The organism is Pseudomonas sp. GW821-FHT10B02, assembly GCF_059415665.1.
This window is the reverse complement of sequence record NZ_JBWKNR010000017.1, coordinates 57672-114803: the sequence shown is the minus strand read 5'-3', so window position 1 is coordinate 114803 and position 57132 is coordinate 57672. Positions and strand designations below refer to the sequence as shown.

Annotated in this window: 49 protein-coding genes (2 of these 49 running past the window's edge); 30 read left to right on the top strand and 19 right to left on the bottom strand. The window is 62.8% G+C overall.

Features of this window, described 5'->3' with window-relative positions; translation table 11 throughout:
- The 4 genes in view from AC07OF_RS23315 to AC07OF_RS23300 are tightly spaced (each overlapping or abutting the next) and all read left to right on the top strand, a layout consistent with a single transcriptional unit that may run on beyond the window.
- On the top strand, positions 1-778 hold the final stretch of the coding sequence (locus AC07OF_RS23315) for a type VI secretion system Vgr family protein (protein ID WP_495073508.1). It extends 1346 nt beyond the left edge of the window; the window shows 778 of its 2124 coding nt (coding positions 1347-2124); the start codon falls outside the window, past its left edge; its stop codon occupies positions 776-778.
- Entirely contained in the window at positions 775-1659 is an 885-nt protein-coding gene (locus tag AC07OF_RS23310; protein WP_495073507.1) for a DUF4123 domain-containing protein, read from the top strand. Before AC07OF_RS23315 ends, AC07OF_RS23310 begins: the two co-directional genes overlap by 4 nt.
- Positions 1656-4151 carry a T6SS effector BTH_I2691 family protein gene (locus AC07OF_RS23305; protein WP_495073506.1) on the top strand — a complete coding sequence of 832 codons (2496 nt, stop codon included), beginning with the start codon at positions 1656-1658 and terminating at the stop codon, positions 4149-4151. The genes AC07OF_RS23310 and AC07OF_RS23305 overlap by 4 nt, the downstream gene beginning before the upstream one ends.
- On the top strand, positions 4151-5158 hold the full coding sequence (locus tag AC07OF_RS23300; RefSeq protein WP_495073505.1) for a DUF6708 domain-containing protein: 1008 nt from the start codon (positions 4151-4153) through the stop codon (positions 5156-5158). Before AC07OF_RS23305 ends, AC07OF_RS23300 begins: the two co-directional genes overlap by 1 nt.
- 225 nt (positions 5159-5383) lie before the next feature.
- On the opposite strand, the gene glgB is transcribed toward AC07OF_RS23300, so the two are convergent.
- Genes glgB through AC07OF_RS23285 form a run of 3 tightly spaced genes read right to left on the bottom strand, consistent with a single transcriptional unit; the run spans position 5384 to position 12944 of the window.
- On the bottom strand, positions 5384-7594 hold the full coding sequence (glgB, locus tag AC07OF_RS23295; protein ID WP_495073504.1) for a 1,4-alpha-glucan branching protein GlgB: 2211 nt from the start codon (positions 7592-7594) through the stop codon (positions 5384-5386).
- The gene (gene treS, locus AC07OF_RS23290; protein ID WP_495073503.1) at positions 7595-10906 is read right to left on the bottom strand and encodes a maltose alpha-D-glucosyltransferase; all 3312 of its coding nucleotides are present in this window, start codon (positions 10904-10906) and stop codon (positions 7595-7597) included.
- Positions 10907-10919: 13 nt separating this feature from the next.
- The gene (locus tag AC07OF_RS23285) at positions 10920-12944 is read right to left on the bottom strand and encodes an alpha-1,4-glucan--maltose-1-phosphate maltosyltransferase (protein ID WP_495073502.1); all 2025 of its coding nucleotides are present in this window, start codon (positions 12942-12944) and stop codon (positions 10920-10922) included.
- Between the two features lie 143 nt (positions 12945-13087).
- On the opposite strand from AC07OF_RS23285, the gene AC07OF_RS23280 reads away from it, so the two are divergent.
- Positions 13088-13249, top strand: a complete 162-nt coding sequence (locus tag AC07OF_RS23280; RefSeq protein ID WP_198325411.1) for a hypothetical protein — start codon at positions 13088-13090, stop codon at positions 13247-13249.
- A gap of 110 nt (positions 13250-13359) precedes the next feature.
- Here the strand turns inward: AC07OF_RS23280 and AC07OF_RS23275 are convergent, their stop codons facing one another.
- Entirely contained in the window at positions 13360-15033 is a 1674-nt protein-coding gene (locus tag AC07OF_RS23275) for an AMP-binding protein (protein ID WP_157192170.1), read from the bottom strand.
- A 207-nt stretch (positions 15034-15240) separates the two neighbouring features.
- Between AC07OF_RS23275 and AC07OF_RS23270 the strand changes: the two genes are divergently transcribed.
- Genes AC07OF_RS23270 through AC07OF_RS23255 form a run of 4 tightly spaced genes read left to right on the top strand, consistent with a single transcriptional unit; the run spans position 15241 to position 20804 of the window.
- A complete protein-coding gene (locus tag AC07OF_RS23270) occupies positions 15241-16404 on the top strand; it encodes an isovaleryl-CoA dehydrogenase (protein WP_476447258.1) in 1164 nt (387 codons plus the stop codon).
- A 19-nt stretch (positions 16405-16423) separates the two neighbouring features.
- Complete coding sequence (locus AC07OF_RS23265; RefSeq protein WP_476447259.1) at positions 16424-18031, top strand: carboxyl transferase domain-containing protein; 1608 nt, start codon at positions 16424-16426, stop codon at positions 18029-18031.
- Between the two features lie 2 nt (positions 18032-18033).
- Positions 18034-18852, top strand: coding sequence for a gamma-carboxygeranoyl-CoA hydratase (locus tag AC07OF_RS23260; protein WP_157192169.1), 819 nt, complete (start codon positions 18034-18036; stop codon positions 18850-18852).
- Positions 18849-20804, top strand: a complete 1956-nt coding sequence (locus AC07OF_RS23255; protein ID WP_495073501.1) for an acetyl/propionyl/methylcrotonyl-CoA carboxylase subunit alpha — start codon at positions 18849-18851, stop codon at positions 20802-20804. Before AC07OF_RS23260 ends, AC07OF_RS23255 begins: the two co-directional genes overlap by 4 nt.
- Before the next feature lie 161 nt (positions 20805-20965).
- Here the strand turns inward: AC07OF_RS23255 and AC07OF_RS23250 are convergent, their stop codons facing one another.
- Positions 20966-21625, bottom strand: a complete 660-nt coding sequence (locus AC07OF_RS23250) for a LexA family protein (RefSeq protein ID WP_476447261.1) — start codon at positions 21623-21625, stop codon at positions 20966-20968.
- Positions 21626-21756: 131 nt separating this feature from the next.
- Between AC07OF_RS23250 and AC07OF_RS23245 the strand changes: the two genes are divergently transcribed.
- The 3 genes from AC07OF_RS23245 to AC07OF_RS23235 all read left to right on the top strand — a co-directional run bounded on the left by AC07OF_RS23245 (position 21757) and on the right by AC07OF_RS23235 (position 24247).
- Positions 21757-22089 (top strand): DUF6124 family protein, encoded by a 333-nt coding sequence (locus AC07OF_RS23245; RefSeq protein ID WP_157192166.1) that lies wholly within the window; start codon positions 21757-21759, stop codon positions 22087-22089.
- A gap of 448 nt (positions 22090-22537) precedes the next feature.
- Positions 22538-23050, top strand: a complete 513-nt coding sequence (locus AC07OF_RS23240) for a FecR/PupR family sigma factor regulator (RefSeq protein WP_495073500.1) — start codon at positions 22538-22540, stop codon at positions 23048-23050.
- A gap of 48 nt (positions 23051-23098) precedes the next feature.
- Complete coding sequence (locus AC07OF_RS23235) at positions 23099-24247, top strand: M14 family metallopeptidase (RefSeq protein WP_476447263.1); 1149 nt, start codon at positions 23099-23101, stop codon at positions 24245-24247.
- An 18-nt stretch (positions 24248-24265) separates the two neighbouring features.
- Here the strand turns inward: AC07OF_RS23235 and AC07OF_RS23230 are convergent, their stop codons facing one another.
- Together AC07OF_RS23230 and AC07OF_RS23225 are read right to left on the bottom strand one after the other, a co-directional pair.
- On the bottom strand, positions 24266-24763 hold the full coding sequence (locus AC07OF_RS23230; protein ID WP_038609912.1) for a PaaI family thioesterase: 498 nt from the start codon (positions 24761-24763) through the stop codon (positions 24266-24268).
- 164 nt (positions 24764-24927) lie between these two features.
- The gene (locus tag AC07OF_RS23225; protein ID WP_038609908.1) at positions 24928-25215 is read right to left on the bottom strand and encodes a hypothetical protein; all 288 of its coding nucleotides are present in this window, start codon (positions 25213-25215) and stop codon (positions 24928-24930) included.
- A gap of 155 nt (positions 25216-25370) precedes the next feature.
- Between AC07OF_RS23225 and AC07OF_RS23220 the strand changes: the two genes are divergently transcribed.
- Positions 25371-25802: a hypothetical protein gene (locus AC07OF_RS23220; RefSeq protein ID WP_157192164.1), complete on the top strand. Its 432-nt coding sequence runs from the start codon at positions 25371-25373 to the stop codon at positions 25800-25802.
- 55 nt (positions 25803-25857) lie between these two features.
- Here the strand turns inward: AC07OF_RS23220 and AC07OF_RS23215 are convergent, their stop codons facing one another.
- Together AC07OF_RS23215 and AC07OF_RS23210 are read right to left on the bottom strand one after the other, a co-directional pair.
- A complete protein-coding gene (locus AC07OF_RS23215) occupies positions 25858-26769 on the bottom strand; it encodes a c-type cytochrome (RefSeq protein ID WP_495073499.1) in 912 nt (303 codons plus the stop codon).
- Positions 26766-27416 (bottom strand): c-type cytochrome, encoded by a 651-nt coding sequence (locus tag AC07OF_RS23210; protein WP_157192162.1) that lies wholly within the window; start codon positions 27414-27416, stop codon positions 26766-26768. Before AC07OF_RS23210 ends, AC07OF_RS23215 begins: the two co-directional genes overlap by 4 nt.
- 209 nt (positions 27417-27625) lie before the next feature.
- Between AC07OF_RS23210 and AC07OF_RS23205 the strand changes: the two genes are divergently transcribed.
- On the top strand, positions 27626-28354 hold the full coding sequence (locus AC07OF_RS23205) for a DUF899 domain-containing protein (protein WP_495073498.1): 729 nt from the start codon (positions 27626-27628) through the stop codon (positions 28352-28354).
- Here AC07OF_RS23205 and AC07OF_RS23200 read toward each other — a convergent pair.
- Entirely contained in the window at positions 28345-29319 is a 975-nt protein-coding gene (locus tag AC07OF_RS23200; protein ID WP_495073497.1) for a bile acid:sodium symporter family protein, read from the bottom strand. The two genes, AC07OF_RS23205 and AC07OF_RS23200, sit on opposite strands and share 10 nt — an antisense overlap.
- Positions 29320-29398: 79 nt before the next feature.
- Here AC07OF_RS23200 and AC07OF_RS23195 point away from each other — a divergent pair, with 79 nt between their 5' ends.
- From AC07OF_RS23195 to AC07OF_RS23185, 3 genes are all read left to right on the top strand, one after another.
- Positions 29399-30211: an AraC family transcriptional regulator gene (locus tag AC07OF_RS23195; protein ID WP_198325410.1), complete on the top strand. Its 813-nt coding sequence runs from the start codon at positions 29399-29401 to the stop codon at positions 30209-30211.
- 81 nt (positions 30212-30292) lie between these two features.
- Positions 30293-30670 (top strand): hypothetical protein, encoded by a 378-nt coding sequence (locus AC07OF_RS23190; RefSeq protein ID WP_157192159.1) that lies wholly within the window; start codon positions 30293-30295, stop codon positions 30668-30670.
- A 3-nt stretch (positions 30671-30673) separates the two neighbouring features.
- Entirely contained in the window at positions 30674-33286 is a 2613-nt protein-coding gene (locus AC07OF_RS23185) for a DUF4132 domain-containing protein (protein ID WP_495073496.1), read from the top strand.
- 25 nt (positions 33287-33311) lie between these two features.
- Here the strand turns inward: AC07OF_RS23185 and AC07OF_RS23180 are convergent, their stop codons facing one another.
- Complete coding sequence (locus AC07OF_RS23180; protein WP_157192157.1) at positions 33312-34235, bottom strand: LysR family transcriptional regulator; 924 nt, start codon at positions 34233-34235, stop codon at positions 33312-33314.
- A gap of 133 nt (positions 34236-34368) precedes the next feature.
- Here AC07OF_RS23180 and ampC point away from each other — a divergent pair, with 133 nt between their 5' ends.
- On the top strand, positions 34369-35535 hold the full coding sequence (ampC, locus tag AC07OF_RS23175) for a class C beta-lactamase (RefSeq protein ID WP_495073525.1): 1167 nt from the start codon (positions 34369-34371) through the stop codon (positions 35533-35535).
- Positions 35536-35540: 5 nt separating this feature from the next.
- On the opposite strand, the gene AC07OF_RS23170 is transcribed toward ampC, so the two are convergent.
- On the bottom strand, positions 35541-36164 hold the full coding sequence (locus tag AC07OF_RS23170) for a glutathione S-transferase family protein (protein ID WP_495073495.1): 624 nt from the start codon (positions 36162-36164) through the stop codon (positions 35541-35543).
- A gap of 3 nt (positions 36165-36167) precedes the next feature.
- Entirely contained in the window at positions 36168-36962 is a 795-nt protein-coding gene (locus tag AC07OF_RS23165) for a helix-turn-helix transcriptional regulator (protein ID WP_232478244.1), read from the bottom strand.
- Positions 36963-37140: 178 nt separating this feature from the next.
- On the opposite strand from AC07OF_RS23165, the gene AC07OF_RS23160 reads away from it, so the two are divergent.
- The 3 genes from AC07OF_RS23160 (at position 37141) to AC07OF_RS23150 (ending at position 40588) form a co-directional block, all read left to right on the top strand.
- Positions 37141-38262 (top strand): DmpA family aminopeptidase, encoded by a 1122-nt coding sequence (locus tag AC07OF_RS23160; RefSeq protein ID WP_495073494.1) that lies wholly within the window; start codon positions 37141-37143, stop codon positions 38260-38262.
- 85 nt (positions 38263-38347) lie between these two features.
- On the top strand, positions 38348-39721 hold the full coding sequence (ppnN, locus tag AC07OF_RS23155; protein ID WP_191831550.1) for a nucleotide 5'-monophosphate nucleosidase PpnN: 1374 nt from the start codon (positions 38348-38350) through the stop codon (positions 39719-39721).
- Between the two features lie 180 nt (positions 39722-39901).
- Complete coding sequence (locus AC07OF_RS23150) at positions 39902-40588, top strand: TIGR04211 family SH3 domain-containing protein (RefSeq protein WP_157192152.1); 687 nt, start codon at positions 39902-39904, stop codon at positions 40586-40588.
- A 145-nt stretch (positions 40589-40733) separates the two neighbouring features.
- On the opposite strand, the gene dsdC is transcribed toward AC07OF_RS23150, so the two are convergent.
- Positions 40734-41666 carry a DNA-binding transcriptional regulator DsdC gene (gene dsdC / locus AC07OF_RS23145; protein ID WP_157192151.1) on the bottom strand — a complete coding sequence of 311 codons (933 nt, stop codon included), beginning with the start codon at positions 41664-41666 and terminating at the stop codon, positions 40734-40736.
- A gap of 2 nt (positions 41667-41668) precedes the next feature.
- Positions 41669-43021: a D-serine ammonia-lyase gene (gene dsdA / locus AC07OF_RS23140; protein WP_157192150.1), complete on the bottom strand. Its 1353-nt coding sequence runs from the start codon at positions 43019-43021 to the stop codon at positions 41669-41671.
- 186 nt (positions 43022-43207) lie between these two features.
- Between dsdA and fusA the strand changes: the two genes are divergently transcribed.
- Both fusA and AC07OF_RS23130 read left to right on the top strand, forming a co-directional pair.
- Positions 43208-45313, top strand: coding sequence for an elongation factor G (gene fusA, locus AC07OF_RS23135; protein ID WP_157192149.1), 2106 nt, complete (start codon positions 43208-43210; stop codon positions 45311-45313).
- A gap of 128 nt (positions 45314-45441) precedes the next feature.
- On the top strand, positions 45442-46164 hold the full coding sequence (locus tag AC07OF_RS23130) for a GNAT family N-acetyltransferase (protein ID WP_157192148.1): 723 nt from the start codon (positions 45442-45444) through the stop codon (positions 46162-46164).
- Here the strand turns inward: AC07OF_RS23130 and AC07OF_RS23125 are convergent.
- Entirely contained in the window at positions 46161-47054 is an 894-nt protein-coding gene (locus AC07OF_RS23125; protein ID WP_157192147.1) for a LysR family transcriptional regulator, read from the bottom strand. The genes AC07OF_RS23130 and AC07OF_RS23125 overlap by 4 nt on opposite strands.
- A gap of 111 nt (positions 47055-47165) precedes the next feature.
- Between AC07OF_RS23125 and argC the strand changes: the two genes are divergently transcribed.
- Positions 47166-48098, top strand: coding sequence for an N-acetyl-gamma-glutamyl-phosphate reductase (gene argC / locus AC07OF_RS23120; RefSeq protein WP_157192146.1), 933 nt, complete (start codon positions 47166-47168; stop codon positions 48096-48098).
- A 112-nt stretch (positions 48099-48210) separates the two neighbouring features.
- Here the strand turns inward: argC and AC07OF_RS23115 are convergent, their stop codons facing one another.
- A complete protein-coding gene (locus AC07OF_RS23115; protein WP_157192145.1) occupies positions 48211-48564 on the bottom strand; it encodes an SH3 domain-containing protein in 354 nt (117 codons plus the stop codon).
- A gap of 83 nt (positions 48565-48647) precedes the next feature.
- Here AC07OF_RS23115 and AC07OF_RS23110 point away from each other — a divergent pair, with 83 nt between their 5' ends.
- Positions 48648-50093, top strand: coding sequence for a SulP family inorganic anion transporter (locus tag AC07OF_RS23110; RefSeq protein ID WP_495073493.1), 1446 nt, complete (start codon positions 48648-48650; stop codon positions 50091-50093).
- Between the two features lie 9 nt (positions 50094-50102).
- Here AC07OF_RS23110 and AC07OF_RS23105 read toward each other — a convergent pair whose 3' ends face one another.
- Positions 50103-50954: a CAP domain-containing protein gene (locus AC07OF_RS23105; protein ID WP_495073492.1), complete on the bottom strand. Its 852-nt coding sequence runs from the start codon at positions 50952-50954 to the stop codon at positions 50103-50105.
- Between the two features lie 135 nt (positions 50955-51089).
- Here AC07OF_RS23105 and AC07OF_RS23100 point away from each other — a divergent pair, with 135 nt between their 5' ends.
- Positions 51090-51704 (top strand): cell wall hydrolase, encoded by a 615-nt coding sequence (locus AC07OF_RS23100; RefSeq protein ID WP_157192142.1) that lies wholly within the window; start codon positions 51090-51092, stop codon positions 51702-51704.
- Between the two features lie 62 nt (positions 51705-51766).
- On the opposite strand, the gene AC07OF_RS23095 is transcribed toward AC07OF_RS23100, so the two are convergent.
- Positions 51767-52312: an RrF2 family transcriptional regulator gene (locus AC07OF_RS23095; protein WP_157192141.1), complete on the bottom strand. Its 546-nt coding sequence runs from the start codon at positions 52310-52312 to the stop codon at positions 51767-51769.
- A gap of 299 nt (positions 52313-52611) precedes the next feature.
- On the opposite strand from AC07OF_RS23095, the gene AC07OF_RS23090 reads away from it, so the two are divergent.
- The 4 genes from AC07OF_RS23090 to AC07OF_RS23075 form a co-directional block, all read left to right on the top strand.
- Complete coding sequence (locus AC07OF_RS23090; protein ID WP_495073491.1) at positions 52612-53814, top strand: NAD(P)/FAD-dependent oxidoreductase; 1203 nt, start codon at positions 52612-52614, stop codon at positions 53812-53814.
- Between the two features lie 122 nt (positions 53815-53936).
- Positions 53937-54443, top strand: coding sequence for a sigma-70 family RNA polymerase sigma factor (locus tag AC07OF_RS23085; protein WP_495073490.1), 507 nt, complete (start codon positions 53937-53939; stop codon positions 54441-54443).
- Positions 54440-55417, top strand: coding sequence for a FecR family protein (locus tag AC07OF_RS23080; RefSeq protein ID WP_495073489.1), 978 nt, complete (start codon positions 54440-54442; stop codon positions 55415-55417). The genes AC07OF_RS23085 and AC07OF_RS23080 overlap by 4 nt, the downstream gene beginning before the upstream one ends.
- Before the next feature lie 93 nt (positions 55418-55510).
- Positions 55511-57132, top strand: the 5' portion of a protein-coding gene (locus AC07OF_RS23075) for a TonB-dependent siderophore receptor (RefSeq protein ID WP_157192137.1). Its footprint extends 820 nt past the window's final position; 1622 of the gene's 2442 nt are visible here — the first part of the coding sequence; its start codon is at positions 55511-55513; the stop codon falls past the right edge of the window.

The following is a 57132-nucleotide window of genomic DNA, read 5'->3' as shown; positions in this document are numbered from 1 at the left end:
ACCCATCGCCACCGGCCGCGCCTACCGCGAAACCAACCTGCCGCCGTATGAACTGCCGAAACACAAGACACGTATGACCATCAAGAGCCGCAGCCATAAAGGGCGTGGTTTCAATGAGCTGCGTTTTGAGGATGAGCTGGGGCAGGAAGAGGTGTTCATTCATGCCGAGAAAGACAAGAACGTGCATATCAAGCACAACCATGGGGTGTTTGTTGGTAATGACCGTAGTGAGCAAGTAATCCGGGATGAGCAAATCGACATCGGTCATGACCGCAACGAACGGGTAGGCAACGATGAGCGAATCGACATTGGTCAGGATCAACACCTGGAGGTGGGTCGCGATCGCATCCAGATCCTTGGCCGCAATCACCAGATCGCCATCGCCAAAGATCGTCTGGAAACCATCGGCAATCATCGCCATGACAGCATTGCCGTTGACCACCGCATGGAGATTGGCGGTAACGCTGAACAGATCATCAAGGGCTACCAGCAAACCAGCGTTACCCAACACATAAAGACAACGACCGCAGTCTACCAACTCGACACCCAGCAGAGCCTGGTACTTCGAGGTCCGGGCGGCAGCATCACTCTGGATGAAAAGGGCATCACCCTAAAGGGTGTTGGCATTTTCCTGGAAGGCAGCACTGAACAAATCGCTACAGGTCAAGGTAACGCCCTCGGCCCAAGCGGCGCGGCCGCTACCGGCGAACCTATCTGTGTGAGCTGCTGGATCAAAGCTGCGCTTCAGGGCAAAGCACTGATGAGGATGGACGCATGATAGCCCAGCAGATTACCAACGCCATCGCCGTTGACATGGCACACGTTCCACCCGGCTCACGCCATGCGGTCGCGCTGGTCGACATGGCGACGCTGCCGGACAACATTCGGAAGGAACTGACCGAGAACTCGGGGCTTGAGTTACATCCCATATTCCTCAACCCCAACCTTGAAAACATCAAAGCATTGGGCCCCCATCTGATTGCCGCCAGACTGCCCGCTCGCCATATCCTCAACCGGTTGTTCGACAACCTCCATCGTTACGACAGCAACACGATCATTGCCTGGATCACCAGCACGTTGGCACCCGCAGAGCTGGCTCAACATCTGAGCCAGGCCAGCTTTTCCTATACAGAAAGCGGTGAGCGCTACTTGCTGCGTTTCTACGATGACCGCGTGTTCCGCGTTCTGTTGCGCCATGCACCCAGGCCGTGGAGCAAGTGGCTGTTCTCACCCATTGTTTCCTGGTGGGTGCGCGGCGCAACCCCACATCAGGAGCAGTTGTTTCGTTTCACCGGCTCTGCCGTACCGACCCCGCCTGCCGTTGCCACGCGATTGGTTATGAACGACACGTTATGCCAGTTACTGGACGGCGACATTCTGCCCCACCAGCTTCTGGACGTGCTCAGCCAACAATCGCCCTCGCTGTTCGACAGCACATGCAATGGCGTGCGTCTGGCGCTGATTGAGTCACTGCTGAGCAAAGCGAAAGATGTCGGGCTGACTGAACATCCCGACCTGGTCGCCTTTGTTGGCTTCAACCTGCAACACCGTCCCGAACGCTTAGAGGCCCATCCGCATTGGCACGCCGCCCTGCAACGCGCCGTCAGCGGTGAAGGACGTCTTAAGGATCTCTTCAATGTTGGAGGAAAGCGCCCATGAAGGACTGGCTTACCGAGATCGCAGAAAAAACCTACAGCACCGAACCCCGCAGCGCGTTTGTCACCTGCAAGCGCTCGGTGTCCATCCTGCCCCTGCGCTATGCGGTGATCGGCAACGCCCAAGGCGCCCCGGCGCCGCCAGCGCACCTGCCAGCAGACCTCGCCTTATCCTCGGCCCAGTACACCGTGCGTGCGATACGCGCCGGTTACCTGTATGTCTTTACCCAACGCCTACAACAGGACTGGACCTGTGAAGGCGCCTATCAGACCTACAGCAGCGGCCTGTGCAAAACTCTGTGGCCTGCGCCTGCACAGCGGCCGGCCTACGCCAGCGTCCCGGACTTTGGCGACCTGGTTATCCGTATTGCCGATCCCGAAGACGTCCTTGAAGCCCGCCTGCTGTTCACCCCCGATCTGCTGACCCCGCGCATGCTCGCCGAGATCCGCGATGACCCGCGTCTGCGCGACACCCTGCGCAAGCTGGATATTCGCCAGTTGATCCAGACCTGCCTGTTTTCCGAGCACGTCCTCGACGTTTCCGTGCTTGACGAGCGCGTCGCCGATCTCAAGGCCCTGAGTTCCAGGCCACTGCTGGCCAGCCTGACCGATCAGCTGTTTCCCCCACCCGCAGGCTTCTCGCCGCTGTCCGGAGTGGCTTCCAGGCTTGCCGCCAGCAGCCGGGACGCCCAAGGCTTTGGCGTGGTGCTCGACGATCCGATTGGCATCACCCAGGAGCTCAATGCCTGGCGCAATCAGAGCGTCGAGCAACTGGATGCCTTCATGCAGCAGACCGACCGCGAAGGCATCAGCAACCAGCGCAAACACACGATTGCCTTTGCCCTTGACAACCTCAGGGTCACCCTCGCCGAGCAGGCCGAACAGCGTTACACCGCGCACGCCAACTCCCTCGGCGTGCGCTACACCGACCGCGAGTACGCCAGCGGTAATGCCCATATGGCGATGGCCTCGGCAGGCAGCTATCGAAGCTTTCGCAACCCGGCCGAGCAACAGCATCGACAGCAGGCGGAAATCGAGCAAGCGCGGCAAGACAGCTGGAACAACAAGTACGCTCCCTCCGTTGACCAGACCCGCCTCGACGCCTTCATGGCCGAGTTTGACGCCGCGGCGCAACAGGCCGACGCAATCAAGGATCAGCGCGCCGCCGACCACTTGCTCTGGCTCAACAGCCTGGCGCTGTTCGAGGCGTTTGCCTGCTATGACCGCGCCGACAGCGCCAACGGCTTGCTGTTCGAAGCCCAACTGGGAGTGGCGGTGGCGGGCATGAACAGTACTGCGCCGGGCGATGCGCAAATTGCGCTGTGGAGCGACAGCGACAGCGCGCACAACTGGTTCTGGCGCGGCCTGGCGCAGAACCAAAAAAGTGCCCTCGAGCAGATCAACCGGCTGCTGGCGCAACGCTCAGACTTGCCGGGCCTGGATGACGCTCAGCAGCAGGGGCTGATCAAGGCCCTCGCAGCCATCTACGACAAAGCCCACGCCCTCGTCAGCGTTGTCGACATCAATGACCCACCCACTTCCATTCGTCTGAGCGGCGCCGTGCTGCTGCTCAACACCTTCGGCACCTGCCTGCTGCAGAGCCGCCCGGCCGCACTGCTGGATGGGCCGATGAACACCAGCCTGGCCCTGGTGCTCAAGGCACGGCTGGGCAAGCTGGGGGCAGAACTGCAGTTCGAGAAGCGCAACACGCCGCTGAGTGCGGGGGCTAGAAACAAGGTCGCCAAGGCGGTCAACAAGAGTTTCAGCGATGCGCTGACGCCAGGCGCTGCCGGCGGTCGCTTGGAGGTACGGGTCGGCACTACCCTAGCGTTGCTGGAATTGTGGAACCTGAAGCTCAAGGCGGAAAAAACCGACAAGGGCAGCCGTGAATACATCGAGCTGACAGCGGCGATGGTGGCGGTATCGGCGGCCGGGTTGGAGCTGGGCGCGGTGGCGGTCGGTTTGGCGGAAGGCAGTCGTAACCAGGCAGTGAGCCAGGCTGGGCGGTTGCTGGGCAGTCAGATGAAGTTGATGGCGGGGGTATTGGCTGCAGGGGCCAGCGCTGCCGGGGCGGTCCTTGATTTTAAGGACGCCAATACATCACTGCAAAACAAGAATTACTCTATATTTCTCATCTACTTGATACGAGCTACCGCCCAAGGTGGCGCTGCGGTGTTTTCAACAGCCATTGGCTTAGCGGCAGCCGGGCCCTATCTCGAACGCCTAACTCAAACTTATGGCCGGAATAATTTCCTGCACTCCACCTATAAAGCGTCGTCTCAGCTCGCACTCAAAATGGCTTTCATGCTTCGCTGGTGCATAAGGATAAACGTTATTATTTTCATCACAACCGTGACAATTGAACTGCTCCTGCCGGATGCCCTGCAGCATTACTTGCGTCACAGCACCTTCCGCAAAGACAGGGGAAATGGCACACCTAACACCGAAGAACAGGAGCTGAAAAACCTTCACAAAGCGATCGAGGCGACCCTCTGATGTATTTTTTTGAGTGGCTATTTTTCGAAGGGCGCGCAACAGCAGACTACGACAAATTAGCAAGAGAAACTGAAAAACGAAAAAAAAACGGTAAGGAGTTACCTCCTATCCACACATCACAAAAAGTCTCCGAAACAACATATGACAACACGTCACTCTACGCACACACCAACACCTATATTGACGTGCGCACCCCAAATGACGAAAAGCGAGGGCTTATTACACTAATAGCTGGCTCTGTCGGCATGCTGTTTATTTCCATGCTAGCTACAACACTCTACTATGCTGGAATACATTACTTCGCTCTTTTCACCGGGAGTGAGGAACGACTGGAAGCCCTTGGCTATCTTTCTATAGGAATAGCTCCAGCAATCCCTGTAGTCGCTCTTTATTACTACATCAAATATGTCTTACCCTACCTACGACTCGAAGCCTTCACTGCCCGACGCCTGATCGTCCGCTTCAACCGTATCACCCGCAAGGTCTACCTACTTCGCCCCAAACACTTGGGCGGTGTTGTCGCGCTGGACTGGGACACCGCCGAGGTGTGCATCGATCCCAACATGTCTGAACTGGACGGTGTCGGCGGCTTCGTGATGCTGGGCTGGAACAAAGAAACGAACTCCGTCCGCGACGCCGACGGCAATCTCAAGGACGACTTCGAGATCACCATGGTAGGCAAACCCACCCGCAATGGCTCGGAGCTGCTAGCGTTCTGGGAGTACATCCGGCGCTACATGGAAGAAGGCCCCGAAGCCGCCCCCAAACCGCAAAAACTGATCGGTAAGTTCCCCTGGCCCTGGCGCTCGTTCATGGCTGTCTGGCAGTTGGACAGTCGCTTTTTCAAAACACCGCAACTATGGATATTCGTGCTGGTCTACAGCCTGCTGCTGCCGTTGATCACGATCCACGCCATCGGGCATTGGATTTCCCTGCTGCTGTGCTATGAGCCGAAGTTTCCTCGCGCCATCGAAGAGGCGGGGAAAGACGCCAAGGTGACTAGCTGATGCATTTTTTGTAATGGCCAAAGGACAAAGGACAAAGGACAAAGGACGGGAAACACGCCCTGGTTGCCCAAAACCTCCCTTTGGGCCGAACAAGAGCACCCGCCACTCGCGTCGACCTTTATCGAACAGCACGACTATGACGGCGCCGAACAGCGATCAGGGGCCGACGACTCTGTTTTTCATCGCGGGGCAAGCCCGCTCCCACCCTGGACAGATGCCGGCCGCTTAATGCGGCCGCAAGATCAACACCCCCAACGGCGGCAGATTCAACCCCAGCGACAACGGCTGCCCATGACTGGCCACCGCCTCACTCGCCACTTCCCCGAGGTTGCCGTAGTTGGACCCGGCATACCCTTCGGCATCGCTGTTGAGCACCTCGACCCAACGCTCACCGAACGGCACCCCGATGCGATACCCCTCCCGCGGCACCGGGGTGAAATTGGCCACCACCAGCAACGGTTCGCCACTGGCACTCCAGCGCAACCAGGCATACACGCTATTGTGCGCATCGTCGCCGATCAGCCACTGGAAGCCTTGCGGCACGCAATCCTGTTCATGCAAGGCGCGCTCTTCGCGGTACAGCCGGTTGAGGTCACCGACCAAGCGTTGAACCCCCAGGTGCTCGGGGTACTTGAGCAGGTACCAGTCCAGCTCGTTGTCATGGTTCCACTCGCGCCACTGGCCGAACTCGCAGCCCATGAACAGCAGTTTCTTGCCCGGATGCGCCCACATGAAGGTCAGGTACGCGCGCAGGTTGGCGAACTTCTGCCAGCGGTCACCGGGCATTTTGTCGATCAGCGAATGCTTGCCATGCACCACTTCATCGTGGGAGATCGGCAGGATGAAATGCTCGGAATAGGCATAGATCAGGCCGAAGCTCATTTCGTTGTGGTGGTAGGTGCGGTGGATCGGGTCGTTCTGGATGTAGTGCAGGGTGTCGTGCATCCAGCCCATGTTCCACTTGTAGTTAAAACCCAGGCCGCCCTGCTGGGTCGGCTGGCTGACGCCGGGCCAGGCCGTGGACTCTTCAGCGATCATCAGCGCACCCGGCGCTTCGATGGCAACGACGTCGTTGAGGTGGCGGAGGAAATCGATGGCTTCCAGGTTCTCGCGTCCACCGTGGCGGTTGGGCACCCATTCGCCTGCCTTGCGCGAGTAATCACGGTAAAGCATCGAGGCCACGGCATCGACGCGCAGGCCGTCGATATGAAAGTGTTTGAGCCAGTGCAGCGCCGAGGCCAGCATGAAGCCGTGCACTTCGGTACGTCCGAGGTTGTAGATCAGGGTGTCCCAATCCTGGTGAAAGCCTTCCAGCGGGTTCTCGTATTCATACAAAGCGGTGCCGTCGAAACGCGCCAGGCCATGGCTGTCGGTGGGGAAATGCGCCGGCACCCAGTCGAGGATCACGCCGATCTGCGCCTGGTGGCAGGCATCGACGAAAGCGGCGAAGTCTTCGGCCGAGCCATAGCGCGCGGTAGGCGCGAACAGCGACAGCGGCTGGTAGCCCCAGGAGCCGCCGAAGGGGTGCTCCATGATCGGCATCAGCTCGATATGGGTGAAGCCGGTTTTCTGGATGTAGGGCACCAGGCGTTCGGCCAGTTCGCGCCAGTTGTAGAAGCGCGCCACTTCGCCGGTGTCGTCCACTTCGCATTGCCAGGAGCCGGCGTGCAATTCGTAGATCGACAGCGGCGCAGTGGTGGCCTGGCGGTCCCCACGTTCCTGCATCCACTGCTGGTCCTGCCAGTCATAGGCCAGCGGGCCGGCGACCTTTGACGCCGTGCTCGGCGGCAGTTCGCTGGCCCGTGCCAGCGGATCGGCCTTGAGTGGCAGAATGCCTTCGCGCCCCAGCACTTCGTACTTGTAGGCCTCCCCGGCCTGCAGGCGCGGTACGAACAGTTCCCAGACACCCGCGCTATGGCGCAGGCGCATCGGATGGCGACGGCCGTCCCAGTTGTTGAAATCGCCGACCACCGACACCCGCCGGGCGTTGGGCGCCCACACGGAAAAACGCACACCCTCGATACCGTCGATCAGCAGCGGCTGCGCGCCCATGCTGGCGGCGAGGTCACGGTGGTTGCCCTCGGCGAACAGGTACAGGTCCATGTCCCCCAGCAACGGGCCGAAGCTATAGGTGTCTTCGGTGACCTGCTCACCGCTGGCCCACTGAATCCGCAGCACATAGGGTTGCTGCTCAGGCAGATGGGCAATGAACAGGCCCGGCACCGGTTGCTGCTCCAGCTCACCCAGCAGCCGCCCGTCGTCACGGGCCAGGGCCTGCACGCTCAAGGCATTGGGCAAATAGGCGCGGACAAACTGGCCGCCTGCACCATCAGGGTGCGGGCCAAGCACAGCGAACGGGTCAGCATGCTCGGCCCTGACCAGGGCATCGATGTCACGTTGATCCAGCCCGCCTTCCTCGCGCTTGCGTTGATTCATTCAGCTTTCTCCCCAGGTACTTGTCAGGCCATACAGGCCATGCAAAGGCACGGCCAACCAACTTGGGCGGTTTTCGGCTTCATACAGAATTTCGTAGGCAGCCTTTTCCAGGCTGAACAGTTCCAGTGCCGCACGCTCGCCGTCGGCATGTTCCCAGGCATGAGGCATGGCCGCGGTGGCCAGCCCGTAGGCCTCGACAAAGGCATGTCGGGCCTGGTGCAGATAACGCCTGGCGACTCGCTGACGGGCCTGGCGGGCACTGTCCGAGAGGTCGACACTGGAGGCACTGCGCAGCACCATGGCAGCAGCATAGTCGAAGGATCGCAACACGCCGCTGACATCCTTGTAAGGACTGTGTCTGGCACGCCGTTCTTCCAGCGGCCGGGCCGGTTCACCTTCGAAGTCGATCAGGTAGGCATCACCCTGCACCACCAGCACCTGCCCCAGGTGCAGGTCACCGTGCACGCGCATCAACAGCCCGCCCTGGACCTGGGCGCTCAAGGTGGCGACAGTGGCCAGCAGGTCCTGACGTTGCTGCACAAGCTCGTCGACCAGCGCCTGGCTGTCGCTGTCCAGCTCCGCCCGGTGCGTCTGCAACAGCTCCAGGGCGCGGCTCAGCTGGGCGCCGATGTGTTTGCCCCAGGCCTGGCAGTCACGCGCGGTGCTGGGCCGCGGCCGGAACGCCGGGTCTTTGCTCGGCGCCGCCAGCAACAGGTGCATTTCACCCAGACGCTGGCCGAGCATGGCGGCAAAACCGGCCAGGTCCTGCAAGGCATTGGTGTGGCCTTCCTGCACCGCGTTTGCGGGCTCCAGTTCGTCACGAATGGCGCGTTCGAGGTTGTTCTGGCTCCAGTCCCAGGCATCGCCCTGATTGCTCAGATAGCCTTGGGCGATCATCAGCAAATGCGGCTGCTGCTGGCTGTCCACCCGGCTCACCCAGCCCAGCAACGGCGAGATATTGCCGAACCCGGCAGCGGTCAGGTAGGCGCTCATCTCCAGCTCCGGGTGTACCCCGGGGTTGATCCGCCGAATCAGCTTGAGCACCAGGCTGCCGCCGACCACCACCGAGCTGTTGGACTGTTCGGCAGAGAGGTAGCGCACCTGGGCATCGTCGGCCAGGTTCAGGGCTGCCAGTTGTTCGGTGGCGTGAAAGCGCAGTTCACCTTCAGCGCACGGCAGGCGGACAGCATCCCGGCAGGCAAGCAGCACGGCATGGATAAAGCTTTCAAGGACGAAGCCATCGGTGATCAGCCCCACCTGGCGTCCACGCCGGACCCGTGCCAGGGCCAGTTGCTGCAGGGGGGCGCTGGTGATCTGGTCCTCACCGACAAAGCCGAAGGGCAATTGGTAACGGCTGTTCTGGCCGGCGCTGGTGACTTCAATCTCACTCAGTAATACGGGGTACGTGGCGGTACCAAAGCGCACACCGTAAGCGATCTGCACGTGCTCGATACCGGTTTCCTTGCCAGCGAACCAGCGGCGCTTGGGCAGGTACTGGGGCAGGATGCTGTCTTGCAAGGTGCTGCGCGCGGGCTCTTCGAGCAGCTCCTCCATGCGCTTTTTCAGTACCAGGGTGGTGAACTCCGGCAGGCTCTGCGCTGGTTCCACATGCCAGCTGGGCATCTGGTCCTTGGCGGCCAGCAGGAACCAGTAGAACCCATAGGGCGCCAAGGTCAGCAGGAACGGCAACTGGCCGATAGGCGGGAAGGCACTGCCGCCGAGCATCTCAACCGGCACGCTGTCGGCGTACTGCGACAGGTCGAGTTCGGCGGCTTGCGCCGCACGCGAGACATTGGCCACGCAGAGGATGATTTCGCGCTTGCCGTCCGGGCCGGTGTACTCACGCAGGTAGGCCAGAATCCGCCGGTTGCTCGGCGAGAGCATGCGCAGGCTGCCGCGCCCAAAGGCCTTTTGCTGTTTGCGCACCGCCAGCAAGCGGCGGTTCCAGTTCAACAGCGAATGCGGGTCGTGCGCCTGGGCTTCGACATTGACCGAGGCAAAGCCGTATAGCGGGTCCATGATCGGTGGCAGCACCAGGCGCGCAGGGTCGGCGCGGGAGAAGCCGCCGTTGCGGTCGATCGACCACTGCATCGGCGTGCGTACGCCATCGCGGTCGCCCAGGTAGATGTTGTCGCCCATGCCGATCTCGTCGCCGTAGTACAGGGTCGGCGTGCCGGGCATCGACAGCAGCAGACTGCTGAGCAACTCCACCCGCCGCCGGTCACGTTGCATCAGCGGCGCCAGGCGTCGGCGAATACCCAGGTTGATCCGCGCCCGGCGGTCTTCGGCGTAGTAATTCCACAGGTAGTCACGCTCGCGGTCGGTGACCATCTCCAGGGTCAGTTCATCGTGGTTGCGCAGGAAGATCGCCCATTGGCAGTTGGCCGGGATCTCCGGGGTCTGACGCAGGATGTCGGTGATCGGAAAGCGGTCTTCCTGGGCCACGGCCATGTACATGCGCGGCATCAGCGGGAAGTGAAAGGCCATATGGCACTCGTCGCCCTGCCCTTCACCGAAATACAGCTGGGTGTCTTCCGGCCACTGGTTGGCCTCGGCCAGGAGCATGCGGTCGGGGTAGTTGGCGTCGATCTCGGCGCGAATCTGCTTGAGTACCTGATGGGTCTCGGGCAGGTTTTCGTTGTTGGTGCCGTCGCGCTCGATCAGGTACGGGATGGCATCCAGGCGCAGGCCGTCGATCCCCAGATCGAGCCAGTAGCGCATCACCTCGATCACCGCCTTGAGCACCTGCGGGTTGTCGAAGTTGAGGTCTGGCTGGTGCGAATAGAAACGGTGCCAGAAGTACTGGCCGGCCACCGGGTCCCATGTCCAGTTGGACTTCTCCGTGTCGAGAAAGATGATCCGCGTGCCGTCATACTTCTGGTCAGTGTCGGACCACACGTAGAAATCCCGGGCCTTGCTGCCGGGCCTGGCGCGCCGGGCCCTCTGGAACCAGGGATGCTGGTCGGAGGTGTGGTTGATGACCAGTTCGGTGATCACCCGCAGGCCGCGCTTGTGCGCCTCGGCGATAAAGCGCTTCACATCGGCCAGGGTGCCGTAGTCCGGGTGCACGGCCTTGTACTCGGCGATGTCGTAGCCATCGTCACGGCGCGGCGAGGGGTAGAACGGCAACAGCCAGAGGGTGTTGACCCCAAGTTCGGCGATGTAGTCGAGCTTGGCGATCAGGCCGGGAAAATCACCGATGCCGTCGTTGTTCGAGTCGAAGAAGGATTTGACGTGCACCTGATAGATGATCGCGTCCTTGTACCACAACGGGTCGTCGATGAAGGCTGCCGGGCGGCTTCGCTTGGCCATGGTCGACTCCTTTCTAGAGGGCTTTTTCGATACGCCAGACAGCAAACGGCAAATGCCAGGGCTCGATGCGCATCCATTGGCGCTTGCCGTGCCAGGTCCAGCGGTGGCCGGTCATCAGGTCTTCACCAAAGGTGTCGGCGTTGTCATCCAGGCCCAGCTCCCACAGCGGCAATTCGAAATGCGCTTCCTGGGCGTTGTGCGGGTCGAGGCTGACGGCAATCAGGATGAAGTTGTCGCGTGCGGCGGTGCGCTTGCCGAAGTACAGGATGTTGTCGTTCCAGGCGTTGTAGAAGGCCACGCCCAGGTGCGTCTGCAACGCCGGGTTCTGGCGGCGGATACGGTTGAGTTGGGCGATCTCGGCGATGATGTTGCCAGGCTGGCTGAAGTCCCGCGGGCGGATCTGGTACTTCTCCGAATCCAGGTACTCCTCCTTGCCCGGGATCGGTGTCGCCTCGCACAGTTCAAAGCCTGAATACATGCCCCATAACCCCGAGCCCATGGTCGCCAGGGCGGCGCGGATGAGAAAACCGGCGCGGCCGGATTCATGCAGGAAAAACGGATTGATGTCCGGGGTGTTGACGAAGAAGTTCGGCCGGTAGCAGTAGCACCACGGCGGCTGGTTGAGTTCTTCGAAGTAGCTTTGCAGTTCGGCCTTGGTGTTGCGCCAGGTGAAATAGCTATAGCTCTGGGAGTAACCGACCTTGCCCAGGCGCGCCATCATTGCCGGTTTGGTAAAGGCCTCGGCGAGGAAAATCACCTCGGGGTGCCGGCTGCGGATGTTGGCGATCATCCAGTGCCAGAACGGCAGCGGCTTGGTGTGCGGGTTGTCGACCCGGAACATCTTCACCCCTTCCTGCACCCAGCCCAGCACGACATCGCGCAGGGCCAGCCACAACGACGGCACGGCTTCTGCGGCATAGAAGTCGACATTGACGATGTCCTGGTACTTTTTCGGCGGGTTTTCCGCGTAGCGAATGCTGCCGTCCGGACGCCAGGAGAACCACCCCGGGTGCTCCTTGAGCCAGGGGTGGTCCTGGGAGCACTGGATGGCGAAGTCCAGGGCTATCTCCAGGCCGTGCTCGGCAGCGGCGGCGACCAGCCGGCGAAAATCCTCGCGACTGCCCAGCTGCGGATGGATCGCCTCATGCCCACCCTCTTCGCTGCCGATCGCATAAGGGCTGCCCGGGTCATCCGGCTCGGCCTCCAGGGCATTGTTGCGGCCCTTGCGGTAGCGCATGCCGATCGGATGGATCGGTGGGAAGTACAGCACGTCAAAGCCCATGTCGCGGAGCATCGGCAAGCGCTCATGGACATCGTTGAAGGTGCCATGGCGTTCGGGATCGTCGGTGATCGAGCGGGGAAACAGCTCATACCAGCTGGCAAACACCGCCTGCTGGCGCTCCACATCCACCGGGTATTCGGGGCTGCGGCTCAAATAAGTGCGATGGTCGGCCTCGCTCATCAACACGGCGGTGTCAGGGTGCAGCAGCCGGGCCACCTGCTCTTCGGCTGGCAGGCCCGGCAACGCCTGGTGCAGTGCCTGCAACTGTTCCCGCAGCGGGCCGTGACTGCGCTGGATATTCTGCTCGAGCAACAGCAAGCCTTCCTGCAGCTCCAGCGGCACGGCTAGGCCGGCGTTGAATTTCTTTTCCAGATCGTGGCAATAAGTGGCGAAGGGATCGATCCAGGCTTCGATACTGAACAGGTGCCGCCCCTGCTCGCTCACGCTGAACCGTGCCTGCCACAGGTCATTGACGACAAAGCTCATCGGGACGCAATGCCAACGCCGGCTGTGGGCCTGGCGCCAGTTAAGCCTGACCGCCAGCACGTCATGACCGTCGGCATAGACCTTGCTGCTCACCTCGATCGTTTCGCCGACCACCGCCTTGACCGCAAACAGCCCGCCATCGAGCACCGGCTGGGTGTTCTCGATCACGATGCGCGGTTCCAGCAGCGCCTGGGACAGGCTGATGGCCTGCTCGGGTTGATCGTTTGCCGGGGCCAAGCGGTCGGTTTCGAAGGGCTCATCGCGGGTCATCGAACGTTGCTCCGTTACCAGATGGCGGTAAGAGTTCAGAGCCGGTGGCGAGCGTGGGGTTCAAAAAAAATGAGCGATTGCGCCTGCCAGCAGTCGAAAACCACTGAACCCGAACATTTCCAGCCCCGTTGCGAGGTCAGGCCATGAACATTCCCATCCCGGCAGAAACGCCCGATCCGAATATAGACGACCCGACATTACCGCCTGAGGTGCCGGATGAGGAGCCCGATGAATTGCCGGTCAAGCCGACCGTGCCGCCCACCGTCGGCGACCCGCCAAGCGACGAGCCGCCAGTGAAAGCGTAGAGGATAATTTTTACATCGAGGTGGCCACGATCACTGGCAAGGCCAGCTCCCACAGCCGACCAGCATGCACTGGGCCCTGTGGGAGCCGGCCTTGCCGGCGATACGCGGTTTTAGCGCCTGGCGAGTTCTTCGATACTGATTTCGCGCATGCGGAACTTCTGCACCTTGCCGGTCACCGTCATCGGAAACTCATCGACAAAGCGGAAGTGACGCGGGGTCTTGAAGTGGGCAATGCGGCTCTTGCACCACTGCTGCAGTTCGATCTCGCTGGCGCTGTGGCCGGGGTGAAACTTGATCCAGGCCACGATCTCTTCGCCATAGCGCTCATCCGGAATGCCGATCACCTGCACATCCGCCACCGCCGGGTGGGTGAAGAAAAACTCCTCCAGTTCACGCGGATAGATGTTCTCGCCGCCGCGAATGATCATGTCCTTGTTGCGCCCGGCAATGCACACGTAACCCGCTTCATCCATGGTCGCCAGGTCGCCGGTGTGCATCCAGCCGGCCGGGTCGATGGACTCATGGGTGGCCTCCGGGTTGCCCCAGTAACCAAGCATCACGCTGTAACCGCGCGTGCACAGTTCGCCCATCTGCCCACGCGGGACGATGCAGCCGTGTTCGTCGACAATCTTGCTCTCCAGCTGCGGCTGGGTGCGCCCGACCGTGGTCACCCGCAGTTCCAGCTCGTCATCGGCGCCGGTTTGCAGGGACACCGGGCTGGTTTCAGTCATGCCGTAAGCAATCTGCACCTCGCTCATGTGCATCTGATCGATCACCCGGCGCATTACTTCGATCGGACAAGTGGCACCGGCCATGATCCCGGTGCGCAAGCTCGACAGGTCGAAATCGCCGCGCTGGGGATGGTCGAGCATGGCGATGAACATGGTCGGCACACCATACAGCGCGGTGGCCTGTTCTTCCGCGACCGTGCCGAGGGTGAGCAAGGGGTCGAAGGCGTCATTGGGATAGATCATGGTGCTGCCATGGGTGACGCAGCCCAGGTTGCCCATGACCATGCCGAAGCAGTGATACAACGGCACCGGGATCACCATACGGTCCTGCTCGCTCAGGCCCAGGCTTTCCCCGACCATGTAGCCATTGTTGAGGATGTTGTAATGGCTGAGGGTCGCGCCCTTGGGGAAGCCGGTGGTGCCGGAGGTGTACTGGATATTCACCGGCTGATCGAACTGCAGGCTTTGCTGACGTGCCTGGTAGTCGGCCAAAGTGGTCTGCCCGGCCAGTGCCGCCAACCCGTTCCAGGGCAGAAAGCCCACAGGTGGCGCGGCATCCAGGCTGATCAGCCCGCGCAGCTCCGGCAACCGTTCGCAGCTCAGTTGCCCAGGCTGTTGCCCGTCAAGGTCGGGCAGCAACTCAGCGAGCATGGCGTGGTAGTCGGAGGTTTTGAATGCCCCGGCGCAGATCAGCCACTGGCAACCTGACTGTTTGAGCACATACTCAAGTTCGCTGGTGCGGTAGGCCGGGTTGATGTTGACCAGGATCACGCCGATCTTCGCTGTAGCGAACTGGGCAATGCACCACTGCGCGCAGTTCGGTGCCCAGATCCCCAGGCGATCGCCGCTCTTCAGGCCCAGGGCCATCAGTGCCCGGGCGTGATGGTCAACGCTGTCAGCCAATTGCTGCCAGCTGTAGCGCAGCTGCTGGTGGCGCACCACCAGGGCCTCGCGATCAGCGAAACGTGACACGGTATTGTCAAACGCCTGGCCGATAGTCATGGCCAGCAAGGGCTTGTCCTGACGCCCCTGGGTATAGCTCGGTTGATTCATGGCGATCCCTTGTTGTGGTTGTTCTGGGAGCTGATTCAAGCGGGTCTTACTCTGGCGCATATTTACGTTAACGTAAAGGTCATGGCGAGATTGACAGTCGCACGGCTCAGGTTTACGTTAACGTAAAGGTGATTGCTGATCGCGGGGCAAGCCCGCTCCCACAGCCCCGCGATGAAACTCCAACAATAAACAACAGAAGGTGCCCGCATGCATTATCCGACCCTGAACTTCGCCCTGGGCGAAACCATCGACATGCTGCGCGACCAGGTGCAGTCCTTCGTTGCCACCGAGCTGGCGCCGCGCGCCGCGCAGATCGACCAGGACAACCTGTTCCCCGCCGATATGTGGCGCAAGTTCGGCGACATGGGCCTGCTCGGCATCACCGTCAGCGAAGAATACGGCGGCGCCGGCCTGGGCTACCTGGCCCACGTGGTGGCCATGGAAGAAATCAGCCGCGGCTCGGCCTCGGTCGCCCTCTCCTACGGCGCCCACTCAAACCTCTGCGTCAACCAGATCAACCGCAACGGCAACGCCGAACAGAAGGCCAAGTACCTGCCCAAGCTGATCAGCGGCGAGCACATCGGCGCCCTGGCCATGAGCGAACCGAATGCCGGCTCCGACGTAGTGTCGATGAAGCTGCGCGCCGAAGAGCGCGGCGACCATTTCGTCCTCAACGGCAGCAAGACCTGGATCACCAACGGCCCCGACGCCAACACCTATGTGATCTACGCCAAGACCGATCTGGACAAAGGCCCGCACGGCATCACCGCCTTTATTGTCGAGCGTGACTGGAAAGGCTTCAGCCGCAGCAACAAGTTCGACAAACTGGGCATGCGCGGCTCCAACACCTGCGAGCTGTTCTTCGACAACGTCGAAGTGCCGAAGGAGAACATCCTCGGTGTGCTCAACGGCGGCGTGAAAGTGCTGATGAGCGGCCTGGACTACGAGCGCGTGGTGCTCTCCGGCGGCCCGACCGGGATCATGCAGGCCTGTATGGACCTGGTGGTGCCGTACATCCACGACCGCAAGCAGTTCGGCCAAAGCATCGGTGAGTTCCAGCTGATCCAGGGCAAGATCGCCGATATGTACACCCAGCTCAATGCCAGCCGCGCTTACCTGTATGCCGTGGCCCAGGCCTGCGATCGCGCCGAAACCACGCGCAAGGACGCTGCCGGGGTGATTCTCTACACCGCCGAACGCGCCACCCAGATGGCCCTCGAAGCGATCCAGATCCTCGGTGGCAACGGCTACATCAACGAGTTCCCGGCCGGTCGCCTGCTGCGCGACGCCAAGCTCTACGAGATCGGCGCCGGCACCAGCGAAATCCGCCGGATGCTGATCGGGCGCGAACTGTTCAACGAAACCCGCTGAGCACAAGGACAACGCGCCCATGGCTACCCTGCACACCCAGATCAACCCGCGTTCGGCCGAGTTTGCCACCAATAGCGCGGCCATGCTTGAACAGGTCCAGGCTCTGCGTACCTTGCTGGCCAAGGTCCACGAGGGCGGCGGCCACAAGGCCCAGGAGCGCCACACCTCGCGGGGCAAACTGCTGCCGCGCGAGCGTATTGACCGCCTGCTCGACCCCGGCTCACCGTTCCTCGAGGTCGGCCAGCTGGCGGCGCATGCGGTGTACGGCGAAGACGTTCCGGCCGCTGGCGTGATCGCCGGGATCGGCCGGGTCGAAGGTGTCGAATGCATGATCGTGGCCAACGACGCCACGGTCAAAGGCGGCTCCTACTACCCGCTGACCGTGAAAAAACACCTGCGCGCCCAGGCCATTGCCCTGCAGAACCGCCTGCCCTGCCTATACCTGGTGGACTCCGGCGGCGCCAACCTGCCGCGCCAGGATGAAGTGTTCCCGGACCGCGAGCACTTCGGGCGGATCTTCTTCAACCAGGCCAATATGAGTGCCCTGGGGATCCCGCAGATTGCCGTGGTCATGGGCTCGTGCACTGCGGGCGGCGCCTATGTGCCGGCCATGGCCGACGAGGCGATCATGGTCCGCCAGCAGGCGACGATCTTTCTTGCCGGCCCACCACTGGTCAAAGCGGCGACCGGTGAAGTGGTCAGCGCCGAAGACCTCGGTGGCGCCGACGTGCACTGCAAGACCAGTGGCGTTGCCGACCACTATGCCGACAACGACGAGCATGCCCTGGCCATCGCCCGGCGCTGCGTGGCCAACCTCAACTGGCACAAGCTGGGCAAACTGACACAGCAGGCGCCGATTGCACCGCTGTACGACGCTCAGGAGCTGTACGGCGTGGTACCGGCCGACGCCAAGCAGCCGTTCGACGTGCGTGAAGTGATTGCCCGCCTGGTCGACGGCTCGGTGTTCGATGAATTCAAGGCGTTGTTCGGCACCACCCTGGTGTGTGGCTTTGCTCACCTGCACGGCTATCCGGTAGCGATCCTCGCCAACAACGGCATTCTGTTCGCCGAAGCTGCGCAAAAAGGCGCGCACTTCATTGAACTGGCCTGCCAGCGCGGCATTCCGCTGCTGTTCCTGCAGAACATCACCGGCTTCATGGTCGGGCAGAAATACGAAGCCGGCGGCATCGCCAAGCACGGTGCCAAGCTGGTGACCGCAGTGGCCTGCGCCCAGGTGCCGAAGTTCACCGTGATCATCGGCGGCAGTTTCGGTGCGGGCAACTACGGCATGTGTGGCCGCGCCTACGATCCACGCTTCCTGTGGATGTGGCCGAACGCGCGCATCGGCGTGATGGGTGCCGAACAGGCGGCCGGCGTGCTGGCCCAGGTCAAGCGCGAACAGAGCGAGCGCAGTGGCCATCCGTTCAGCGCCGAGGACGAAGCACGGCTCAAGCAGCCAATCCTCGACCAGTACGAGCACCAGGGCCACCCCTACTACTCCAGCGCCCGCTTGTGGGACGACGGTGTCATTGACCCGGCGCAAACTCGCGAGATTCTTGGCCTGGCGTTGTCCGCCGCCCTCAACGCACCGATCGAACAAAGCCGTTTCGGCATTTTCCGGATGTGACCATGAGCGACTTCACTACCCTTGAACTGATCAAGGACCCCCGTGGTTTCGCCACCCTGTGGCTAAGCCGGGAAGACAAGAACAATGCCTTCAACGCGCAGATGATCCGCGAGCTGATCCTGGCCATCGACCAGCTCGGCGCCGACGCCAGCCTGCGCTTCGTCCTGCTGCGCGGCCGTGGCCGGCACTTCAGTGCCGGTGCCGACCTGGCCTGGATGCAGCAGTCGGCGGCGCTGGATTACAGCACCAACCTCGACGATGCCCGCGAGCTGGCCGAACTGATGTACAACCTGGCCAAGCTCAAGGTGCCGACCCTGGCCGTGGTCCAGGGTGCCGCCTTCGGCGGTGCGCTGGGCCTGATCAGTTGCTGCGACATGGCCATCGGCGCCGTTGACGCGCAACTGTGCCTGTCGGAAGTACGCATCGGCCTGGCGCCTGCGGTGATCAGCCCGTTCGTGGTGCAGGCCATGGGTGAACGTGCCGCGCGCCGTTATGCCCTGACCGCCGAGCGCTTCAGTGGCGAACGCGCCCGTGAACTGGGCCTGCTGGCCGAAGCCTATCCTGCTGCCGAGCTTGAACAGGCGGTCGAACAATGGATCGACAACCTGCTGCTCAACAGCCCGCAGGCCATGCGCGCCAGCAAAGAGCTGCTGCGTGAAGTCGGCCATGGCCAACTGACCCCGGCCCTGCGCCGCTACTGCGAGAACGCCATCGCCCGTATCCGGGTCAGCCCCGAGGGGCAGGAAGGCTTGCGCGCCTTCCTGGAAAAACGCAGCCCGGCCTGGCAGGCCGAATCGTCGAACAAGGAGCCGCGCCCATGACCCGTACGCCGTTGACCACCCTGCTGGTTGCCAACCGTGGCGAAATCGCCTGCCGGGTGATGCGCACCGCCAAGGCCCTGGGCCTGACCACCGTCGCCGTGCACAGCGCCATCGACCGCGATGCCCGGCACAGCCGCGAAGCCGATATCCGCGTTGACCTGGGCGGCGCCAAAGCCGCTGAAAGCTACCTGGACATCGACAAACTGCTGGCCGCTGCCAAAGCCAGCGGCGCCCAGGCGATTCACCCGGGCTACGGCTTCCTGTCCGAGAACGCCGGCTTTGCCCGCGCCATCGAACAGGCCGGGCTGATCTTCCTCGGCCCACCGGCCAGCGCCATCGACGCCATGGGCAGCAAGTCGGCGGCCAAAGCCCTGATGGAACAAGCCGGTGTGCCGCTGGTGCCGGGCTACCACGGCGAAGCCCAGGACCTCGAAACCTTCCGCGCCGCTGCCGAGAAAATCGGCTATCCGGTGCTGCTCAAAGCCACCGCCGGCGGTGGCGGCAAGGGCATGAAAGTCGTCGAGAGCGAAAGCCAGCTCGGCGAAGCCCTGGCCTCGGCCCAGCGTGAAGCGCAGTCCTCGTTCGGCGACGCGCGCATGCTGGTGGAGAAATACGTACTCAAGCCACGTCACGTCGAGATCCAGGTGTTTGCCGACCAGCACGGCAACTGCCTGTACCTCAACGAGCGCGACTGCTCGATCCAGCGCCGCCACCAGAAAGTCGTCGAAGAAGCCCCGGCCCCGGGCTTGAGCAACGCCCAGCGCCAGGCCATGGGCGAGGCTGCGGTCAAGGCCGCGCAGGCCATTGGCTATGTCGGTGCGGGCACCGTCGAGTTTCTGCTCGATGCCCGTGGCGAGTTCTTCTTCATGGAGATGAACACCCGCCTGCAGGTCGAGCACCCGGTCACCGAGGCCATCACCGGTCTCGACCTGGTCGCCTGGCAGATCCGTGTGGCGTGCGGCGAGCCGTTGCCGATCACCCAGGATCAGGTGCCGCTGAACGGCCATGCCATCGAAGTGCGGCTGTATGCCGAAGACCCGGCCAACGACTTCCTGCCGGCCACCGGACACCTGGCGCTGTACCGCGAGTCGGCACTCGGCGAAGGCCGTCGGGTCGACAGTGGCGTCAGCGAGGGCGACAGCATTTCGCCGTTCTACGACCCGATGCTGGGCAAGCTGATTGCCTGGGGCCAGACCCGCGAACAGGCGCGCCTGCGCTTGCTGGCGATGCTCGACGAGTTTGCCATTGGCGGCCTGAAGACCAACATCGCCTTCCTGCGGCGCATTCTGGCCCACCCGGCGTTTGCCAGCGCCGAACTGGATACCGGCTTCATCCCGCGCTATCAGGAACAACTGCTGCCGGCACCGCAGCCCTTGCCGGCGCTGTTCTGGCAAGCGGCGGGCGAAGCCTACATCCAGAGTCAGCCACTGGCACCGCGCCAGGACGATCGCCATTCGCCGTGGGCGGCCAACAGCGGTTTCCGTGCCGGGGTACCGGCGCAGATCAGCCTGCACCTGAACAGCAATGGCCAGAGCCAGGCGTTGAGCCTCACCCACGCCGCGGCACCGGCCCTGAAGCTTGCAGGCGAGCAGTTGCTCATCGACGACAACGGTGTGCGCCGCCAGCACCTGGCGATCCGCCGTGGCGCCACCCTGTACCTGCAGTGGGACGGTGAACTGCACGCAGTGACGCCCTTCGATCCGATTGCCGAGGCCGATGCCAGCCACAGCCACCAGGGCGGCCTCAGCGCGCCCATGAACGGCAGTATCGTGCGGGTGCTGGTGGAGGTCGGTCAGGCGGTAGAGGCCGGTACTCAGCTAGTGGTGCTGGAAGCGATGAAAATGGAACACAGCATCCGTGCGCCCCAGGCCGGGACGGTCAAAGCGCTGTTTTGCCAGGAAGGCGAGATGGTCAGTGAAGGGGCTGTGCTGGTAGAGCTGGAAGAGGCCTGAGTGGGAGCAACTGTCTGTCAGCTGGTTAACTGTGGGAGCCGGCCTTGCCGGCGATGGGACGGTCCGCATTCGGTACCTGGCACCCCTGGCCCGGCTGCGCCGGGCATCGCCGGCAAGGCCGGCTCCCACAAACAGTCTCCGGCAGATGAGTACCAAAGTGTTTAGAACTTCATCAACGCCTGCACCACCACACCCAGCACTTGGGTCTGCTCGGTAAACAGCGCCTTGGGATAGGTCGGGTTGAGCGGCTTCAGATAGCGCTGACCACCCTCCTCGATCAACTGGCGAAACACCGTCGCCGTGCTGTCCGCTGAGCGGGCGATCAACAGCTTGCCGGGCTCGGCGGCAATACCGCTGTCGACCAGGATCAACATGCCTTGCGGCACGCTCAAGCCCATCGGCGCGGTCATCGCATCACCTTCGACACGTAACCAGTACCCGCGCCCTTGCGCCGCATAGTCGCTCGCCTGGCGCTCAGCGCCCTCCGGCACCTCGGTCAGGTCCACATCGTCCCAACTCAGCAGCGGATAGCGAAAATACAATTCGTGCCGTTGGCCGTCGGCACCGGTCACGGCCAGCGGGAACGCGTTGGCTTCATAAACACCGCTGTTTTCCCGCAACTGGTGGGGATACACCATCTGCAGCGGCGGGAACCCCACCTCCACCAGAATCTGGTTGATCATCTGCAGTTTCGGCTGGCGTCTCTCGCACAGCCAATGGCCCACGGCGCCCTGCGTGTAGCCGAGGCGCTCGGCGAGTTTTTCCTGCGTGAGGTTGATGTCACGCATCCTGGCTTTAACCAGATCAGTCCAATTATCCATCGCTGGCACGATACGGACTGCCCCATGGCGCTCAATACACAAATTGTAGTATTTAAAGATTAGTAGCAACTACAAAACGTATTAATCTTTGCCATGTCCGATCATTGTTCATTCACAAGGCAGGCTGCCGCATGAAACAGACACTTTCTGAAAAGGATCTCACCCTGGACAACGAGTCCCTGAGCAACAGCGATGCCGCCCGGCGTGCACTGGATTTCTACCTGAACCCGAGCCCACCCGCCGACTCGGCACAGGCCAGTTGGCTGGTGCCGCGCGAGGGCCTCGACCAAACCCGGACCGCCGAGCATGCGACCGAGCTACTGCGCTGGGCAGCAGCCACGGCACACGAGTCGGCCAATGGCCTGCAGGGCACACAGCGGGATCAGGTGCTGGCGGTGGCACACATGGTCAATACGGCCAGGACTGTGTTCGAACATCTGTCGGTCACGCAACAGAGGTCTTGAACGAGCACAGGAAGGATACGTGGGGAGTCGCTGCGATAACGGCGCTAGAGCCGTTTATTGAACGAGGGAGCGCATTCGGTAAAAGATTTTTACGGAATGACAGAAAATTCATTTGACTTGCAAATGATAACGATTATTATTGCTCACAACTGGTCGCGAGACTGGTTGGATAACCTGAAAGCCCTTAGGTCGGACTCTCAGATTATCTCCTCATCAGGCTAATCACGGTTTTTGACCCGGCTTTTTGCCGGGTCTTTTTTTTGGCTCTTCAGGCTAATGAAGGCGGGTGTTGCTTGAATGGCCGCGATGATAGCAAATGAATGTCGCGTGGTGAAGCGTGTAACAGCGCTTTGCGGAATTAGCACTTGAGAATCAATCTCGTTACGACTAAGCTGTTATCGCGTCACGGAGGACGCCCCCTCCCCCTTATTCAGCAAGGAGCTTGTACATGACCCGTCTGTTGCTGCCCCTTGAGCATCATCCCCATTCCCAGGACCTGACTGACGATACCCTGCTGCAGCAATTGAAGAAGTTGCCGCGTCGCGTCCAGCAGGTCTTTCTGCTCAGCCGCCTCGACCAGCTGAGTTTTGCCGCCATCGCCGAGCGCCTGGACCTGCCTGCGCTGACGGTGGAGCGCCACATGAACCAGGCCCTGCAGAGCGTACGCCCGCAGCGTGACGTGCTGGCGAGCATGGCCGGCCAGTGGTACGTGCGCCTGCAAAGCCCGCAGGTCACCGCCAGTGAACGCATTGATTTTCGCCGCTGGCTGGACGCCGCTCCCGAACACCGCGAAGCCTTCCACTCCACCGAACTGCGCTGGCGCACCCTGCTGGCCCCGGCGCGGCAACTGGGCCATGACGCCTGGTATCGTCAACCGCGCGCGGCGCTGTCGATCGGCGGCTGCTCGGTGGCCATCGGTCTTGCCTTGGCGGCATTGGCAGCGATTGGTTTCTGGTCCTGATCCAGGCGTGTAGAGTGGGCATCACAACAACGCTACTGGAGCCTGGTGATGACTGTGACGCTGCCCCCTCTGCACATCGACTGCGATTTCGATTCCGGCAATATCCTGATCAACGATGCCAGTGACCCGCGCCGTGTGCGCCTGGCGATTCGTCCTGACACCAACAGCGATCACTTCCAGTGGTTCCATTTCAAAGCCAGTGGCCTGACGCCAGGCCAGGCGCACACCTTTATCCTGGAGAACGCCGGGCAGTCCTCCTATAACGAGGCCTGGACGGGTTATCAGGCGGTAGCGTCCTATGATCAGCAGAGCTGGTTCCGGGTGCCTACCCAGTTTGATGGCAAAGCCCTGAGCTTCGCGCTCAACGCCGAGCACGCGCAAGCCTGGTTCGCCTATTTCGAACCCTATCCCCGCGCCCGCCACAATCAACTGATCGAACGCGCGACCAGCCTGCCTGGCGTCGAACTGCTGGCCACCGGGCGTAGTGTCGAAGGGCGTGACATTCAACTGCTGCGCGCAGGCGACGGTGCCAGCGGCAAACGCAAGATCTGGATCATTGCCCAGCAGCACCCGGGCGAACACATGGCCGAGTGGTTCATGGAAGGCGTGATCGACCGCCTGCAACACAACGACCCGACCCTGCAGGCCCTGCTGCAGCAAGCCGACCTGTACCTGATCGCCAACATGAACCCGGACGGCGCGCTGCGCGGCCATCTGCGCACCAATGCCGCCGGCCAGGACCTCAACCGCGCCTGGCAGAGCGCAAGCACCGACAAGAGCCCGGAAGTGCTGTTCGCCCAGGTGCAGATGAAACAGTACGGCGTCGACATGTTCCTCGACGTGCATGGCGATGAGGAAATCCCGCATGTCTTCACCGCCGGCTGCGAAGGCAATCCCGGCTTCACGCCGCGTATCGAAGCCCTGGAAAAAACCTTCCGCGACAGCCTGTGCAAACGTACGGTCGACTTCCAGCAGGTCCACGGCTACCCGCGTTCGGCGCCGGGCCAGGCCAACCTGACCCTGGGCGCCAACAGCGTTGGCCAGGCTTATGATTGCCTGTCGCTGACCCTGGAGATGCCGTTCAAGGACCACGACGATGCGCCTAACGCGCAAACCGGCTGGAACGGCCAACGCTCAAAAGCGCTGGCCAACGCTGTGCTGGACGTACTCGGACAAATGGTCAGCACCCTGCGCTGAGGCGCGCCAGGCGCTGCCTCAAGCCTGACCGTGAGCCTTGTGCTTGAGCTTCTCGGTGTCGACCCGGACGAACACCGAGTCGGCGCTCACGGTCAGCACATCGTCGGCCCAGACTTCGCAGATCACCCGGCTCTTGCGCCCTACCTCACCTTCGACCCGGGCCTTGAGCAGCAGCTCGACGCCCATGGGTGTGGGCTTGAGGTAGGTCAGGTTGAGCTGGCCAGTGACGCAGTCGATCCGTGGCAGGCTACCCGGCTCGCGGCCTTCGGCACGGTAGTGGTAAGCCATGGCGGTCCAGTTCGAATGGCAATCGACCAGCATGGCGAGCAGGCCGCCATACACCAAGCCGGGCCAGCCGAGGAAAGTGCTGTCGGGCGAGTGCCGGCTGATCAGATGGATACCGTCATCGTGCCAATGGCTTTTGAGGTGCAAACCACTTGGATGGGAACAGCCGCAGCCATAGCAGACGCCCTCGGGCGCGGCCAGTTCCTGAACGGATAACAGAGCGTTGTTCATACAGCTTCCTTGTTGTCTGTTTTGTAGGGAAAGCAATGCAGGGGTGGGAGCTACTGTCTGTCACTTGCTTATTTGTGGGAGTCGGCCTTGCCGGCGATGGGGCGCGTAGCGGCCCTGGCCCGGCTGCGCCGGGCATCGCCAGCAAGGCTGGCTCCCACAACTGCTTACAGGCCCAGTTCCTGCGGGGTGAGCATGTCGCATTCGAAAGCGATCCAGCCACCTTCCAGTTCAGCGTGGCCATTGACGATCGGGCCGTAGTAGCTCAGGCCGTTGTCCAGGGTCACGCAGATGTGCGTGGCTTTGTCGGGTGCTGCCAGGGTGCCGACAAAATGCACTTTTTTCAGGGTTTCAGTAACCGCCTCAAGACCGACCCGGATCGCGACGTTCTCCACCGCTTCGACGTCATCATGCAGATCGTCGCTGACGGTCACGGTGGCTGTGTAGTTGTACATGCTTGAACTCCAACGACGGATAGATCGGCGTCTGCTGACGCACGCGGGCGCCTAGGGTAATGGAGTGTCACGGAAAAATCCCGTTCGCATCGACATCCGGCAGCGCCAAACACTGGTATTGTGCGCCCCCGCCAAGACTATTCAGGGAAAATACATTGACCGCTGAACAACACCTGACCTCGGACCTGTTCGAAGTCGACAAGCGCCTGGGTCTCAAGCCCGTGGTGGATTTCAACACTTACCTGGAAAAGGCCTTCGGCGACGGTCCCTGCCGTTGCAGCCGCTGCCTGGCCACTGCCGGCGATGAGTCGGGCTACGAGCACGCCCACAGCTTCGAGCTGGCCGGGCAAAAACTGCATCGGCGCTTTGCCACCACCGCGGGCAGCGATGTGCTGATGGTGCTGAAAAAAGCCTGGCTGTCGTACACCAAGGCCGAGCTGCCGGCGCTGGGCAATCTTGACCTCGATACCTTGCGCGCCTTCGTCGAGCCGCAGTTGCACAAGCGCCTGGTGCCGTTGCTGCTGGCCAGCGGCCTGGCCAGGGATGTTGACGGGCAACTGGTATTGCAGGCACAAGCGGGCGATTGATCGCCATGGCGGTGGAGCTCCGCGACGTTGCGGACCGCTCCACCGCGCAAACCCGCTACAAAACGCCTTTACCGATCAGTACCCCCTCAACCTTCTGCCCATACAGGTTGACGCCATCATTGGCGTGGTATTTGACCCGCGTCTTCTCGATCGAGCCCTCCACCAGCCGCGGGTCCTGCGGCCGTTCATGACGGTTGATGAAGGCGGCGACATCCCAGGCCTGCTGATCGCTCAGGCTGCCAGGCTTGCCCAGCGGCATGTTGTATTTGATAAAAGACGCCGCAGTGTTGATCCGGTGCATGCCCGCGCCCCAGTTGTACGAGTCCTTGCCCCAGAGTGGCGGCATCACGTAGTCCTGCGCGACTTTCTGCCCCTGCCCTTGGGCACCGTGACAGATCGCGCACTGCTGCTGATACACCTGCTCGCCACGCTTGAAGTCATACCCCTGCTCCGGCTGCGCTACCTCGGGATAGCCACGCCCCGGGGTTTCCACACCAATCGGCGCCTTGCTCGCCAGCCAGTAGGCATACACCGATAGCGCCGTCATTTGCGCGCTGTCCGCGGCTGGCGGCGTTCCGTTCATGCTGAACTGGAAGCAGCCCTGGATGCGCTCGGCAAAGGTGTTGACCTTGTCGTTTTTCTTGCGATACGCCGGGTACATGGGATACGCGCCCCAAAGCGGCGCCGAGTTGCCCAAGCGCCCCTGATCCAGGTGACAGTTACTGCAATTGAGGCCATTACCGACCTTGTCCGGCATCAGGCGCTTGGTGTCGACGAACAGCGCATGCCCTTCGCGAACCATCTTGCCGAAGGCGTTGTCCGGCAATTCGCTTTCCGCCGGTGGCACAAAACCGGAGGCGCTGCCTGCCGCTGGCACCTTGAGCTGCGACTGGTCTTCCATGGCAATCGGTGCGGCGTGGGCGCTCCCCAGGGCCAAGGCCAGGGCTGCGAACATAAGGGGCTTCATGGCTTGACCTCCTGGCTGGCGGCACCGGCAAAGTAATCGGCCACCGCCTTGATTTCCTCATCGTTCATGGCCTTGGCGACGCCAACCATCAGCTGGTTAGGGTCGTTGCTGCGACTGCCATCGCGCCAGGCATTGAGCTGCGCCACCAGGTAGGCGGCAGGCTGATGGGCCAACGGCGGAAAATGCTCGCCCACCCCGACACCGCCGGGGCCATGGCATTGCACGCAGCCCGGGATCTGGCGACTCCAGTCGCCGTACAAGGCCAGCTTCTGTGTGCTGTCAGCGGCCATCTGCTGCCTGCGGGTGTCTGCCACCGGCTCGCTTGGCATGGCTGCCAGGGTGCTGGTCACGGCCTGGATTTCCTCATCGCTGAGGGCTTTGGCCAGCGGCTCCATGATCGGGTTCTTGCGACTGCCACTGCGAAAATCATGCAGTTGTTTGCTTAGATAAGCCGCCGGCAACCCGGCAAGGCGCGGAAAACCGGCTGCGGCCATGCCCTTGCCGTCGACACCATGACAGCCCAGACAGGCCATTGCGGCAGGGTTCTGCCCACCCTGGCTGAAGATTTTCTGACCGTCTGCAGCGTTGACGGCAGTGACTGAAAACAGCAGCAGGCTACTCATCAGGATTCGATCCAGTGGGATCATCACGGACTCCATTCTTTTGTTATAAGCTTAGGCTTATTTTTCATAAGCCTATGGATGGTAGGCCTATCCAGCGTCAGCGACAACGCTGAATCGATTAGCTCGCGCCGTGTCATTACCGCTCATCAGCCCGGCATTTGTGTTGCGCCAACCCTGTCGAATCCGCCCGCTCCCGGACGACCATGAGTACATTCCCCCGCAGGAGCATGACCATGGACAACTACCGCAATCCGCAAGTGGTTTCCCGCAGCGAATGGCTCAGTGCCCGCCGACAGTTGCTGCTGCATGAAAAGGCCCTGACCCATCAGCGTGACGAACTCAGCAGGGCCCGCCGCGCCCTGCCCTGGGTACGGATCGAGCAGCCCTACAGCTTCGAAGGCCCGCATGGGCACCTGAGCCTCGCCGACCTGTTCGCCGGCCGCAGTCAGTTGCTGGTCTATCACTTCATGTTCGACGAGGGTTGGAGCGAAGGCTGCAGCGGCTGCTCGTTCCTGGCCGACCACTTCGATGGCGCCAACTTGCACCTGGCCCACCACGATGTCTCGCTGGTGGCCGTGTCGCGGGCGCCCTTCGCCCGGTTCCAGGCGTTCAAGCAGCGCATGGGCTGGAAGTTTCCCTGGGTTTCGTCCCACGGCAGCCCCTTCAACCGGGAGTTCGGCGTCAGCGTCAGCGACGACGGCAGCAGCCAGTACAACTACGAACCCTACTCGGGTAGCGAAACCGAACTGCCCGGCTTGAGCGTGTTCTATCGCGATGCCGACGGCACGATCTTCCACACCTACTCAAGCTATGCCCGAGGCCTGGACATCCTCGTCGGCGCGTACAACTTCCTCGACCTGATGCCCAAGGGCCGCAATGAAGAAGGCACCATGGACTGGGTGCGCCATCACGACCGCTATGAGGGCGCGGATGCCGACAAATCCCATTGCTGTCACGAGTGAGCAGGACTGCGCGCGGCATAACGCTGCGCCAGCACCGCACACACCATCAGCTGGATCTGATGGAAGATCATCAACGGCAAAATCATCGCGCCGATGCCGCCACCGACGAACAGCACCTGGGCCATCGGCACACCGGTGGCCATGCTCTTTTTCGAGCCGGCGAACAGGATGGTGATGCGGTCTTCCAGGTTAAAGCCCAGCCACCGCCCCAATGCACTGGTGCACCACAGCACCACGGCCAGCAACAGGCAACAGACCAATACCAGCCCGGCCAGGCGCAACGGTGCCACCGCATGCCACAAGCCGCTGACCACCGCATCACTGAAGGCGGTGTAGACCACCAGCAGGATCGAACCCTGATCGACGCTCTTCAGCCAGCGCGCATTGCGTGCCACCCACGGGCCGATCCAGCGCCGCGCCAGTTGCCCGGCAACAAAGGGCACCAGCAACTGCAGGACAATCTTCAGCACCGCCTCCAGGCTCGAGCCGCTATCGCCTTCCACGCCCATCAGCAACACCACCAGCAACGGCGTCAGGGCGATGCCCAGCAAGCTCGACGCCGCTGCGCTGCAGATCGCCGCCGGGACGTTGCCGCGGGCCAGCGAGGTGAAGGCGATCGCCGATTGCACCGTTGCCGGCAACGCGCACAGATAGAGCACGCCCAGGTACAGTTCATCGCCCACCAGCGGCAGCAGCAACGGCTTGAGCGCCATGCCCAGCAGCGGAAACATCACGAAGGTGCAGGCGAACACCAGCAGGTGCAGGCACCAGTGCCCGGCACCGGCCGCCACCGCTTCACGCGACAGCTTGGCCCCGTGCAGGAAGAACAGCAGGCCGATGGCCAGGTTGGTCAGCCAACCGAACAGCACCGCCCCATCGCCTTCGCAGGGCAGCAAGGTGGCCAGCAGAATCACCCCGAGCAGGGCCAGGGTGAAATTGTCGAACAGCATCCGCAGGTACTTCATGGTCGATCCTGACTTGTTATTGTGGCGCGCCAGACGATAAGGTCTTTGCACCTACTTCACTAACGCCAGAACCCCTGCAGTGTCGCCAAACGGACAACCCAGCCTGCCCGAACCGCAGCGCCTCGAACACCTGACCCGGCTGCCACGCCCGGTCTACGGCCACGTCCAGGCGTTGCCCAACATCGTCCTCGGCTACCGCCATGCGCATCCCTGGGGGCAGTTGTCCTACGCCATTGGCGGCGTGCTGCAAGTGCATACCGACCGGGGTTTCTACCTGGTGCCACCGCAACGCGCCGTGTGGGTCCCGGCGCAGATCCAGCACCGGGTCAGCTGCCAGGGCGACACCTGCCTGCGCAGTCTCTACCTGGAGCACGCGCCCGCCGGGTGGTCGGCCAGCCAATGCCGGGTGATCGCTATCAACCCGTTATTGCGCGAGTTGATCCGTACCTTCAGCGAGCTACCGGTGCACTACGATCCGCAGGGTGCCGATGGGCGTCTGGTACAGGTGCTGCTCGATCAGCTGACAATGGCGTGCGAACAGCAGTTGATGCTGCCGCTGCCCCAGGACCAGCGCCTGCGTGCATTGTGCAATCACCTGCAGGCGCAACCTGATGCGGCAACCAGCCTGGGTGAATGGGCGGCACAGGCGGCAGTGTCGGAAAAGACCCTGAGCCGGCTGTTCCAGCGCGAAACCGGATTGAGCTTCAGGCTCTGGCGCCAGCGCATGCGCCTGTTGAACGCACTGCCGGCGCTGGAGCGTGGTGAACGGGTCACCGATGTCGCCCTGGCCTGCGGCTATGATTCGCTGTCGGCGTTCATCGCCGCGTTCGGCAAACAGTTCGGCGCGCCGCCGGGGGCATTTTTCCGAACACGGCAGAGCAGCGTGTTGTAAACACAGAACCTTCGATCCGCTTGCCCAACCTGCTACCCTTTTGCCCGCCTGCCAAGCCTCATGCCAGAAAAAGGAGTTTCCATGGCAACGCTCACCGTGCGCGACGAAACCGTCTCGGGGGAAGTCTTTGAAGCTTTCACCCTGCACTTCCCGAACGCCACCATCACCGTGCGCCAGCTGATCCGCGAACGGGTCCACCAGGAGGTCCTGCTGCATACCCGGCAGCGTCTGGTGGTTCCCACTGCACTGGAGGCCAGCCTCAACAGTGCGCGTCAGGCCACTGAACAGCCGCCGGTGGACTGGCGCAAACAGGTCGACATCGCCTGTCAGGCCTTCGAACGCAACGGCTTCGTCATCCTCCTCGACGAACACCAGGCCGAGCACCTCGACGATATCCTGACCATCCGCCATGACAGCGTGGCCAGCTTCATCAAACTCACTCCTTTGGTAGGCGGCTGATCCATGGCTCTCGAACAACTCCAGGCTTTTGTCCACGATTTCCCGCAAACCGATCTCGGCGCCGTAGAGCACCTCGCGCCGGATGGCTATCCGTTGCTGGCCAGCAGCGAGCTGCGCCACGAACACCAGTTGATCAGCACCCTGCTGCCGCTGCTGCAAACCATTGACGGCCGTCCCGAGGCGATCTACCAGGCGCTGGGCGAACTGCCCGCCGTGCAGAGCCTGGCGCAACCGCAACAACGCGTGCGTCTGGTTCTGGCGCTGATAGAACGGATCGTGGCCTACGATGGCGGCCTGAGCAGCGCTGCGCTCAACTATGAGTTCACCCATAGTTTCGACAAGGGGATCATGCCGGCGCTGGTCAGCCTGTTGATGCAAACCGACGAGGTGCTCGAGCAGGTGGCCGTGCCGGTATTGCAATGGATTACCGGCTACCGCTTCGCCTATGACCACGTCGTGCCGATGCTCACAGTAGTCAACTGGGCCGTTGCCAGGCAGCACCTGCCAATGCCCGACGCGCTACGCCAGCTGCTCAGGCTGCTGCGCAGCCAATGCACCGATAGCGACCATTACGGCAACGCGGTCAGGTACGGCAACATCGCCGAACATCTACAGGCAAAGCTTGACCCACTGCTGGGCAACGGCGTCTGGCAATTGCTGGTGCCCTGCGAACACTGGACGCAACTGGCCGTCAATGAACTGCAAGCGTTGCCTGCCAATCGCAGCGAGCCCTGGCTGGCGTTGCTCCGTCAGGCCAGCACCGCCACCACAGCGCGGCCTTCGGCAAAGTGGCTCAAACACGCCCGCGCGCTGGTGACGGACGTCGGTGAAGCGCCGCTGCGCGCTGCCCTGTTGCGCTGGTTCGCCCACATCGATAGCGGACGCACCGGGGCGCTGCTGTGCGACCGCTGGAACGAGATCGATGATCGCGCGCGCATGAGCGAAAGCAACGCCACGATCCTGCGTGGTCTGCTGTGGATGACACCGATGCTGGCCGACAGCGAGCTGACCCGGGCACTCGCCCGGGTGGCCTTGAGCGCCTACCGCAAAGTCCGCGGCATCGGTGCCCGGGCGCCCAAGGTCGGCAACACCGCGGTGTATGCCTTGGCGTCGATTGCGACGACCGAGGCCGTTGGCCAGCTGGCCTTGCTCAAGGCCCGGGTCAGGCTCAACAGCGCCCAGAAAGAGCTGGAAAAAGCCTTCACCAGCGCCGCCGAAACGCTCGCCCTGCCCCGTGACCAGATCGAAGAGCTCAGCGTACCCAGCTACGGCCTGGAACAGGTTGGCCTGCACCGCGAACAGCTGGCCGACGGTGCTTACCTGGCCGAGCTGCGCGTCGACGGCAAGACGGTGAGCCTGAACTGGTTTCACGCCGATGGTACGCCACAGAAATCGGTGCCGGCCAAGGTCAAGGCCGAATGCCCTGAAGCCCTCAAGGAACTGCAAGCCGCGGCCAAAGACATCGCGCTCATGCTCACCGCCCAGGCAGTGCGCCTGGACACCCTGTTCCTGCTGGAAAAGCACTGGCCGCTCGAACAATGGCAGCAGCGCTACCTCGATCACCCGCTGGTCGGCACCCTGGCCCGGCGGCTGATCTGGGAGATCCGCGAAGACGGCCAGTGCCTTGCGGTGTTGTTCGCCGACGGTGGCCTACAGACCCTGGACGGCCGCAACGTCAGTTTTTCCAGCGCGGCTGAAGTGCGTCTCTGGCACCCCATCGAGCGAACGCTGGAAGAGGTCCTCGCCTGGCGCGAGCGCATCGAAGCCCTGCAGATCACCCAACCGTTCAAGCAGGCGCACCGGGAAGTCTACCTGCTGACCGAGGCCGAGCGCCGCACTGCGACCTACTCCAACCGCTTCGCCGCGCACATTCTGCGTCAGCACCAGTTCCATGCCCTGGCCACTGGCCGCGGCTGGCGCAACACCCTGCGCCTGCTGGTCGACGACAGCTACCCGCCGGCCATTCGCGAGCTGCCGGCCTATGGCCTGCGCGCCGAGTTCCAGGTCGATGGCATGGGCGACAACTTCGGCGTCGATACCAATGAATCCGGCACCTTCCTGCACCTGGGCACAGACCAGGTGCGCTTCTACGCCCACGAAGGCGAAGATACCGCGCTGGCGCTGGACCAGGTGCCGCCACTGGTGTTGAGTGAGGTCATGCGCGACATCGACCTGTTTGTCGGCGTGGCTTCGCTGGCCAACGATCCGCAATGGGTCGACAGCGGGCCTGATGTCCGCTTGCATGATTACTGGCAGCAGCATTCATTCGGTGAACTGGGTGCCACCGCCCAGACCCGCAAGCAGCTTCTGGAAAAACTGCTGCCGCGCATGACCCGCCTCAAGGGCAAATGGACCCTGCACGGGCGTTTCCTCGAAGTCACCGGCAAACTGCGCAGCTACAAGATTCACCTGGGTTCAAGCAACATTCTGATGCTGCCAAACGATCAGTACCTGTGCATCGTCCCCGATGCCAAAGCGCGCACTCAGTCCACGCCACAGTACTTACCCTTCGAGGGCGATGCCATGCTGTCGATTATCCTGTCCAAGGCCCTGCTGCTGATCGATGATGACAAGATCAGTGACCCGGCCATCACCCGCCAGCTGGCGCTTGACTGATCCGGGAGTGCCCATCAGCGCTCAACTACTGACCTGCGCCAGCGCTGCCAGGGCCCTGTTGCCGAGCACGCTGCCCGGCCATCGCGGTGCTGGCTAACCAGGCTTTGAACGCCAGCATCGCCACGCTCTCGGCGCGTGACTGCAAGCGCGTCAACCAGTAGCTGCCGGTGTTGATGCTCACGGCGAACGGCTGCTGGATTACGCCACTGGCCAGCAGCCGTTCAAACATCGAGGGCGGTGCCAGGGCCACGCCAACACCTTGTTGTGCCGCCTCCATCATGCCCAGTGAAGAGTCGAAGACCACCGTGCGCGTGGGTCGGCTGGTACCGGGCATTCCTGCGGCCAGGAACCACTCATTCCACTCCTCGGCCCGGTAGGAGCGCAGCAACGTCTGCTGCAGCAGGTCTGCCGGCGAGCGCAACTGCGCCGCGATCTGCGGCGTACACAGCACCGACAACGGCGCATCGAACAGCGGCATGGCCTCGATACCGTGCCAGGCCCCACTGCCGTAACGGATGGCATAGTCGAGCCCTTCGGCGGCGACATCCACGCGATTATTGTTGGTGGACAGGCGCAGGTCGATGTAGGGATAGCGCGCCTGAAAGTCGGCCAGGCGTGGCAACAGCCAGCCAACGGCGAAGGTACCCACCGCCCCCACCGTCAGCACCTCACGGTAGTGTCCCCCTTCGAAACGGTCCAGGACCTGGGCGATGCGGTCAAAACTTTCGCATAACACCGGCAACAGGGTTTCGCCCTCGCTGGTGAGCATCAGGCCACGGGGCAGGCGCTTGAACAGCGTGACCTTGAGCTGGGCTTCGAGGCTTTTGACCTGATGGCTGACGGCCGCCTGGGTCACACACAGCTCGATCGCTGCACGGGTAAAGCTCAAGTGCCGCGCCGAGGCCTCAAAGGCACGTAACGCATTGAGAGGTAAATGCGGCCGAATCACTTGCTCACCTTAATTTTTCTAATACCTGCTGCGAAATATCATTGTTTGTCGTGCAAGCACAAAGCGCCTAGATTGGCGGTCCCTGCTGCAGCCGGGCAACCCTCTATCAACCCACATGGAACCGTGTCCGATGATGCATTACAAAACCAGGCTCAAGCCAGGGATTCTGTTAGCTGTAACACTTTGTATCGCTGCCGGCCAGAGTATCGCAAGCCCCCTTTCCGAAGCACAACTGGAGTCGACGGTAAGCGCTGCAATCCAGCCGCTGATGCAGCAACAGGCCATCCCGGGCATGGCTGTGGCCATCAGCGTCAACGGTAAGCAGCATTACTTTAACTACGGGGAAGCGTCAAAACACAGCGGCCAGCCCGTCAGTGCCGAGACGCTGTTCGAGATCGGCTCGGTGAGCAAAACCTTCACCGCCACCCTCGCAGCCTACGCCGAGGCCAACGGCAAGCTGTCGCTCAGCGATCCGGCCAGCAAGCACTGGCCTGAACTGAAGGGCAGCGCCTTCGATGGCATCACCCTGCTCAACCTGGGGACCTACAGCGCTGGCGGCTTGCCATTGCAGTTCCCCGAACAGGTCAAGGACCAGGCCTCGCTGCTCGACTACTACCGCCGCTGGAAAGCCGACTATGCCCCCGGCACGCACCGGCTGTACTCCAACCCGAGCCTGGGCCTGTTCGGTTACCTGGCAGCAAAAAGCCTGGACACCCCGTTCGTGGAGTTGATGCAAAAGCAGCTGCTCCCGCAACTGGGCCTGCAGCACACGTTTGTTCAGGTGCCTGCGACACAAATGGACCACTACGCCCAGGGCTATGACAAGGGCGATCAAGCCGTGCGGGTCGGTCCGGGACCGCTGGATGCCGAAGCCTACGGGCTGAAAACCACGTCCGCCGATTTACTGCGTTTTGTCGAGGCGAACCTGCAGCCGCAAAGCCTCAGCGCGCCATTGCAACGGGCCATCGCCACAACCCAGACCGGCTATTACCGTGTAGGCGAAATGACCCAGGGCCTGGGCTGGGAGCAGTACCGCTACCCGGTCAGCCTGGATCAGTTGCTGGCGGGCAACTCCACTGCGATGACCCTTGAGCCGCAGCGGGTAACCTGGCTGAAACCGGCCCGGCCGCTGCAGGACGACATGCTGCTGAACAAGACCGGCTCAACCAACGGCTTTGGCGCCTACGTGCTGTTCGTACCGGCGAAACACATCGGTATCGTGCTGCTGGCGAACAAGAACTACCCGAATGCCGAGCGGGTCAAGGTGGCCCACGCGATTCTCACCGCACTGGACCACTGACAACCTCAAGGCGTGCCGTTACGCCCATACAGGCGATAGCCCTCACGCTCGTTCAAGCGCTCGTAATAGGCCTGCACCGCTGGCAGCGCAGGACGCTCCAGCGGGGTCTGGAACCAGCGGTTGACCGACAGGCCGATGGGAATGTCGGCCAGGGAAAACGCCTCGCCACTGACGTAGGCGCCGGTACGCTGCAACTGTTGCTCAAGGATGGTCATGTTGCGCGCCCAGTTGCGGCACGCCGCTGCCAAGGCCTCGGGATCCTGGTGCGCAGGTGAGTTGCGCACCAGCGACATGAAGGCATAGCTCCAGGCCCCGTTGAGGTCGGTCGCCTGCCAGTCCATCCACTGGTCGACCCGCGCACGCAATCGCGGCGCCGCCGGATACAGCTGCTCGCCGCCATACTGGTTGACCAGGTAGCGCAGGATGCTGTTGGACTCCCACAAGACGAAATCGCCGTCTTCGATCACCGGCACCATGGCGTTGGGGTTGAGCGCCAGGAAGGCCTCGCTGTGGGTCGACTGAAAGCCAGAGCCCCAGTCTTCACGCTCGAATGCCAGCCCCAGCTCGGCACAGGTCCACAACACTTTGCGCACGTTGATCGATGAAGCCTTACCGAGTATTCGCAGCATCATTCACTCCTGTGGTTGCGGTTGCGTCAGCCGTTGCAGAAACAGGCTGAACAGTTCCGATTGGGATGAAACACCCAGCTTGGCGTACAGATTGCGGCGGTGCACTTTCACCGTTTCCTGGGAAATGGCCAGACGCTTGGCAATCGCTTTGCTGGAATTGCCACGCAGCACCAGACGGGCGATTTCCAGCTCGCGGGCCGACAGGGTATCGCTACCGAAATGCTCCAGCGCGCGCTCCACCGGGGTCACCTGAGCGTCATGCTCCTGGGTCGGGTTCTGCTGTTGCCAGTGCTGGCGCAACAGCGCCAGCAGCCACGGCGCGTACAGGGTCATCTGGCCCAGGTGGGCGGTTTCAAAACGCTGGCTCGCGCCCAGAGAAATCGCCAGCCGCTGCCCTGGCGCCAGGTTAAGGATCAACTGTAGCTCGTCCTCGCCGATGGCCGAGCGAAAATAGTTCTGGAAATAGTCGCTCTGGCGAAATTCGTCCGGCGCCACCTCTTCCATGCGGTAGACGCCGTCGGCCAGGCCGTCCTGCATGGCCTGGTTGAACGGGTCGAGCAGGTACAGACCACTGAGGTACAGCGGCATGGGCGACGGCGCATCGCTGAAACCGCGGTCGAACTCGGCCAGCACCAGCGGCGCGCAGTCGTTCTCGGCAAAAATCACCAGGCCGTTGTCGAACGGCAGCATCTGGTTCAGCAGCATCAGGGTCTGTTGCCAGAACCCCGGCCGTCCCAACTGTCCGATCACCTTGGCCAGCCCTTGATGATGGGCCGCTGCTTCGAATAGCGTCTGCACCGATAACTCCTGGGGGGTAACGATTGGGGGTAATCGCCAACGGCGGGCCGAGTTCCTAGACTCTGCACACCGGCACGCAGTATTGCGGTTGTCCGCCCCGTTTGTCATGCACGCCATGATCGCGGGGCAAACAGCGCAGCGAGCGGCCTTCGAACCTTCCCGATGGAGCAGTGAAGCAATGCGTATTCGTGACCTGGGCATTCATATCGGCATGGGCAAACCCGGCGTCTTCAACGCCATCACCGATGTCCCTGGCGTGCGCGTCGGCCATCACACGATCCACCGCGAAAACGGCGACCAATCGGTACACACCGGCGTCACCGTGATCGAGCCGCGGCCACAAGCGGCGCACCTGCAACCGTGCTTCGCCGGCGTGCATGTGCTCAACGGCAACGGCGATGCCAGCGGCCTTGAGTGGATTCGCGAGGCCGGCCTGCTGACCACCCCGATCGCCTACACCAACACCCACAGTGTCGGCGTGGTCCGCGATGCGCTGGTGGCGGCCGAGCGTGAACTGGGCAAGCAACGCACCTACTGGTGCATGCCGACGGTGCTGGAAACCTATGACGGCGTGCTCAATGACATCTGGGGCCAGCATGTCACTGCCGAACACGTCCATGCCGCGCTGGCCGATGCCCGCAGCGGAGCGGTGGCCGAAGGCTGCGTGGGCGGCGGCACCGGGATGATCTGCCACGAGTTCAAGGGCGGCATCGGCACCTCGTCGCGGGTACTGAGCGCTGAGGCCGGTGGCTGGACCGTCGGTGCCCTGGTGCAGGCCAACTATGGTGTACGTGAAGCCCTGCGGGTCGGCGGTTATCCGGTAGGCCAGGTGCTGGGTGAGCTGCCCTCGCCGTTTCGTGGCAGCGACAACATCGGTGAAGCCGGTATGGGCTCGATTGTCGTGACCCTGGCCACCGATGCCCCACTGCTGCCGCACCAGTGCAGCCGTCTGGCCCAGCGTGCCAGTGTCGGCCTGGCGCGGGTCGGTGGCGGTACCGAGGACACCAGCGGCGATATCTTCGTGGCCTTCTCGGTGGGCAACAGCGATCTGCCGGTGACCAATGTCGGCCGTCCGGGCGTACCGACCACCACGGTGCAGATGGTCAACAACGACCATATCTCGGCCCTGTTCAGCGCCGCTGCCGACGCCGTCGAAGAGGCCATTCTCAACGCGATGCTGGCCGCTACCGACCTGCAAGCCAATGGCCAGCAAGCGCTGGCGCTGAAACCCGAGCAACTGCTTGAGGCCCTGCACACCGTCGGCTGGAAAGCCGATCCGCGCGCCGCAGAGCGCTCCTGACTGACAAGACACTCGTTGCTGCGACAATTTGTCGGTATGGTGGTATTCAGAAGATGGACGTTTACCCGCTCACAGGAAACCCAGAATGCCCCAACGTGAAGTTATCAATGCATCTGTCAGCCCAAAAGGCAGCCTGGAAACACTGTCTCAACGAGAAGTACAGCAACTGAGTGAAGCCGGTTCCGGCAGCCTGTACACCCTGTTCCGCCAGTGCGCGCTGGCAATCCTCAACACCGGCGCGCACGTCGATAACGCCAAGACCATCCTCGAAGCCTACAAGGACTTCGAGGTACGCATTCACCAGCAGGATCGCGGCGTGCGCCTGGAGCTGCTCAATGCCCCGGCCGATGCCTTCGTCGATGGCGAGATGATCGCCAGCACCCGCGAAATGCTCTTCAGCGCCCTGCGCGACATCGTCTACACCGAAAGCGAGCTGGCCAGCCAGCGCATCGACCTGGAAAGCTCCCAAGGCATCACCGACTACGTCTTCCACCTGCTGCGCAATGCCCGCACCCTGCGTCCGGGCGTGGAGCCGAAGATGGTGGTGTGCTGGGGCGGTCACTCGATCAGCACTGAGGAATACCAGTACACCAAGAAGGTCGGCCACGAGCTCGGCCTGCGCAAGCTGGATGTCTGCACTGGCTGCGGCCCGGGTGTAATGAAAGGCCCGATGAAGGGCGCGACCATTGCCCATGCCAAGCAGCGTATGAGCAGCAGCCGCTACCTGGGCCTGACCGAACCCGGCATCATCGCCGCCGAAGCGCCCAACCCGATCGTCAACGAACTGGTGATCCTGCCGGATATCGAAAAGCGTCTTGAAGCCTTCGTGCGCGTCGGCCACGGCATCATCATCTTCCCCGGTGGCGCCGGGACTGCCGAAGAGTTCCTCTACCTGCTCGGCATCCTTATGCACCCGGACAACCGCGACCTGCCGTTCCCGGTCATCCTCACCGGGCCGAAAAGCGCCGAGCCGTACCTGCAGCAGCTGCACGCCTTCGTCCAGGCCACCCTCGGCGACGAGGCGAGCAACTACTACCAGATCATCATCGACAACCCGGCCGAAGTGGCCCGACAGATGGTCGAGGGCCTCAAGGAGGTCAAGCAGTTCCGCCGCGAGCGCAACGATGCCTTCCATTTCAACTGGCTGCTGAAGATCGAAGAAAGCTTCCAGCGCCCCTTCGACCCGACCCACGAGAACATGGCCGGCCTGCAATTGCGCCGTAATCTGCCTGCCCACGAACTGGCCGCCAACCTGCGCCGGGCGTTCTCCGGCATTGTCGCCGGCAACGTCAAGGACAAGGGTATCCGCCTGATCGAAGAAAAAGGTCCGTACGAGATTCATGGCGACTCGGCGGTCTTGCACCCATTGGGCAAGCTGCTGGAAGCCTTTGTCGCCCAGCACCGCATGAAGCTGCCCGGAGGCGCCGAGTACGTGCCCTGCTACCGCGTGGTGACCTGATTCCTGCCCTCCCCTGAGTTGCGGGCACAGCCAGTGCCCGCAACATTTGCTGCCATTTTCCTACCCCCTTCAGTGAACCTGCCTGCAGAAACGTGGTCTTTCAGCTGGCGGCTTGCGTGCTCGCCCGTGTTCACCGGCCCCATCATCGGGCTATATTTTTTATTTCACGCGAAGACCATCATGCCTATCTCTCGTCCTGTTCCTGCGGCGCATGCCCCTGTTTTCACTTCTTCCCTGCGCCCGCGCAACAGACTTGCCATCGGCCTGATCGGCGCCCTGATTGCCCTGAGCGCCACTGCGCAGGCCGAAGAAGCGCCCACCAGCAACGAACGCTGGGTCAGCGACAGCCTGACCACCTACGTGCGCAGCGGGCCAACCAACGGCCACCGGATCGTCGGTAACCTCAAGTCCGGGCAGAAGGTCACCCTGCTCGACACCCAGGGCAACTACAGCCAGGTGCGTGGCGAGTCCGGCGATATCGTCTGGATCACCAGCAGCGACCTGCAGGCGGTTCCCGGCCAGGCCGAACGCCTGCCGCAGCTGACCGAACAGGTCGGCCAGCTGAGCGCCCAGCTCAAAACCATTGACGACAGCTGGAAGACCCGCGTGCAGGGCATGCAGGAAACCCTCGACTCGCGCAAAGCCCTGATCGATGAACTGGAAGCCCGTAACAAGGCGCTCAATGCCGAATTGAGCGACACCCAGTCGGAGCTGCGCAGCACCCAGGCGCGCCTGGGCGATGAGAACAAACAGGTATTGATGCGCTATATGGTCTACGGCGGTGGCATCGCCGGTGCCGGCCTGCTCGCCGGCCTGATCCTTCCGGCCCTGAGCCGGGGGCGCAAGCGCAACGACCGCTGGTTCTGAGGTGTAAGTGGGCAACTGTCTTCCATTCGGTTGACCGGTGGGAGCCAGCCTCTGTGGGAGCTGGCCTTGCCAGCGATACTCACAACGCCGATCAGCTGATACCGCGCTGATACCATCGCCGGCAAGGCCGGCTCCCACACGCCTGTCACTGCACGCATTCACGCAACCACTCGATCATCACCCGTACCCGCACCGGCACCGGTTCGCGCGGCGGATGCACGAGGTAGTAGCCCTGCCCGGCCGCCGCTTCGAAATCGCCAAACGGCAAGATCAACTGCCCCTGATCGATCAAGGGTTGCACCAGGTGCCGACGGCCCATGGCGACGCCTACATGATTGCTTGCAGCCAGCGCACACAGATCAGCGCGATCGAAAGTCAGCCCGCCACTTGGCAGATACGCCAGGGCATCATGCCGACGCGCCCAGCGCTGCCATTCGGCATCGAACGCCGCGTGATCCCAGGCCAATGCATCATGCAAGAGTGTGCACTGCTGCAAGCGCTGCGGCGCATCGATCAGGCCATGACGCTCGGCATACTGGCGACTGCACACCGGTGCTACCTGTTCGTTCATCAATAGCTCGCTGGCAAGGCCAGGAAAATCGCCATCACCGTAGAGCAATGCCAGGTCGATATGCCGGGCGCGAAAATCCACCGCCTCGTTGCCGGTGCGGATATCCAGGCTGATCTGCGGATAGCGCTGCTGGAAGTCCGCCAGCCGCGGCACCAGCCAGCACTGGGTAATGGACGGCCGGGCGTAGAGGGTCAACGCACCGCTGACGGTGGCCGTCGCGTCAGGTTGCAGAGCTTCTTCCAGTTCCTCCAGCAATCCCTGCACCAGCTGGTACAAACGCTCACCTTCGGCGGTCAGGCGTATCCGCCGGGTCAGGCGCTCGAACAAACGCTGCTCCAGTGCCTGTTCGAGCCGGGCGATGCGGTGGCTGACGGCGCTCGGGGTCAGGCACAACTCCTCGGCCGCCAGGGTAAAGCTCAAGTGCCGCGCGGCCACGGCGAAGGTGTGCAGGTTGGCAAACTGCGCCCCGGTCAGACGGGTGCCAAGGCGTGGCGGCAGGTTGAGCATGGTTACTGTCCGGCCAGTTCGATACGGCCCTTGGCCAGGTAGGCGTCCATTTCCTCGCGCGGCACCATGCTGCCACCCGTGCCCCAGACCAGGTGGGTCGCCTGTGCCAGGCGCGCTGGCGTCAGGCCCAGGCGCTGGCGATAACCCTGTTGCTCCTGCAGCACCCGGACCATACCCGACACACCGGCCAGCGCCGAGGGCTCCAGCTCATGGCCTTCACTCGCCTGCATTTGCGCCAGCTGGCGGTACAAGGTGGCGTCGTCAACGGTGTAGTAACCGTCGATCAAGCGCTGCATCGCCCGCCCGACAAAGCCCGAAGGCCGGCCCACCGCCAGGCCGTCGGCTGCGGTCTGGTTGTCGATGCCGAAGTCATATACCGAAACCTCATCGTGCAGCCCGGTATAGACACCGAGGAACATGCACGGCGAATGGGTCGGCTCGGCGAACAGGCAATGCACCGCATCGCCGAACACCAGTTTCAGACCGAACGCCACGCCACCAGGGCCACCACCGACACCGCAGGGCAGGTAGACAAACAACGGATGCTCGGCATCCACCGTAATGCCCTGCTCAACCAACTGGCGCTGCAGGCGCTCGGCGGCCACGGCATAACCGAGGAACAGGTTGCGCGAGTTCTCATCGTCGACGAAATGGCAAAGCGGGTCGGCCTCGGCCTCGCGCCGCCCCTGCTCCACCGCGACGCTGTAGTCGGCGCTGTATTCACGGACTTCGACGCCATGGGCGCGCAAGCGATCCTTCTTCCACTGGCGGGCGTCCGCCGACATGTGCACCGTGGCCTTGAAGCCCAGGCGCGCACTAATGATGCCAATCGACAGGCCGAGGTTGCCGGTAGAACCCACGGCAACGCTGTACTGGCCAAAGAAGGCCCGCGCTTCGTCGCTGTCGAGCCTGGCGTAGTCATCACCCGGTTGCAGCAGTCCGGCCGCCAGGGCCAGGTCTTCAGCGTGCTTGAGCACCTCATAGATGCCGCCGCGAGCCTTGATCGAGCCGGAAATCGGCAGCAGGTTGTCGGCCTTGAGCCACAGCGCACCGCCCTCGGGCAACTGATGCTCGGCGCGCAGCACGCCCTGTAGCGCCGGCAGCGGCAACAGGGGCGACTCGATAATGCCGGCGCTGGCCGCTGTTTGCGCAAACGCCGACTGGATAAACGGCGCGAAACGCTGCAAACGCTCACTGGCCTCACGCACGTCCTGCCTGCTCAGCGGCACATCCCCCAAGGCCTGGACGCTTGGCGCAAGCTGCGGGTTGAACCAACTGGTCGGGCGCAACGCCACCAGTTCAGCGATCAGCGGATGAGTCTGGCACCAGACGTTCACAGGTTGTTGCAGCGGCATTGTCATGCTCCATCGGCAAGCGGATAGAACGATTAAGCGTCAGACGCCGGGTGCATTACAACCGATGGTTACTCAGGCCATGGATGATCCTGGTTCTACCATGTAGCGCCGTGCAAGCCGGCTCACTTCTGCTACCTTGGGAATACCCTCTTTATTGTCTGACGCATCACGTACAGGTGACCCATCATGGCGCGCACCACCCCCATCGAGCTGTACCGCAACATCGGCATCGTTGCCCATGTTGACGCTGGCAAGACCACCACCACCGAACGCATCCTGTTCTACACCGGGGTCAACCACAAAATGGGCGAAGTGCACGACGGTGCCGCGACCATGGACTGGATGGCCCAGGAACAGGAACGCGGAATCACCATTACCTCCGCCGCCACCACGGCGTTCTGGCAAGGTTCGACCAAGCAGTTCCCCGACAAGTACCGCTTCAACATCATCGACACCCCCGGCCACGTCGACTTCACCATCGAGGTGGAGCGCTCGTTGCGCGTGCTCGACGGCGCAGTGGTGGTGTTCAGTGGCGCCGATGGCGTCGAGCCGCAGTCGGAGACGGTCTGGCGCCAGGCCAACAAGTACCACGTGCCGCGCATGGCCTACGTCAACAAGATGGACCGCCAGGGCGCCGACTTCCTGCGCGTGGTCAAGCAGATCGACAAACGCCTGGGCCACCATCCGGTGCCGATCCAGTTGTCCATTGGCGCCGAGGAGAACTTCAAAGGCCAGATCGACCTGGTGAAAATGAAGGCGATTTACTGGAACGAAGACGACCAGGGCACCACCTACCGCGAAGAAGAAATTCCGGCCGACATGCTCGACCTGGCCAATGAATGGCGCGCGCACATGATCGAAGCCGCCGCCGAGGCCAATGACGAATTCATGGAGCTGTACCTCAATGGCCAGGAACTGAGTAACGAACAGATCAAGGCCGGCCTGCGTAAACGCACCCTGGCCAATGAGATTGTCCCGGCCATCTGCGGCTCGTCGTTCAAGAACAAGGGCGTGCCGCTGATGCTCGATGCGGTGATCGACTATTTGCCGGCCCCCTCGGAAATCCCGGCGATCAAAGGCACCGACCCGGATCACGAAGATAAACACCTGGAACGCCATGCCGACGACAACGAACCGTTCTCGGCGCTGGCGTTCAAGATCGCCACCGACCCCTTCGTCGGCACCCTGACCTTCGCCCGGGTCTACTCCGGCGTGCTCAGCTCCGGCAACGCCGTGCTCAACTCGGTCAAGGGCAAGAAGGAACGCATCGGCCGCATGGTGCAGATGCACGCCAACCAGCGTGCCGAGATCAAGGACGTGTGCGCCGGCGACATCGCCGCGCTGATCGGCATGAAGGACGTCACTACCGGCGACACCCTGTGCGACATCAACCAGCCGATCGTCCTCGAACGCATGGACTTCCCTGACCCGGTGATCTCGGTGGCGGTAGAACCCAAGACCAAGGCCGACCAGGAGAAAATGGGCGTCGCCCTGAGCAAGCTGGCGCAGGAAGACCCGTCATTCCGCGTGCGTACCGATGAAGAAACCGCACAAACCATCATCTCCGGCATGGGCGAGCTGCACCTGGACATCATCGTCGACCGCATGAAGCGCGAATTCGGGGTCGAGGCCAATATCGGCAAGCCGCAGGTGGCCTATCGCGAGAAAATCCGCAACACCTGCGAGATCGAAGGCAAGTTCGTCCGCCAGTCCGGTGGCCGTGGCCAATACGGCCACTGCTGGATACGTTTCGAACCGGGCAAGGAAGGGCAGGAAGGCCTGGAGTTCGTCAATGAGGTGGTCGGTGGCGTGGTGCCGCGCGAGTACATCCCGGCGATCCAGAAAGGCATCGAAGAACAGATGAAGAACGGGGTACTGGCCGGTTATCCGCTGATCGGCCTGAAGGCCACGGTGTTCGATGGTTCGTACCACGATGTCGACTCCAACGAGATGGCCTTCAAGGTCGCAGCCTCGATGGCCACCAAGCAACTGGCGCAAAAAGGCGGCGCGGTGCTGCTGGAGCCGGTGATGAAAGTCGAGGTGGTGACGCCTGAGGAGTTTCAGGGCGACATCCTCGGCGACCTGAGCCGCCGTCGCGGGTTGATCCAGGAAGGTGAAGACAGCCCGGCCGGCAAGGTGGTTCGCGCCGAGGTGCCGCTGGGCGAGATGTTCGGTTATTCCACGCAGATGCGCTCGATGACCCAGGGCCGGGCCAGTTACACCATGGAGTTCACCAAGTACGCCGAGGCGCCGGCGAGCATTACCGATGTGATCATCAAAAAACAGGGGTGAAGACCTTTCGCGGGGCAAGCCCCCTCCCACAGTTGATCTGTGGGAGCGGGCTTGCCCCGCGATAACCTGCACCCACGACGCCAGACCTGTAGACTTGCCCCAAGCTTTTTCGTTTGGAGTTTGCCTTCATGTTCGCCCTCACCCACTTTGTCGCCCCGCCCGAGGAGTCGATCAAGAGCCAGATCCTGCAGATGGTGGTCGATAACCTGACCGACATCAGCGCTGTCGCCATCCCCCCGAGCAACCCGCTGTACAACCTCTACCAGTACGCCATCGGCTTTGAGGTGCACCAGTACCTGGAGGCCATGGGCGGCGCAGGCGAGTTGTGCGTCGAACTGATCGTCGCTACTGACCCGCGCGATCCACACACCGTCACCGGCTTTCTCCTGTACCTGCCGCTGCAGGACGATCCGCAAGCCTGCAGTGTGGCGTACCTGGCCGTGCACAACCAGTACCGCCGCCAGGGCATCGCCCGGGCCATGCTCGCGCAGATGAGCGAACGCTACCCCCACGCGGAGCTGGCCTGCGCGGTGAACAAGGTGGCGTACTTCGAGGCCATGGGTTTTGTGCTGATTGCCGCACGCGGCCCGCAGGTGCTGATGAACACCCGCGAATATGCCAGCGATGGTGTAGTCACGATGCTCGATGTCGCGCCGATCTACCGCACGGTCGAAGTGCAGCAGATCCATAGCTACTTGCTCAAGCAGCATGGCAAACGGGCCATGGTCGATGCCGAGAAGCAACGCGACCGCCACCTCGACCAGCTGGAGCGCAAGGCCCTGGCGTTTGTCCAGGAACGCCTGGGCGAGCGCGCCGGGCAGCAGCGCGGCAGCCGGATTCGCCTGGTCTAGTGGCTGTCCTGCGCCGCCAGCTCGAGCAACACCTGCAGCACATAGGCACTGCTCTGCTCAATTTGTCCTTGCCGGCTGGCAATCCCCAGATGTCGCCACAAACCCGGACGCAGCGGACGCATGCACAAGCGTGAGTCGGGCTCCGGCGCGCGGGCTTCATGGGGCAGCAAGGTGGCACCGTAACCGGCCGCCACCAGGCTCTTGATCGCGTCGTTGTAGTTGAGCTGGATCCGCGCATCCGGTTGCAGGCCCGCCGTGGCGAACCACTCGCTGGTCACCCGTGACAACTGGGTGGTGCTGTCATTGAGGATCAATGCACGACTGGCCAGCCAGGCCGGGGTGATGCGTGACGGCGGCGCCCAGCTGAGCGGAATGAAGGCCATGATCGGGTCGCGGCGCCAGGGCTGGATCTGCACGCCTTTGACCGCCGCTTGCGGCAATGCCACCAGCCCCAGGTCCAGGGTGCCATCCTGCAGGCGGCCCACCGACTCACGCGACGTCAGCACCTGCACCTGCACATCGATGCCGGGGTGGCGCACGCCAAGAATATCCAGTGCTTGCGGCAGCAGATGGGCGATGGCACCGGTCGACGCGCCCAGGCGCACGCGGCCGCTCAGGCCCTGGACCTGACGTTGCACCTCATCCAGCGCCTGCTCGGCATCGGCCAGCAGCCGGCGCGCGCGTTCAAGCAAGGTCTGGCCAATGGTCGTCGGATGGACCTGCCCGCGCTTGCGCGTCAGCAGCGGCGCACCGATGCGTGCTTCGAGGTCGGCAATGTGCAGGCTGACGGTGGGCGGCGCCAGGTTGAGAACGCGAGCGGCCTGGGCAAAGGAGCCAAGGTCGGCAATCACCACCAGGGTGCGCAAGCGGTCGAGGCTGATTTCACGCATGGGCTTTTATCATTCAGCATTTATGAATGTCAGCATCATGATATTCAAATTTTCTTTCGTCCAGATCGGCGCGAGCATAGGCACTCCCTGTACTGATTGTTTGAGAGCACCATGCACCAGCCTCTAGTCTTTATCGATGGCGACCAAGGCACCACCGGCCTGCTCATCCACGCCCGCCTGCACGGTCGCGATGACCTGCGCTTGCTGACCCTGCCCGACAGCGAGCGCAAAGACCCACAACGCCGCGCCGAGGCGATCAACAGTGCCGATGTGGCGATTCTGTGCCTGCCCGACGACGCCGCACGCCAGGCGGTGGCGGCGATCGCCAACCCGCAGGTCCGGGTGATCGATGCCAGCTCCGCGCACCGCACCACCGCAGGCTGGGTGTATGGCTTGCCTGAACTGGACGAGCAGCAGGCCGAGCGAATCGCCCAGGCCAAGCGGGTCAGCAACCCCGGTTGCTATCCCACCGGCGCGATTGCCTTGTTGCGGCCCTTGGTGGCCGCAGGGTTGGTGCCAGCTGATTACCCACTGACCGTCAATGCCGTCTCGGGGTACTCCGGTGGCGGCCGTGCAGCGGTCGAACGTCACGAAACACCGGGCGTGCAAGCGCCGCAAGGGGTGCTGGTGTATGGCCTGAACCTGGATCACAAGCATGTGCCAGAGATCCAGCAGCATGCCGGTCTGTCGCAGCGGCCGGTGTTCGTGCCCAGCTATGGCAGCTACCGTCAGGGCATCGCCCTGACCATTGCCTTGCAGACGCGCCTGCTGCCGCCCGGGGTGAGTGCTGCTCGCCTGCATGACTGCCTGCGTCAGCACTATCATGGCTCGCGCTATGTACAGGTGGCGGCGCTGGAACATGGCGAGACAGCGCCGATGCTCGATCCACAGGCGGTGAATGACAGCAACGATCTGCGTCTGGCGGTGTTTGCCAATGAGGCCCATGGCCAGGTGCTGCTGACCGCGGTGTTCGATAACCTGGGCAAAGGTGCCTCAGGGGCGGCGGTGCAGAACCTGGAGCTGATGCTGGCGGCGATGGGCTGATCCGGGGCCGCTATGCGCCCCATCGCTGGCAAAGCCAGCTCCCACAAGATGCCAATTGATCAGGGTGATCACCGAACGCTGTGGGAGCCGGTCTTGCCGGCGATGGGGCGGACTAGATTACCGGTTGTACCGCAGCCAGCGGCACCCACCCCGTCGCGCCATCGGCGTCTCTGCAACTCCACACCCAACCATTCAACTGCCGACCACCCACCACACTATCGCCCGGATCAACATCCAGCTCGCGGGCGCAATAATCCTCCAGCGCCCTGCCCCGGCTGCCATCCAGGCGCTCGATCACCTGGCCCGGCACCCAGCCGTCCTGCTGACCGGGGGTACTGCACAAGTACCAGTTATCCCAGCCCTCCTCACCGGCATAACATTCGCCAACGACCAACTCGGCGCCCTTGGCAAAGGTAATGGGCTCTGGGTACTCGCTTCTATGCTGAGCAACAACCACGAATTTCATGGGTTCACCTCCATTTGAACACTGGTCCGCTGCCACGAACTTCCGTAGCATCCTAGCCTTTTTCGCCGGCAGCCTTCCCCTCCATGAGAACAACTTCTATCCGCGCCGACATTCTGGCCGGACTCACCACGTCCTTTGCCCTGGTGCCCGAGTGCATCGCCTTCGCGCTGGTGGCGCATCTGAATCCATTGATGGGGCTTTACGGCGCCTTCATCATCTGCACCCTCACCGCTCTGCTCGGTGGCCGCCCCGGGATGATTTCCGGCGCGGCCGGGTCGATGGCCGTGGTCATCGTCGCCCTGGTGGTGCAGCACGGTGTGCAGTACCTGCTGGCCACGGTACTGCTCGGCGGGCTGATCATGATTGCCTTCGGTTTGCTGCGCCTGGGCAAGCTGGTGCGCATGGTGCCGTATTCGGTGATGCTCGGTTTCGTCAACGGCCTGGCAATCATCATCGCCCTGGCCCAGCTTGAGCATTTCAAGCATGACGGCGCCTGGCTCAGCGGCGCGCCGCTGTACCTGATGGCCGGCTTGGTGGCGCTGACCATGGCCATCGTCTACGTACTACCGCGCCTGACCCGCAGCGTGCCTCCAGCGCTGATCGCAATCCTCGGCGTCGGCACCGGGGTCTACCTGCTCGATTTGCCGACCCGCACACTGGGCGATCTGGCCCACATCGCCGGCGGCCTGCCGGTACTGAGCTGGCCCGACATTCCATGGAACCTTGAGACGCTGAAGATCATCGCGCCCTACGCGATCCTGATGGCGCTGGTGGGTTTGCTGGAAACCCTGCTGACCCTCAACCTCACCGACGAGATCACCGAAAGCCGCGGCTACCCCAACCGCGAGTGCGTGGCCCTGGGTGTGGCCAACATGACTTCCGGTGTGTTCGGTGGCATGGGTGGTTGCGCGATGATCGGCCAGACGGCGATCAACCTCAGTTCCGGCGGTCGCGGGCGCTTGTCCGGGGTGGTCGCCGGAGTGATGATCCTGATGTTCGTGCTGTTCCTCTCGCCGCTGATCGAGCGTATTCCGCTGGCGGCGCTGGTCGGGGTGATGTTCGTGGTGGCGCAGCAGACCTTCTCCTGGGCTTCGCTGCGGGTCCTGCACAAAGTGCCGGCAAACGACATGCTGGCGATCATCGCCGTAACCGTGGTCACCGTGCTCACCGACCTCGCCACCGCGGTGCTGTTCGGCATCGTTATCGCCGCGCTCAACTTCGCCTGGCAGCAAGCGCGCGAGCTGTACGCCGACAGCCACCTGGAAAGTGACGGCAGCAAACTGTACCGGGTGCACGGCACCTTGTTCTTCGCCTCGAGCACGCCGTTTCTCAACCAGTTCGACCCGGCCAACGACCCGGCGCTGGTGACCCTCGATTGCCAGCACCTGAACTTTGTCGACTACTCGGCGATTGCCGCGCTCAAGACCCTGCGCGAGCGCTACAGCAACAACGGCAAGCACCTGCGCGTGGTGCATCTGTCCGAGCGCTGCAAGCAACTGCTCAAGCGCACGGACCTGCACTACAGCTGAAGAGCGCGCTTATGGCGCGCCGAACATCGCCGTCCAGTAGATCCCCGCATCGCTCTTCGGATCGACCGCATAGGCGGCGCCCAGCTCGCTGAACTGCGGGTTCATCAGGTTGGCGCAATGGCCGGGGCTGGCCAGCCAGCCATCGACCACCTTGCGCGGAGTGTCCTGGCCGGCGGCGATGATCTCGCCGTTCACCTGACCGGCATAGCCGGCCAGCTCCGCCCGGTCACCCGGCGTGCGGCCGTCGCGATCGACGTGATCGAGGAAATTCTGGTTGGCCATGGCCCGTGTATGACTTTCGGCCACCCCGGCCAGGACTGCGTTCCAGGTCAGCGGCGTGGTGGCAGCAAAGGTCTGGCCGCCGCACTGGCGCTGCTGGCTGCGGGCGCTGTTGATCATCGTCAGCAGCTTCTGGCCTTCGGCCTGCCAGTCGCCCAGCTTCCCGGCCAGCAGCGGCCGCGCCAGGACGATACGCCAATCGCGGCCCTGCTGGCTGACGCCGATATCGATGAACTGCGGGGCCAGCACGACCTGGCAGAAGCTTTCCTGTACCGCTTTCATCGCGGCCTGGGCGTCCTGGGGGCCATTGAGGGTAATGGCCTGGACGCTGACCATCGGGTAATTGGCCTGTGCCAGCGCCGAGCGCAAATCCACGCTGCCGGTAGCAGGCAGCACCAGACGGGGATCGCTGACCAGTGGCGGCAGCTCAAGGGACACCTGTTTATCGCATTTCTGCGGCTGACTGCGGTAGCTGTTGATCGAATCGATCAACTGCGCCGGCTCATCGGCCTGGGCTACGCTAGCGAACGCCAGGGCCAGCGGCAGGCTGGCCAGACGCAAAACGGATGACAGGACGCGCATGCAATTCTCCCTTGGAACGGACTGCGCCCATGATGCGCGAAGTCACCCGTCGTCGAACAGCTGGAATGTTTAGAGCGCCGTGCGGTCGACCCTGTAACGGGAAGGTTTGCTTCCCTCACCTGCCAAAGGTCCCCTATGCGCCTGCCAACGATTGTAGCCTGCCTGCTACTGGCCTTCTCAGCCCCGCTGACCCTGGCCGCAGAACCCAAAGCCCAGGTGGCCGAAGAAAAGGCCCAGGTACTGGAACACAAGGCTGTAGTGCAACCCGATGCGCCGCCAGCGCCCAGGAGCAAAGCCATTACCCAGAGCGAAGTCCAGGCGGTCGACCCGGCTGGCGCAGCAGCCCTGGACGACGCCATCACCTGCATGGCGCGCAGCATCTACTGGGAATCGAAAGGTGGCAAGCCAGCGGACATGGAAGCGGTGGCCAGCGTGGTGATGAACCGCCTCGGTCACAACGGCTTTCCCGATACGGTCTGTGGTGTGGTCAAGCAAGGTTCGGAGACCGGTAACTGCCAGTTTTCCTGGTGGTGCGACGGGCGCTCGGACTCGGTGCAGGAAGAAAACCGCTATGCCATCGCCAAGGAAATCGCGCGCAAAGCTTTGAACCGGCAACTGGATGACCGCACCCGCGGTGCGCTGTACTTTCATGACCGGCGTGTGTCGCCAGACTGGGCGCGGACCTATGTGAAGACCACCGAGACCGGGGATTTTCTCTTCTACAAACCGCGTAACGGCACGGCGAGGTAAGCGCTGCTATCGGGGCCGCTGTGCGGCCATCGCCGGCAAGGCCAGCTCCCACAAAACAGCGGCTATTCGCTGACGTCGATCAGCGGGATATCCCCGGCCGCCTTGCCCGCACGACGATCGTTCATCCAGTCGACCACCTGGGCTGAAAACTCCGGCGGTGCCTTGCGCCCCACGCGCCGGGCGATGTCGAGGATGGTCTGCTGGGCCAGCGCTTCTTCCATACGCTTTTGCGCCGTCAACATCACCGCATGAATGGAACAGGTGCCCTCCTGCGCCCAGCTTGGCGGCGAACCGTCAAACAGCGCACAGCGATCGCGCACATCCCGGCACTCGAAGATCATCTTGCGCCCGTCGATGGCCGTGACGATATCCAGCACGCTGATCTCGTCTGCCGGCCGGGCCAGCCTGAAGCCGCCGCGCACGCCTTCGGTGGCGACCACCAGCTTGGCCTTGGCCAGCTTGGTAAAGACCTTGGCCAGGTACTCCTGGGGCACACCTTGCAGGTCGGCCAGATCCCGCACGCTGGCTTCACGGCTATCACCCAGCTCATCGACCAGGAAAGCCAGGCAATGGATGCCGTACTCCACCCCGGCGCTATACAGTGACATGACAATCTCCGACTAACTTTGTCGCAATATTAACAGTCTTTACAGGCTTTCCACGCTCCAGCCGTCCCCAGACGCTACCGCACGTCGGTTTTCAGCCACCCGCCACACGCCCATATTCTATGAAGAAAGGCTGAATTAGAGCAGTGAACGCACAAGGTTACCCGGATCGCTGCACGGATCGACAGGAAAAAATACTTGCGCCGAACAACTACGACCAATACAGTCGTAGTTGTTCGGCGCAGCCAAGGCTGCCTTCAACGCCCCCGTTCACATAACAATCTCTTTCTGTGGAGCAACCAATGAAACAGCACATTCTGATTGTCGGCGCAGGTTTTGGTGGTGTCTGGAGCGCCTTGAGCGCAGCCCGCCTGCTGGACCAGCACGGCCGTAGCGATGTCGCCATCAGCGTCCTCGCGCCACAAGCCGAACTGCGCATTCGTCCGCGTTTCTACGAGCCGGACGTGCATCAGATGAAAGCGCCGCTGGGCGACCTGTTCACTGCCGTGGGGGTGAACTTCATCCAGGGCGCCGCCGAGCAGATCGACGTGGCTGGCAAGCGTGTCAGCTACACCGACGCCCAGGGCCAGCGCAGCGACATCAGCTACGACCGCCTGGTGATGGCTGCCGGCAGCGGCGTATGGCGCCCCGACATCGACGGGCTCAACGAATACGCCTTCGATGTCGACCAGATCGAATCGGCAGCGCGCCTTGAGCAGCACCTCAAGTCGCTGGCCACGCTGCCGGAATCGGCTGCACGCAACACCGTGGTGGTGGCCGGTGGCGGCTTCACCGGGATCGAAACCGCGACCGAAATGCCCGAACGCCTGCGCGCCATCCTCGGTGCCGACGCCAAGGTGCGGGTAATCATCGTCGACCGTGGCGCCAGGATCGGTGCGGCCCTGGGTGAAGGCATCAGCCCGACCATCATCGAAGCGTCCGAGGCCCTGGGCGTCGAGTGGCGGGTCAACGCCTCGGTAGCGGCTGTGGATGCCGACGGCGTGACCCTCGCCGATGGCGAGCGGATCGAGGCGAACACCGTGATCTGGACGGTCGGTGTGCGCGCCAGCGCGCTGACCGCGCAAGTACCTGGCGAACGTGATGGGCAAGGCCGCCTGCACGTCGACCGCCACCTCAAGGTCAAAGGCCAGGAGCACGTCTACGCCACCGGTGACGTGGCCTACGCCGCCACCGACGAGCTGGGCAATTTCGCCGTGATGTCCTGCCAGCACGCCATCGTCCTCGGCCGTCACAGCGGCAACAACGTCGCCGCCGACCTGCTCGGCGTCGAACCTACGCCCTACAGCCAGCCCAAGTACGTTACCTGCCTGGACCTGGGTGCCTGGGGTGCGGTGTACACCGAGGGTTGGGATCGCCAGGTCAAATTGCTGCGCAAAGAGGCCAAAGACCTCAAGACCCAGATCAACACCACCTGGATCTACCCGCCAGCAGCTGACCGCGCCACCGCACTGGCCGCCGCCGACCCGCTGATCCCGATTGCCTGATGCACCAGCCGAGGGGCCGCCGCTGCGGCCCCTTTGCCGTTGTGTGAAGCGAACAATTGCACTGTCGGACAAGAGACAGGTAGCATTGAGAACGATTTTCACTAACGTCTGGACAGCCACCGGTGCAAAACCCGTCGACCCGCAAACTGGGCTTCTTTTTCAGCGACCATCACCGCTGGCTGCTGCAGCATATCCACAAGCGCCTGCGCAACCGTGCCGACGCCGAAGACACCGCCGCCGAAACCTTCTGTCAGATGCTCGCGGCCCGGGTCGACCCGGAAAGCATCCAGCAACCGCGCGCCTACCTCTCGACCATCGCCCGTCGCCTGATCTTCGACCGCCACCGTCGCCGGCAACTGGAGCTGGCGTATCTTGAGCGCCTGTCGGCGCTGCCCGAACCGCTGGCGCCCTCCCCGGAAGAACAACTGCTGCTGATCGAAGCGCTGGTGACCATCGACCAGGTGCTCGACGGCTTGCCGACGATCGTCAAGGCCACCTTCCTCTACAGCCAGCTGGACGGGCTGAGCTATGTGGACATCGCGCGCAAGCTCGAGCTGTCCGAGCGCACCGTGAGTCGCTACATGAAACAGGCCTTGCAGCAGTGCTACCTGAGCGAGCTGGCGCCATGAAGCAGCCGCGCCTGGACCCTGCCGCCGAAGGCGCCATCGACTGGGTGGTGCGCTTGAACGCCGGCAACACCGACGCCGCGCTGCAGGCGCAGTTCGACCTGTGGCTTGCCAGTGACCCCAGCCACGCCCAAGCCTGGAAGCGCTTGCAAGAGCGCCTCGGCGGCGCCTGCCAGACGGTACGCAGCCTCGACCGCCGGGCCCCGGGCCAGGCCGGGGAAGCCCGCCGGGTGTTGCTGCAACCGACGACTTCGCGCCGCGATCTGCTGCGCAGCATTGCCGCCCTCGGTGTGCTCGGCGGCGGCCTGTGGCTGGGCGCGCGCAGCCAGATGGGCGAAGCGCTGCTGGCCGATTTGCGCACCGGGCGTGGTGAGCGGCGCAACTTCACCCTGGCCGACGGTAGTCGTCTGAGCCTCAATGCCGGCAGCGCGGTCGACCTGCAGTTCGACGCGCAGCAACGCCTGCTGATCCTGCGTCAGGGCAGCTTGCTGATCCAGGTCGCCGCCGATCCCGCGCGCCCGTTGCACGTGCGCAGTGCCCAGGGCGACGTGCGTGCATTGGGTACACGTTTTCTGGTCAGCCAGGAAGCCCACTCCACCCGCGTGGTGGTGCTCGAGCATTCGGTCCGGGCACGGCTGCCCAATGGCGCCGAGCTGGATATCCACGAAGGCCATGCCGCCCTGCTCCACCTGCAGCGCATCGAAGCCCTGAACGATGACCAGCGCCACCGCGCCGACTGGCTCAACGGCCGCCTGAATGTGCTGGATGATTCCCTGCAAGCCGTGGTCGAGGCGCTGCGCCCCTACTACCGCGGTTTTGTCCGGGTCGAACCTGAGGTCCGCGGGCTACGGGTGCAAGGGGTTTTTCCCCTCGACGAACCGCAACGCGCCTTCGCCGCCCTGGCCGAAACCCTGCCGGTACGGGTCGAACAGTACAGCCCGTGGCTGACCCTGATCCGGGCGAAAAATCCGTCTTGAAGATTTATTCATGAAAATCAATCGTATTTGTGTCCGGTTTTCATTTCTCGTCGCACCTATCTCCTGACAACACCTTTTCATCAGGAGTATTCCGTGCTCAACCCTTGGTCCCACGCCCTTCCTGTGGCCGTTGCCATGGCCAGCCTTGCCACTGGCGCAGCGGCCCAGGAACAACTGCTGTCGTTCAACCTGCCGGCCGCCAGCCTGGCCAGCAGCCTCAATGCCATCGCCAGCCAGAGCGGACGCATCGTCTCCCTCGACCCTGCGCTGGTGCAGGGCAAGCAGGCACCGGCAATCGCCGGTCGCATGAGCGCCGTGCAGGCCATGCAAAAGGCCTTGGCCGGCAGTGGCCTGCAGTTGCTGGTGACCGATCAGGGCAATTTCAGCGTATTGCCGAGCATCGATGCCGGCGATGCCCTGGAGCTGGGCGCCACCAGCATCAATGACAGCGGCCTGGGCGCCACCACCGAAGGTTCGGGCTCCTACGCCGCACGAGCAATCACCATCGGCAAGGGCACCCACACGCTCAAGGAAATCCCCCAGTCGGTGTCGGTCATGACCCGCAAGCAGATGGACGATCAGGACATCGTCGATCTCAAGGACGCGGTCAACAGGACCACCGGCCTGGTCGGCCTGCAGGGCGTGGGCCCGGGCTTGATCATCTATTCGCGCGGTTTCCAGATCGATGACTGGCAGTACGACGGCGTGCCGATTCCGCGCAACACCTACTCGCTGGGCAACTGGGCAACCCAGGACCTGATTTTCTTCGACCGCATGGAAGTCCTGCGCGGCGCTTCGGGCCTGCTGCAAGGCACCGGCAGCCCGGGTGGGGCGGTCAACCTGGTGCGCAAGCGCGGCCAGAGCACCCCGACCGTGACCGTTACCGGCAAGGCCGGCAGCTGGGATCACTATGGCCTGCAACTGGATGCCGGCGGCCCGCTGAACGACGCCGGGACCGTGCGCGGACGCTTTGTCGCCGATGAAGACCAGAGCGATTCGTTCATCGACTACGAATGGAGCAAGACCCACTCACTGTACGGCGCCCTCGACTTCGACCTGCGCGAAGACACCACCCTGGGCCTGGCGGTCAGCCGCTCCGATGCCGAGTCGCGGCCCATGCTGCGCGGCCTGCCGCGCTACATCGACGGCAGCCCGTTGGACGTACCCCGCTCGACCTTCACCGGCTCGCGCTGGAACCACTCGGAAATCGATGTCACCACCCTCTACGCCGACCTCGAACACCGCTTCAACGACGACTGGAAGTTTCGCGTCGCCGGCGTGCGCATGAGCGAAACCAACACCTCTGCCCACCAGCGCGTGCAATCCACCGGCGACGGCCTGGAATTCGATGGCAGCGGTGTGACCTATGCCGACTGGGTGACGGATTTCGACTCCACCAAAGTGGGTGTGGACATGAACGTGGTCGGCAGCTTCCAAGGCCTGGGCCTGGAGCAGGAGATCACCCTCGGCGGCAACTACTCCAAGCTGACCACCGATGACCTCTTCGCCCGCACCTTCAATGCCAGCGACGACAACGTATTCGATATCGACCATCACCGCCCTGACATCGACTACGACAGCCTGCTGGCCAAGCCCGGCGGCCGTGGTACCGGGAGCGCCTATGATGTACGCCAGAAAGGCCTGTATGGCAGCTGGCGGGTCAAGCTTGCCGAGCCGCTGACCCTGATACTTGGCACGCGAGTAAGCTGGTTCGA

What these genes read in the sequence shown, in the direction of transcription:
- AC07OF_RS23310 (WP_495073507.1), top strand. Translation starts at nt 775, where the DNA reads ATGATAGCCCAGCAGATTACCAACGCCATCGCCGTTGACATGGCACAC.
- AC07OF_RS23105 (WP_495073492.1), bottom strand. Translation starts at nt 50,954, where the DNA reads ATGCGCGTCCTGTCATCCGTTTTGCGTCTGGCCAGCCTGCCGCTGGCC.
- ampC (WP_495073525.1), top strand. Translation starts at nt 34,369, where the DNA reads ATGCATTACAAAACCAGGCTCAAGCCAGGGATTCTGTTAGCTGTAACA.
- AC07OF_RS23215 (WP_495073499.1), bottom strand. Translation starts at nt 26,769, where the DNA reads ATGAAGCCCCTTATGTTCGCAGCCCTGGCCTTGGCCCTGGGGAGCGCC.
- AC07OF_RS23090 (WP_495073491.1), top strand. Translation starts at nt 52,612, where the DNA reads ATGAAACAGCACATTCTGATTGTCGGCGCAGGTTTTGGTGGTGTCTGG.
- AC07OF_RS23260 (WP_157192169.1), top strand. Translation starts at nt 18,034, where the DNA reads ATGAGCGACTTCACTACCCTTGAACTGATCAAGGACCCCCGTGGTTTC.
- argC (WP_157192146.1), top strand. Translation starts at nt 47,166, where the DNA reads ATGCACCAGCCTCTAGTCTTTATCGATGGCGACCAAGGCACCACCGGC.
- AC07OF_RS23235 (WP_476447263.1), top strand. Translation starts at nt 23,099, where the DNA reads ATGACTGTGACGCTGCCCCCTCTGCACATCGACTGCGATTTCGATTCC.
- AC07OF_RS23225 (WP_038609908.1), bottom strand. Translation starts at nt 25,215, where the DNA reads ATGTACAACTACACAGCCACCGTGACCGTCAGCGACGATCTGCATGAT.
- AC07OF_RS23125 (WP_157192147.1), bottom strand. Translation starts at nt 47,054, where the DNA reads ATGCGTGAAATCAGCCTCGACCGCTTGCGCACCCTGGTGGTGATTGCC.
- AC07OF_RS23300 (WP_495073505.1), top strand. Translation starts at nt 4,151, where the DNA reads ATGTATTTTTTTGAGTGGCTATTTTTCGAAGGGCGCGCAACAGCAGAC.
- treS (WP_495073503.1), bottom strand. Translation starts at nt 10,906, where the DNA reads ATGGCCAAGCGAAGCCGCCCGGCAGCCTTCATCGACGACCCGTTGTGG.
- AC07OF_RS23230 (WP_038609912.1), bottom strand. Translation starts at nt 24,763, where the DNA reads ATGAACAACGCTCTGTTATCCGTTCAGGAACTGGCCGCGCCCGAGGGC.
- AC07OF_RS23150 (WP_157192152.1), top strand. Translation starts at nt 39,902, where the DNA reads ATGCCTATCTCTCGTCCTGTTCCTGCGGCGCATGCCCCTGTTTTCACT.
- AC07OF_RS23095 (WP_157192141.1), bottom strand. Translation starts at nt 52,312, where the DNA reads ATGTCACTGTATAGCGCCGGGGTGGAGTACGGCATCCATTGCCTGGCT.
- AC07OF_RS23255 (WP_495073501.1), top strand. Translation starts at nt 18,849, where the DNA reads ATGACCCGTACGCCGTTGACCACCCTGCTGGTTGCCAACCGTGGCGAA.
- AC07OF_RS23240 (WP_495073500.1), top strand. Translation starts at nt 22,538, where the DNA reads ATGACCCGTCTGTTGCTGCCCCTTGAGCATCATCCCCATTCCCAGGAC.
- AC07OF_RS23185 (WP_495073496.1), top strand. Translation starts at nt 30,674, where the DNA reads ATGGCTCTCGAACAACTCCAGGCTTTTGTCCACGATTTCCCGCAAACC.
- AC07OF_RS23080 (WP_495073489.1), top strand. Translation starts at nt 54,440, where the DNA reads ATGAAGCAGCCGCGCCTGGACCCTGCCGCCGAAGGCGCCATCGACTGG.
- dsdA (WP_157192150.1), bottom strand. Translation starts at nt 43,021, where the DNA reads ATGCCGCTGCAACAACCTGTGAACGTCTGGTGCCAGACTCATCCGCTG.
- AC07OF_RS23270 (WP_476447258.1), top strand. Translation starts at nt 15,241, where the DNA reads ATGCATTATCCGACCCTGAACTTCGCCCTGGGCGAAACCATCGACATG.
- AC07OF_RS23275 (WP_157192170.1), bottom strand. Translation starts at nt 15,033, where the DNA reads ATGAATCAACCGAGCTATACCCAGGGGCGTCAGGACAAGCCCTTGCTG.
- AC07OF_RS23205 (WP_495073498.1), top strand. Translation starts at nt 27,626, where the DNA reads ATGGACAACTACCGCAATCCGCAAGTGGTTTCCCGCAGCGAATGGCTC.
- AC07OF_RS23200 (WP_495073497.1), bottom strand. Translation starts at nt 29,319, where the DNA reads ATGAAGTACCTGCGGATGCTGTTCGACAATTTCACCCTGGCCCTGCTC.
- AC07OF_RS23170 (WP_495073495.1), bottom strand. Translation starts at nt 36,164, where the DNA reads ATGCTGCGAATACTCGGTAAGGCTTCATCGATCAACGTGCGCAAAGTG.
- dsdC (WP_157192151.1), bottom strand. Translation starts at nt 41,666, where the DNA reads ATGCTCAACCTGCCGCCACGCCTTGGCACCCGTCTGACCGGGGCGCAG.
- AC07OF_RS23160 (WP_495073494.1), top strand. Translation starts at nt 37,141, where the DNA reads ATGCGTATTCGTGACCTGGGCATTCATATCGGCATGGGCAAACCCGGC.
- AC07OF_RS23280 (WP_198325411.1), top strand. Translation starts at nt 13,088, where the DNA reads ATGAACATTCCCATCCCGGCAGAAACGCCCGATCCGAATATAGACGAC.
- AC07OF_RS23245 (WP_157192166.1), top strand. Translation starts at nt 21,757, where the DNA reads ATGAAACAGACACTTTCTGAAAAGGATCTCACCCTGGACAACGAGTCC.
- AC07OF_RS23100 (WP_157192142.1), top strand. Translation starts at nt 51,090, where the DNA reads ATGCGCCTGCCAACGATTGTAGCCTGCCTGCTACTGGCCTTCTCAGCC.
- AC07OF_RS23210 (WP_157192162.1), bottom strand. Translation starts at nt 27,416, where the DNA reads ATGATCCCACTGGATCGAATCCTGATGAGTAGCCTGCTGCTGTTTTCA.
- AC07OF_RS23190 (WP_157192159.1), top strand. Translation starts at nt 30,293, where the DNA reads ATGGCAACGCTCACCGTGCGCGACGAAACCGTCTCGGGGGAAGTCTTT.
- fusA (WP_157192149.1), top strand. Translation starts at nt 43,208, where the DNA reads ATGGCGCGCACCACCCCCATCGAGCTGTACCGCAACATCGGCATCGTT.
- AC07OF_RS23130 (WP_157192148.1), top strand. Translation starts at nt 45,442, where the DNA reads ATGTTCGCCCTCACCCACTTTGTCGCCCCGCCCGAGGAGTCGATCAAG.
- ppnN (WP_191831550.1), top strand. Translation starts at nt 38,348, where the DNA reads ATGCCCCAACGTGAAGTTATCAATGCATCTGTCAGCCCAAAAGGCAGC.
- AC07OF_RS23250 (WP_476447261.1), bottom strand. Translation starts at nt 21,625, where the DNA reads ATGGATAATTGGACTGATCTGGTTAAAGCCAGGATGCGTGACATCAAC.
- AC07OF_RS23110 (WP_495073493.1), top strand. Translation starts at nt 48,648, where the DNA reads ATGAGAACAACTTCTATCCGCGCCGACATTCTGGCCGGACTCACCACG.
- AC07OF_RS23115 (WP_157192145.1), bottom strand. Translation starts at nt 48,564, where the DNA reads ATGAAATTCGTGGTTGTTGCTCAGCATAGAAGCGAGTACCCAGAGCCC.
- AC07OF_RS23265 (WP_476447259.1), top strand. Translation starts at nt 16,424, where the DNA reads ATGGCTACCCTGCACACCCAGATCAACCCGCGTTCGGCCGAGTTTGCC.
- AC07OF_RS23305 (WP_495073506.1), top strand. Translation starts at nt 1,656, where the DNA reads ATGAAGGACTGGCTTACCGAGATCGCAGAAAAAACCTACAGCACCGAA.
- glgB (WP_495073504.1), bottom strand. Translation starts at nt 7,594, where the DNA reads ATGAATCAACGCAAGCGCGAGGAAGGCGGGCTGGATCAACGTGACATC.
- AC07OF_RS23285 (WP_495073502.1), bottom strand. Translation starts at nt 12,944, where the DNA reads ATGACCCGCGATGAGCCCTTCGAAACCGACCGCTTGGCCCCGGCAAAC.